Here is a 57671-nt window from a genome sequence, read left to right as displayed (position 1 = left end):
GTCTACCCATTATTATTCACAATCGTGAAGCGGATATAGATGTATTACAGATTTTGAAGGAAGAAAATGCTGACGAAGTGGGTGGTGTTTTACATTGCTTCGGTGGTGATGAGGCTATGATGGTGCAAGCGTTGGAGCTCAACTTCATGATTGGTTTAGGAGGTCCGGTTACGTTTAAGAACGGGCATTTGGCTAAACGGATTGCCAAAGAAGTACCACTGGATAAACTATTAATCGAAACGGACTGTCCCTACTTAGCTCCGCATCCTTATCGCGGTAAACGGAATGAGACGGGTTATGTCCGTTTGGTGGCGGAAACGATTGCTGAAATTCGTGATATCCGCTTAGAACAGTTGGCTGAAATAACGAGCCAAAATGCCTCTCGTTTATTTCGTATATAAATGAGTAGAATGAAATGTGGTGTTAAGGGTTGGACAAACCGAAGATTTATGAAGTTATTGTAGTAGAAGGTCATAATGATACGCAAGCAATCAAGCAAGCGGTCGAAGCGGATACCATAGAAACACGGGGCTCTGCATTAGATGAAAGTACAATGCGTGATATTGAAGTTGCGAGTAAAACAAGAGGAGTCATTATTTTCACAGATCCTGATCAAGCAGGTGACCGCATTCGTCGTTTGATATCGGAACAGATTCCAAATGTAAAACATGCATTTTTACCACAACGCCTTGCTCGAACGGATAAGAAAGTGGGGATTGAGCACGCTAATCGTATCGACATACAGCAAGCGCTAACAAAAGTTAAAACAGAGGTTACTTCTACTGATGTATCTCCTCCACTCACATGGGAGGAATACATTTCTTGTGGCTTTACTGGAGCAAATGATTCGAAAATATTCCGGGAGCGTGTAGCTGAAGTGCTTGGTATCGGCTATAACAATAGTAAAAACTTTTATCGTAAACTACATGTGCTCCAAATTTCACGTGCTGAAATGATGAAGGCAATTGAACAGGCACGAAAGGGGTTACATGATGACATCTAACAGGATCACAACGCAGACAAGAGGGATATTAGCTAGTCATAATATCCAATTAAAAAAAAGTTTAGGGCAAAATTTTCTCACAGATCAACATGTATTGAATAAAATAGTACAAGCCGCACAATTGACTGAAAAAGCAGGTGTACTAGAGGTTGGCCCAGGTATAGGTGCATTAACGGAATCTGTAGCAGATATAGCTGAAAAAGTAGTGGCGATTGAGATAGATGGGCGTCTCGTCCCTATTTTAAAAAAATTGTTTTCAACTCGTCCAAATGTGGAAATCATACAAGGAGATGCGCTCGAAGTTGACTTGAACCAGATCATTGAGACTCACTTTGGGGAAGTAGAGCAGATACATGTTACAGCTAACCTGCCCTATTATGTTACATCTCCTATCATTATTCGTTTACTAGAATCTCGTCTTCCCTTTAAAAATATTGTAATCATGATTCAAAAAGAAGTTGCGGAGCGTTTGGCGGCTCGTCCAAGTACAAAAGCTTATGGTTCTTTATCTGTGTTTGTACAATATTTTGCGGAAGTTGAGATGGTTGCAAAAGTACCTAGCCATGTGTTTGTGCCGAGACCACAAGTAGATTCGGCTGTGTGCCGGTTGTCACTTCGATCAGAGCCAGCTGTAAAGGTTGAAAACGAGTCCCTCTTTTTTGCCGTAATTAGAGCTGCTTTTGCACAAAGAAGAAAGACGCTTTTAAATACGTTACATGCTAATTTACTATCTGAGATGACCAAACAGCAAGTGGAGAATATCTTGATTCAGGCCGATATTCAACCGAAGCGGCGGGGAGAAACGCTAAACTTAGCAGAATTCGCAGCACTTACACAGGTCATACATACTACCGACCGCGCCTCAGTTTGAGTATCGTCCTAAATCCCGATGGAGGGAAGTATGATGGACTTTATTCATCCGCGTAGAGGAAGACGTACATTGCATGAAATGATTGCAGAAATTCAATCTTATGTACATGAAGAACCGACGGAATCTTATAAAGTAGTGATAGGGACAGACTCACAAACACGCGAACATTCGACCGTGTTTGTGAGTGCTGTCATTGTACAGCGCATTGGAAAGGGCGCTATTTTTTACTATCAGCGCAATCGTTATAAAGCGATTCGTGATTTGCGCTATCGCATCTATCAAGAGACTGAATATAGTTTAAAATGTGTAGACGCACTCAAAGAGAGCGGCTTCTTCAGTTTCTCTATTCAACTTCCAATGGAAATCCATCTCGACATCGGACAAAAAGGGGAGACACGCAAACTGATTCAAGAAGTAGTGGGTTGGGTAACTGCTGTAGGTTATACAGCTAAGATCAAGCCAGAATCTTATGCTGCTAGTGCCGTAGCGGATCGATTTACGAAATAAATAGGTCGAGAAACGCGTAAAATTAGATATTCATCCATTGACAAAATGTTTGTTTGACTGCTATAATACTTGATTTGACTTTATACCTTTCTTATAGTATAATCTTCTATAAGTGAGGTGGTCGTATAAAATGGGTAAGAATGCACTGTCTGAAATAAAGTTGGCTTTAGATGGTTATATTGGACAAAAGATTCGACTCAAGGCTAATAGTGGACGCCGTAAGACCATTGAACGTACGGGTATATTAGAAGAAACATACCCTTCCGTTTTTGTTGTAAAATTAGATGAAGATCAACACGCATTTAATCGTGTTTCATACAGTTATGCGGATGTGTTGACTGAGTCGGTTGAGCTGACTGTCTTTAATGGAGAGTCCTCAGTACCGGTTCGGTATGTACACAATCCGCAATAAATTTGGACACACTTGTTGTGTTCTTTTTTTCACCAAGATAGTAAGCGGTTTCATTACATAATCGTTACATCATGTGGTTATACTACACCTGTCCTGAAACCGCTTATACTTGAAGGGGGCTAATGTAAATGGCGCGTCGAGGTGTCATGTCTGAAGCCTTAAAAGTCGAACTGGCCAAAGAACTAGGGTTTTATGATGTAGTTCAACGAGAAGGTTGGGGTGGCATTAAAGCTCGAGATGCAGGTAACATGGTAAAAAGAGCCATCGAAATTGCTCAAAAGCAAATGTCAGGACTTTAATTCAAGTAAGTTGGTAGGATGAAGCCGAGGGTTTTCACACTCGGCTTTTTTGTATTTTGGCATATTTGATCTACTAAATTCCGTGGTACAATAGGGGGAAAATAGATACGATTGCAATAGTTGTAGGCTTAAGACAGGAGGTAATCCATTGTTATATTTATCAGAAAAGGCACCGGCCAAAATTAATTTAACATTAGATGCGAAATTTAAGCGTACGGATGGCTATCATGAATTAGAGATGGTGATGACTACGATTGATTTATATGATCGGATTGATTTAATGTTTCGCTCAGAAAATAAAGTATCCTTGATGAGTGATTCTGGGATATTACCACAGGCAGAGAAAAATCTCGCATATAAAGCAGCCATGTTATTAAAACAAAAAATGAATATCAAATACGGTGTTCATATTCAAATACAAAAAAATATACCAGTTGCAGCGGGTCTGGCTGGGGGGAGTAGTGATGCTGCAGCAACTTTACGCGGGTTGAATCGATTGTGGGATCTAAGGCTTACTGATCAAGCGTTAGCGGAAATTGGCGCAGAAATTGGATCGGATGTCCCTTTTTGTGTACATGCTGATACAGCTTTAGCAAAAGGGAGAGGTGAAAAATTAATTTCGCTACCAGCACCACCTCCGTGTTGGGTTGTACTCGCCAAACCGACGCATGGCGTGTCTACTGCCGAAATATTTGATCATTTAAAAGTAGAACAGATTGCATCTCATCCAGCTACTGATGAGATGATTTATGCATTGCAAAGTTACGATTACGATAAGATGTGCAAGTACCTTGGGAATGTGCTAGAACCTGTCACGATGGAGATTTACCCCGAAGTGAAACGCATCAAAGATAAAATGAAGCAGTTTGGCGCAGATAGTGTTCTGATGTCAGGAAGTGGTCCCACTGTTTTTGCTTTAGTTCAGTACGAGAATCAAGCCAAACGACTAGTAAATAGTTTACGTGGTTTTTGTAATCATGTGTACGCTGTGCGAATGCTAGGAAAAAGACGAGATCAAGTTCTTGATTAAATCCGTACAAAATGTTATATTTCGTTCAGTATATTCGGTTTTTCGGAGGTAAATAATGGATAAATGGAAACGGAGTGCGAGGCTTGTTGATATGACACAACTGCTTCTGTCCCAACCTTACAAATTAATTCCCCTAACCACTTTTGCTGAGCGGTATTTATCAGCTAAGTCTTCTATTAGTGAAGATTTAGCCATTATTCATGAAGTAATTCATAATGAAGGAAATGGTGAATTGGAAACACTTGCAGGAGCAGCAGGTGGGGTTCGCTACATTCCTAAAGTGAACAAAGCCTATGCTGATGATATTCTATCTGCATTGTGTAAGCGATTATCAGATCCAAAGCGTATCTTACCAGGAGGATTTCTCTACTTGTCTGATTTATTAGGAGACACGACCTTGATCCAAGATATTGGTCGAATTTTTGCGACATTATTTAGAGGACAAAAAATTGATGCCGTAATGACAGTAGAAACAAAAGGGATTCCTCTCGCACATGCGACGGCCTCTTTTTTACGTGTACCCGTAGTGATTGCTCGTTATGATTACCGTGTAACGGAAGGCTCTGTCGTGACGGTTAATACGGTTTCACTCACTTCTAAACGCATGCGACAACTTTCCTTGTCTAAAAGAAGTTTAGCAGAAGGATCACGCGTACTCATTATTGATGATTTTATGAAAGCTGGTGGTACTGTTCAAGGTATGATCCATTTGTTGAACGAATTTCAAGCAGAAGTAGTGGGGGTTGGGGTAATGATGGAAGCACCTGCAGTAGAACGCGTAGTTGATCAGTATGTATCTCTGACATCGGTTAAAACCATGGATATTAAGAATCAGCGTGTTGAGGTTGAATTTGGTAATTTTCAATTGTAAAGAGGAGATGAATGATGAAAAAAATAAAAACGAGCCTAGCCCCACAAGCGATTGGCCCTTATTCACAAGCGATTACTTATAATGGTTTGATCTATACCTCTGGCCAAATCCCACTTACCGCTGATGGACAAATGGTTGAAGAAGATATTGAGAAACAGACACACCAAGTCATTAAGAATGTCCAAGCGGTACTACAAGCAGCAGAAAGCGATTTAGATCAAGTGATAAAAGTGACTTTATATATTAAAGATATGGACCAATTTGAAAGGATCAATGCGGTCTATCTTCAATACTTCAATCAAGTGCAACCAGCACGTTCTTGTGTAGAAGTATCGCGCTTACCGAAGGATGTACGGATTGAAATGGAAGCCATCGCCATAAAAAAAGAAAAATAACTTACAAAAATCACCAAGCTAGAAGGAATTAGATCGTAAAACGCGAATACCTACTCGAAAGGCGGTGAAGTGAATTGGAAATTACCGATGTTCGTCTGCGTAAGGTAAATCGAGAGGGGAGGATGCGAGCGATTGCTTCCATCACGATTGATCACCAATTTGTCGTACATGATATTCGTGTGATTGACGGTGATCATGGGATGTTTGTCGCTATGCCAAGCAAACGCATGCCTGATGGTGCCTTTCGAGATATCGCACATCCTATTTCACCGACAAGTCGTGCTAAGATTGAGTTGGCTATACTTGAGAGATATAAACAGGTAGAACATCTGGATCAATTAGATGAAGTAAACATGGTTAAACTAGACGTTTGAGACAAGGGTGATGGTATGAAATATCCCTTGTTTTTTTGTGTGTAAAAGTGTCTGTTATCCTAGAATGATTGGTTGCATTCAATAATACTTTGGGATATATTCAGATAGGAAGTATGCTTTGAAACGGGGGAGCTTGTTAAAATGTCACAATTAAATGCGGTGATTCTTGCAGCGGGTAAAGGGACAAGGATGAAATCAAAAAAACATAAAGTATTACATCCAGTCTGCGGAAAGCCGATGATTGATCATATTATTTCTCGCTTAGAAGAATTAGAAGTGTCAAAGTCCATCTTGGTGGTTGGTCATTTAGCAAATGATTTACAAAGCTATTTACAAGAGCGCGTACAATATGTTTTTCAAAATGAGCAGTTAGGGACGGCACATGCTGTGAAGCAAGCGAAACCCTTACTAGCGGGTTCAGATGGGGTAACCTTAATTCTACACGGGGATCACCCGCTGTTTTCCAAAGAAACATTAGAAAAACTTGTAACACAACATAAAGAATCAGGTGCTGCAGCTACTGTTTTAACTGCTAAAGTAGAGAATCCATTTGGATATGGACGCGTAATTCGTGAAGCTGGCGGTCAAGTAAGTTATGTAGTGGAACAAAAGGATGCCAATGAAAAAGAGCGACAGGTAAATGAAATTAACTTGGGAACATACTGCTTCGATAATCACAAATTACTAGAAGCGATTGAGCAAGTGAAAAATGATAATGCCCAGGGTGAGTATTATTTGCCAGATGTGCTTAATATTTTAAAATCGGCAGAAGAGATTGTTGGTGCGCAGGTAATTGATGATGTGGACGAGGCGATGGGTGTGAATGACCGCGTGCAATTGGCTGAGGTATCTAGCTTAATGCAAAAGCGTATTTTACGTAAACATATGGAAAATGGTGTCACGATTATTGACCCTAGTTCCACTTATATCGAAGTAGATGTAGAAATAGGTGCTGACACCATTATTGAGCCGGGTACACATTTGCGTGGCCATACTTCTATTGGTGAAAATTGTCATATTGGGCCGCAAGCTGATTTAACAAATATGTCTATCCAGGCAGATACAAAAATTCGATATGCTGTAATGGAAGCGTCTGAAGTGGACGAAAATGTTACGGTCGGTCCATATGCCTATGTACGTCCCGATACGCATCTGGGAGCAAACAGTAAAATTGGTTGTTTTGTAGATTTGAAGAAGGTAGAAATGGGGAGCGGTTCAAAAGTATCTCACCTATCCTATGTAGGAGATGCTACTGTAGGAGAAGGTGTCAATATTGGCTGTGGTACAGTAACTGTAAATTATGATGGTGTAAAAAAACATCGCACGCAGATAGATGATCACGCTTTCATCGGTTGCAATGTGAATTTGATCGCACCTGTTCAAGTTGGCGAGGGAGCTTATGTTGCGGCGGGATCAACCATCAACAAGGATGTACCTGCTGAATCATTGGCCATTGCTAGAGAAAGACAAACGACCAAGATGGATTATGCAAAAAAATTAAAACCTAAGCACAAGAAATAGCTTAAAATGCTGAGTATCACAAAGGAACAAAACTGAACTGATAAGTTGGAGGCACAATTGCTATGTCAAATTCCCGTTTGCAAATTTTCAGCTGTAATTCTAATCCTGAACTCGCACACAGTATCTGTGAACATTTAGGTATTCCGTTAGGAGATGCGCAGGTTAGTAAATTTAGTGATGGAGAAATTCACGTTCAATTGAACGAGAGCGTTCGAGGGTCTGATGTATATGTGATTCAGTCCACATGTGACCCAGTAAACCAGCATCTAATGGAACTATTAGTGATGGTGGACGCTTTAAAGCGTGCTTCTGCTACGACAATCAATGTTGTGATTCCTTATTATGGATATGCAAGGCAAGATCGCAAGACACGGGCTCGTGATCCGATTACGGCTAAACTCGTGGCTAATTTGATTGAAACTGCTGGTGCAGACCGCGTCATTACAATGGATTTGCATGCTACCCAAATCCAGGGATTCTTTAATATTCCTGTAGATAATTTATTAGGCGTCCCGATACTAGCAGAGTACTTTCTAGATAGAAATTTAGAAGATATTGTTGTTGTTTCTCCGGATCACGGTGGAGTTATTCGTGCTAGACGCTTAGCAGAGCGATTGGAAGCCCCGATTGCTATCATTGACAAACGAAGACCTGAACCAAATGTGGCAGAAGTAATGAGTATTGTTGGTGATGTAAAGGATAAAACAGCCATCATAATTGATGATATCATTGACACAGGTGGTACGATTACGTTGGCCGCCAACGCTCTATTGGAACAGGGGGCCAAAGAAGTATATGCATGTTGTACACACCCTGTTTTTTCGGGTCCAGCCATTGAGCGAATCCACAATTCAACGATTGTCGAAATGGTCATCACAAATACCATTCCACTGACAGAAAACAAATTCTTTGAAAAAGCAAAAGTGTTATCGGTTGCACCCTTGATTGGAGAAGCAATTAATCGCGTTCATCACCAAGAATCTGTAAGTAAATTGTTTCAATAAGGTTTGAATCCCCTGAAAAAAGGTTATATTGCATTACAAAGGAAGGGGATTTGATACCATGTCCATAACAATTTCTGCTAATGAAAGAAAATCGCATACGAAAGGTGTACGCAACGCTTTACGAAGCCAAGGACGAATTCCTGCAGTCGTATATGGTAGTGGAGAGAATGCGGTATCCATTGATGTTGATTTTAAAGATTTTCGTAAAGCAGAGGGCCAAGGATTAATTAATCTTAGCTTAAATGGTGAAACGCATCAGGTTATGGTACGTGATACGCAAATAGATGCACTAAGTCGTGAAATTAAGCATATCGATTTTTATCGTGTAAAACGAAATCAAAAAGTAGAAACAGAGGTGCCACTTCTTTTAACTGGTGAAGCTGTCGGTGTAAAAGAAGGGGGTATCCTTCAGCAAACAATGCGTCAAATTTCCATTCAATGTTTACCTGATGCCATTCCAGACAAAGTTGAACTAGATGTCAGCTCATTATCAGTTGGAGATTCTCGCACGGTATCTGCCATCAGTTTCCCTAGTCAAGTTGAACCGGCAACCTCTCTAGAAACCGTTGTGGTGACTATTGTTGCACCTCAGCAAGAGAAGGAAGTAGCAACTGAAACAGAAGCAGATGAAGAAGATCAAACTGAAACAGGTACAGCGTAAATGATGTGTGGAGAGAGCGCAACCGATTTGTGTTGCGCTTTTTTTTGATGCATTTATGCCCACATATTCATGATTTTTCATTGTTTTAGCTAGAACTGAAGCGGTGTTTACTTGAGACAAGTATGGTGGTGAAGATGGTGAAACTAATTGTTGGCCTAGGAAATCCTGGATTTAAATACGCGAAAACGCGTCATAATTTAGGGTTTTGGGTGATTGATCAGCTGAGTGATATATGGGAGATACCGTTGCAAAAAGAGAGATGGAAAGCAGAAATTGGAGAAGGTTTTGTACAGGGTGAAAAAGTGATATTGATGAAACCGCAAACTTATATGAACTTATCCGGAGAAGCTGTATTACCTGCAGTGGAATGGTTAAAACTTAATATAGATGAAGTTTGTGTGGTGTGTGATGATGTTGATCTGCCGGTTGGACAAATTCGCTTACGAATGAAAGGAAGTTCAGGTGGAAATAATGGCTTAAAATCCATCATACATCATCTTGGCACAGATCAATTCAAGCGAATTAAATTAGGGATAGGTAGACCTACCGGAAGAATCTCCGTCCCCGATTATGTACTCGGCATGTTTCCTCCTGAAGAAATGGATGACGTGTACGATGCTGTGGATCGAAGTTGTGAAGCTTTAAAAGTGTGGTTAGGCTCTTCATTTAATATGGCAATGAATCAATATAATAAAAAGGGATAAGCTGCAGATTTAGTGAATGGAAAAAAGCTCTTCGGTGAATACTATGTAATAAAATGTAGTTTCACTGAGGGGGGCATTTATTTGATGCATTTGCAATACATTTGTCGTAGTTGTAACCAATACTTAGGAATGATTGATCCCAAAGAGGTAACAGATAGGCAACTTGGGTTTGATCGGTTGACCCCGGATGAACGGAAAGATATAATTACCAGTGATGCACATGGTAATACGTTCGTACGTGTAACATGTGAGGTATGTCAGGATGTATTGGAGAAGCAGTCCAACTCACATGTTGAAGGCAATTATATTCATTAACCATAAACTATTTTTCTGACTATATGGAAAACGGCCTTGGCTGTTTCAAGCTGAGGTTTATTTTATATTGGAACAATTGTGTTGATAAATGAAAATGAGAAAGTGTATTTTAGCGGAAACACCTCCCTAGACAACTTGTCTGACTGGAAGGGAGTAGGGTTTGACGAAAGTTCATATGGGAAAATCCTGAAAATCAACACGCTTGCTATTGGAAAATAAATGCTTTGAGAGGGGGAACAAACTGTTGGAACCGTTGATGCATGTTATGAAACAAGACGGTGATTTTCAATCAACGGTGGCTGGGGTTCAGCAGCAGATGAAAGAGCAAGTTGTATCTGGTCTAACAGGTACTGCTCGTATGCTGTTTACGGCCGCTCTTTATCAAGAAACGAAACGCCCAGTATTGTTAATCACGCATAATTTAAACCAAGCTCAAAAAGCTGCTGATGATTTACAAGAGTTTATACCGAAAGAGGATGTTTTACTATATCCAGCTAACGAACTGGTTACAACCGAAATCGCTATTGCTGGAAATGAGACCTTGGGAGAGCGCTTAAATGTATTATCGAAGCTGTCCCAAGGATTTTCTGGTGTGCTTATTTTACCCTATACCGGGCTTAGAAAATTATTTCTTCCTAAACAAACGTTTAAAGAGGCGCACATTGCCATCTCTGTGGGGCATGTTCTTCCACTTTCAAACTTAATTGAAAAATTGGTAAAAGTGGGTTATGAACGCGTGGATATGGTTGAAAAACCTGGGGAATTTAGTGTTCGTGGTGGAATTGTAGATATTTACATACCTAGTCTGGCGCAACCTGTACGTATTGAATGGTTTGATGATGAAGTAGACTCGATTCGGCCCTTTTCAGTATCTGATCAAAGATCACATAGTAAATGGCAGCATGTTACCATCACCCCGGGGAAAGAGTTGTTTGCAAGTACTGCTCGATTATATGATGCGGGGGAACGACTTGAAAAACGCTTACAAAGTCGACTTTCAGCTGTAAAAGATCCTGAATTAAAACAAAGATTAGTGGATTCTATGGGCTTTGACATCGAGCAATTGAAGCAAGGTGTATTATTTACAGGAATTTACAAGTATATCGAACAACTTTATCCAGACTATGACAGTATTCTTCAGTACATCCCCGAAAATGCGATCCTTGTACTGGATGAACCTAACCGAATTGCAGAAAGTGCGAAACAATTGGAAAGAGAAGAGGGGGAGTGGCAAGCAGCTTTACTTGAACAAGGTGAGTTTTTGCCAGAGCTTAAAATTGCAAATCAATTTGAAGAAATGATGATGCGTATTGCACATCAGCGTATCTACCTCTCACTTTTTATGAGACAAATTCCTGGCGCCACACCACAAAACATTACGCAGGTGAGCTGTCGAAGCATGCAACAGTTTCACGGGCAAATGCATGTATTAAAAGCAGAATGGGAACGTTGGGAGAAGGCCAACTTCAAAGTCCTCTTTATAGCAAGTAATGAGGAGCGAGCAAATCGGTTAGAACGTGTTTTAGAGGATTATGGAATGCGAATCCAAAAGCATTCTGGCGAACACCCCTTTACCAGTGGAAGACCGGTGATTAAAATTGGTGCGCTTCAGAGTGGATTTGAGATGACGAATTTAAGGTTAACCGTTGTTACGGAATCAGAAGTATTTACCCAAAAGCAACGACGTGTTAGAAGATCTAGTAAACTAGATCATGCCGAAAAAATTAAAGATTATCAAGAGCTTAAACCTGGGGATTATGTGGTTCATGTAAATCATGGAATTGGTCGTTACATCGGGATTGAGACTTTGAGTGTGGCAGGGCTACATAAAGATTATTTATTGGTACAATATGCAAAAAATGATAAGCTATATGTGCCAGTTGATCAGATTGACCAAGTACAAAAATATGTCGGAAGTGAAGAAAAAATTCCGAAAGTATACAGCTTAGGTGGCAGTGAATGGAGTAAGGTAAAAAATAAGGTCCGTTCTTCTGTACAAGATATCGCACAAGATCTAATTGAGTTGTATGCGAAACGTCAAGAAGCTAGGGGGCATGCATTTTCAAAAGATACACCCTATCAAAAGGAATTTGAAGGAATGTTTCCCTACGATGAAACACCTGACCAACTTCGGTCAATTGATGAGATTAAAAACGACATGGAACAAGTGCAACCGATGGATCGGTTGTTATGTGGTGATGTGGGCTACGGTAAAACGGAGGTTGCTGTACGGGCCGCTTTTAAGGCGACAATGGATGGTCATCAGGTGGCTGTATTGGTTCCCACCACGATTTTAGCACAACAACACTATGAAACGTTCCGTGAGCGGTTTGCAGACTATCCAATCCAGATACGTGTACTTAGTCGTTTCCGGACACGTAAGGAGCAAAAAGAAACGACAGACGGATTAAAGAATGGCACGGTGGATATTGTCATTGGGACGCATCGACTGCTGTCCAAAGATATTCACTATAAAAACTTAGGTCTTTTGATTGTCGATGAAGAACAACGATTTGGTGTGAAACATAAAGAACGATTAAAACAGCTGAAACATAACATTGATGTGCTCACACTATCAGCAACACCGATACCGCGCACATTGCATATGGCCATGATGGGTGTTCGGGATTTATCTGTTATTGAGACACCCCCTGAGAATCGTTTTCCTGTACAAACTTATGTTTTAGAATACTCAGCTGCTTTAGTACGTGAGGCGATTGAGCGTGAATTAGCTCGCGGAGGTCAAGTCTACTTTCTATATAATCAAGTGCAAAGTATTGATCAGATGGCTGAAAAGATTAGGATGTTGGTTCCAGAGGCTAAAGTGGCGGTTGCGCATGGTAAGATGAATGAAACAGAGCTAGAACGGATCATGTTAGATTTCTTAGATGGAGAGTCCGATGTTTTAGTGAGTACGACGATTATTGAAACCGGTGTAGACATTCCCAATGTAAATACGCTCATTATCTATGATGCGGATAAAATGGGATTGTCGCAGTTATATCAATTACGGGGACGTGTTGGGCGCTCAAATCGGATTGCATATGCCTACTTCACTTATCAGAAAGATAAAGTGTTATCGGAAACTGCGGAAAAGCGTTTGCAAGCGATAAAAGAGTTTACAGAGCTGGGCTCAGGATTTAAAATTGCAATGCGTGATTTATCCATTCGTGGTGCAGGAAATCTACTAGGGGCACAGCAACATGGTCATATTGCAACGGTCGGTTTTGAGTTATATAGTCAAATGTTAAAAGAAGCTGTACAGGAGCTACAAGGAAATAAGCAAGAGGAATTACCACAAGAACCGACGATTGAACTAAAGGTGGATGCTTATTTACCATCGGACTACATCCAGGATGAAAAACAAAAAATAGAACTGTATAAGAAGATTAGAGCGGTTACTTCACTTGAAGAGGTAACGGATTTAGAGGAAGAAATCGAAGATCGATTTGGTGATCTTCCCGATTGTGTGCAGTCTTTACTGCAAGTAGCTAAAATAAAAGTGTATTGTATGAAGTATGGTATTGATTCAGTTGAACAGGCAGACCCAAACATAACCCTAAAATTAGCGGAGGTACAAAATACTGCAATAGACGGGCAGCAATTGTTTAAGTTAGCCCAATCTTTCCCAGGGAAAGTCAGACTTTCTTCTGGACAAAGGGTCGGTATAACCTTTAATATTAAGGGATTAACAACAAAAGCGGTGCTAGAAATGCTGACACAGTTTTTAATACAATACGAAGTAGTTCCCAAATCGAAAGGAGCAGTTCAAAATGCAACAACGGAGTAAGAAATTCCTCACAGGTGTATTTTCAGCAGCAATGGCTGGTGTGCTATTGCTAACAGGCTGCACATCAGAAAAGCCTAAAGAAGAGGCAAAAGCGACTGACCAAACCATGCCAGAATTTAAACCGATGGATACAACCGGCAAGAAAATTGTAGCTGAATATAAAAATGGGAAAGTTACGGAAGGGGAACTAAACACTTACATTAACTTCTATAGTTTCATCGATCCTCAACTGGCAATGGCTTTCTCAAATCCAGAAATGAGTGAACAGCTCAATCAATTTAAGGAACAGATTGCACAAGACTATGCAGCTCAAAAATATATTAGTATTAAACAAAAAGTAGATGATTCCATTAAAAAAGAATCTGATAAAATGTATAATGAGCTTGAAAAACAAATTTTGACTGCTCCATCAGAAGAAGAAGAAGAGAAACCGAAAACATTGGAAGAAGCTATAAAAGGAAAAGGATTTACCAAAAATGATATGCAATCCTATATCCTACGCAATATACAAGTAAATCAATATTTAAACAGCCAAATAAAAGGTCAAACCTATGATTACATCAAAGCGCAGCATATCTTAGTTGGTATAGGTGATGGAGAGCAAGGCTCACCGAAACGAACGGACGCAGAAGCTAAAAAACGTGCCGATGAAGTGAAAAAGAAGCTAGATGAGGGTGGAGATTTCAAGGCATTAGCAAAAGAATACTCAGATGACCCAGGTTCTAAGGAGACCGGAGGATACATTGAAGGGGATGCTTCGATGTTTGTACCTGAATTCTCCAAAGCGGCACAAACACAGCCTCTCAATAAAGCGACTGCTCCAGTGAAAACCAATTATGGATACCATGTGATTAAACCTTTGGAGCGAAAGGAAGAGAGTTTGGATAAGGCAGACGAACAAGTGAAAGCTAAGCCGATCCAAGAAGCTTACAATGAGATCATAACCAAAGAACTGGCATTTAAATCACTACTACCAAAGTCAGAACCAGCAGATAAATAAGTAAATAAGCCATATTAATCAGGAACGTGCTGATTAATATGGCTTTTCTTTATATGTCATGGTCGCATAAATAAAGAATAAAAGAACAATACTATGGGCGTTAGAGCAAATACAAACAATACATAGGGTGTATAACCAAAATATATCCTGCAAGTGAGCTGATTGAGATGGAATTTGAACTAGAAAGTGAGGGAATGAAGTGATGAAAGCAACCGGCATCGTTCGTCGTATCGACGATCTGGGGCGTGTGGTAATACCAAAAGAAATACGCCGGACGCTTCGCATTCGTGAGGGTGATCCACTTGAAATCTTTGTCGATCGCGATGGAGAGGTGATTCTAAAAAAATATTCTCCGATTGGAGAATTAGGAGATTTTTCCCAAGAATATGCGGAGGCTTTATACGAGAACTTAAAGTCAATTACACTCATTTGTGATCGTGACGGTGTGGTAGCCGTAGCGGGCGTATCTAAAAAGGATTATTTAGAAAAACCAATTGGTGATGTTGTTGAGACATGTATTGATCAGCGTAAAACACTACTTGAATCCGCTTCTTCACAAGTTGAAATTGTGAAAGGGATGCCTGAAGAATACCAATCCCATTTGATTGTACCGATCTACGCGGGTGGAGATCCAATTGGAGCTATTATTTTACTTTCTAAAACGGAGACATTTATGTCAGGTGGCGTTGAAAGCAAAATAGCCAGTACGGCAGCTACCTTCCTCGGAAAACAAATGGAACAATAAAAAATGAAATGATTATTTGTCTTATTGTAAATTCTTATCGAGGATAATTAACCCGTTTCTCTATAAACAAATAAATGGAGAGCGGGTTTTTACATGTTTTCAGACGCCTACTTATAGAAGTGTGTAAAGATCAATCGTGTCGATTAAACCAAATACATATTTTATGATACCATAGAGTGAAAATGGTTTTTGACTTGCGGGAGAGTTTGAGAGGGATATTTATGCAACATGCACAGCAATCTTTTATTAAAGGTGTAGCAATACTCAGTTTAGCCGCTTTTTTAAGTAAATTATTAGGGGCGGTATATCGTGTACCGTATCAAAATATCACAGGAGATAGCGGAATGTTCGTTTATGGTACGATCTATCCGCTATATAGCGCTATTTTAATCATCGCAACTGCTGGTTTTCCAGTAGCGATTTCAAAATTAGTGTCAGAGCGATTGGCGCAAGGGAACAAGCAAGAAGCAGAACGTATTTTCGAGATTGCTTTACTTATGATGGGATTTATTGGGGGGACATTATTTTTTAGTACGTTCATTGGTGCGCCCACAATTGCTTCATGGATGGGAAGTAAGGCGTTATTGACGATTCCAATCCAAGCAGTTTCGTTTTCCTTCTTGGTCATTCCGATTATTTCCGCAGTACGTGGATATTTTCAAGGTTATCAAAATATGATACCAACTGCAGTATCTCAAGTCGTGGAGCAACTGGTTCGTGTGACGATTATCTTACTCGCTGCTTGGGTTTGTATGACACACGGCTTTGGCGTTGTTTACGCTGGAGCAGGAGCGATGATGGGGGCATTTGGTGGTGGCTTGGTTGCATTGCTGGTACTATATGCATACTGGAGCAGGGAAAAGATGATTTTAAAGCAGAGCGATTTGATGCCTATGCAGAAAGTGAAAAATCGTCGTATTTTATATGCCATCTTTAAAATCGCCTTACCGATTTCACTTGGTTCCTTAGTGATTCCTTTTTATGCACTGGTAGATTCTTTCACCATAATCAATACACTAACGCATACGGGCTGGATGATGGAAGAGGTAATCCAGATAAAAGGAATATATGACAGAGGACAACCACTACTTCAGTTTGCTTCTTTTTTTGCTACAGCAATTGCACTATCTATTGTACCTGCGATTGCTTCTACCTTGGCTCATAATCAGACATATCAATCACAAGCTAAAGGGATATTGGCGCTACGTTTAACTCTTCTATTTGGTTTTCCAGCGTCTATCGGTTTAGCTGTAGTAATGGAACCTATTAATATTATGTTATTTAAAGACAGTGCAGGCTCTTCAGCTCTTGCCATATTAGCACTTACAACGATTTTCTCCACTTTAGGCATTACATCTACTGCTATTTTGCAAGGATTAGGTTTTGTCACTAGACCGGTATGGAATTTGATGATAGGCGTTTTTTTCAAAGTGGGGTTAAACTTGCTATTGATTCCTGTGTGGGGAATTCATGGTGCTGCAGTAGCATCCATCTGTGGATATGCCATTGCGATTTGGTTAAATTTACGCATTTTGAGAAGAAACTTTGCTATTTCGTTACCCATTCAGATATGGTTAAAAAATAGCATCGCAGTTGCTGTGATGGCGATATCTGTTTATAGTGTGTCTTTACTCCTTCAAATGATAACGCGTAATATTGGATTTATCCGTTTAGAAATGACTATTGTGGTACTCGGTTGTGTTGTAATCGGAAGCTTCGTTTACTTGCTAGCAGTAGTAAGAATTGGATTGCTTACACGGATTGATTTTGAAAAAATACCAAAATTGAAAGAGAAAATATTACCATTTCTCGATAAATGGGGTATGATTTCCAAATAAGGGGCGTATATAGTGGCAAAAATTATAATTGTAGGCTTAGGATTTGGTGATGAAAATGCACTCACATTGGGGGTCTTGAAACAATTACAATCAGGTGGAGAGTTGTGGCTGCGTACGGTAAAGCATCCGGTAGTAGCTTGGTTGGATCAAGAAGGGATTCCCTTTCAAACCTTTGATTCCATCTATGAAGAAGCTACCGATTTTGAAACGGTGTATCAAGAAATTAGTTTACAATTAATTACACGGGCATCAAAAATAAATACGCCTATCCTTTATGCTGTTCCTGGACACCCGATGGTAGCAGAACAAAGTGTTCAGCTTTTGCTTCAATCAGGTGAAAAAAATGGGGTTTATGTTGATGTTCAAGGAGGAAATAGCTTCTTAGATCCAGCTTTTACACGTTTAGGAATTGATCCGATTGAAGGTTTTCAGCTACTCGATGGGAACGCTTTTTCTCCGGCTTATATCAATCCCGAAGGTCATGTGTTAATTGGACAAGTTTATAGTTCTTTTGTCGCTTCAGAGATCAAACTGAACCTGATGGAGATTTATCCTGAGGATTATGAAGTAAAAGTGGTAACCGCTCTGGGGATAGATGGATTGGAAAAAATGACAACGTTACCCTTGTATGAGCTTGATCGAGTAGGTCATTTTACAGATCTAACCTCTGTCTATATTCCACCTGTACAAGAGGCGGAAGACTTGTATCGGCACTTTAGTTACCTGGAGGAGTTAATTGCTTATTTGCGTAGTCCTGAAGGATGTCCATGGGATCAGAAGCAGACGCATGATTCTCTTAAGCCATACCTTATAGAGGAAGTATATGAGTTTTTAGAGGCTGTCCACCAAGAAGATGATGAAGCGATGTCAGATGAGTTAGGTGATGTCCTCTTGCAAGTGATGTTACACGCGCAAATTGCTAAAGAAGCAGGATATTTTGATGTACATGATGTCATCCAACGTCTCAATGAAAAAATGGTTCGTAGACACCCCCATGTATTTGCAAAACATACAGAAGAACCTTCAAGCTGGGACGAAATTAAAATACAGGAACGTGGTGGAGCAACACCTGATTCAATTTTAGATGGAATCCCTAAGGACTCCCCTATGTTATTACGGTCTTATGAACTATCTAAAAAAGCTGCCAAAGTAGGGTTTGATTGGCAATCTATTAATGGGGTATGGGCTAAAGTAGATGAGGAATTGAAGGAATTACAAGAGGCTGAATCACTTACGCATATAGAAGAGGAGTATGGAGACCTGTTGTTTGTCATGACAAGTCTTGCTCGCTTCTTGAAAATCAATCCAGAAATTGCACTCCTGCACGCGTGCAAGAAGTTTGAAGCACGCTTTGGCTATGTGGAAGATCAAGTTCGGGTGCGGGATCAGGATTGGGCTGATTTCACTCAAGATCAATTAGAACAGTGGTGGCTCGAAGCAAAAACGAAAGAGAAACGATGATCTTTATTCTAAAGCAGGAATTATGAGGATTCCCTGCGAACTACATCAGTAGTGTCGATCTACTCAATAAAAGAGAAAGCAGTGGTCTTATGCGCTTAGATAAATTTTTAAAGGTTTCAAGGTTGGTTAAACGAAGAACACTGGCCAAAGAAGTATGTGATAAAGGTCGTGTTACCATAAATGACAAAGAAGCAAAAGCGGGTACCAATGTAGCCGTCGGAGATGAACTTACCATTCGTTTTGGTAATAAGGCCGTAACCGTCCGAGTTGAGGGACTAAAAGAGACAGCTAAAAAAGACGAAGCTAGCGATTTGTATAAGCTCGTGAAAGAAGAGAAATTACAGTCTGAAGTTGAGCAAACGTTTTAGTTCCAGTGATCATGATATTCAAAATTTAGAAGTGTATTTTGAGCGGAAATGCCTGCCGACGGGTACTTAGCGAAGTCAAAACCTGGAGGAAGAAGTGGACAATCAGTTTGACCGATAGGGAGAGCTGCTTTGCAAGGCGAAAGTGCAGACCGTGAACTCACTTGTTCTAATTCTATACTTCTGGTCATAACTTGTACCATAGAGGAGGTACAGGCTATGATCGAAGAAGAAATGAAAACCACAACACACGAAATTGTGATGACCAATCGAAATGTAATGGAAGTAAGTGGTGTGATTAGCGTGGAAAGCTTTGATAGTGAAGAATTCTTGCTCCAAACCGACTACGGATATTTGGGCATTCGGGGGCAAGATTTGCATATACAAAATCTAGATTTGGAAGAAGGTCGTGTATCAATCGAGGGGCATATTCTAGATATCAGTTATCTCGACATTCAGACGCCGCGAGCGGAGAAGGCGAAAGGTTTATTGGGTAGGTTATTTAAATGACCTTATATACGCAGTTCATTACCATGGTATCAATGTTAGGCTCTGGTATGATACTCGGTCTCTTACTCGATATGTATCGCGTCGTCACTTTTCGCTTTAAAATTAGAGGTTGGGTGGTATCGCTCGTCGATCTTTTATACTGGATTCTTGCTAGCTTACTCGTATTTAGTGTTTTAATATGGAGCAATTGGGGAGAATTGCGTTTTTATATTTTTCTGGCGATATGTTTCGGTTTTTTTTCGTATCACAGATGGATGAGTGCTGAAGTGATTCGTATCTTGCGAAAAATACTAGTCGGATTAGAGCAGATCGTACGATTTTTGCTTCAAGTTATTTATGTCCTTATTATTGCACCTATTGTATGGATTTGGAACGCATGCGTAAAAATACTTCTTTTTTTACAAAAGGTATCGATCTGGATTTTAAAACAACTCCTCCGTCCTATAGATTGGCTATTTCGTCCGATCAGTAAACGGTTGAAACCAATGATAGTTCCATATACCAGTCGTTTGAAAGGTTGGTGGGAGAAGAAAAGAAAAGAAGGTGATTCTTGATGGCACTCGAACGGGGAAATGTATTTCAGATGCGTCATAATCATTCGAAAAAAAAGCCGACAGATGAAGAAAAAACAAAACAAGCCGTCCATCCAATTGTACGCAGACGTCGATTGCTGTGGTTGTCGATTATGCTCCTTTTTATTGGATGGACCTTAGTACAACTTCTGGTACAGAAAAATGAAATGTGGGATTTAGAAGATCATTTACAAGCAAAAGAAGCAGAGCTAAAAACGGTGCAGTCTAAAACTGATGTCTTAAAAAAAGAAATCAAGCAACTTCATAATGATGAGTACCTTCTTGAACAAGCACATAAAATGGGTTATAGAGAAGAGAATGAAGCATTGTACAAAGTAGAAGAAAACTAGAGATTGGCGGCTCGTCTATTTAGCCGCTCCGCTCTGCCCCTGCTGTTGATCGAATCAAAATTTTTATATTAAGTGTTGACATCGATCTGTATGGTTGGTATACTAGTTCTTGTTCGCAAGGGAAACGACATCTGAACAACTTATAACGCGGGGTGGAGCAGTTGGTAGCTCGTCGGGCTCATAACCCGAAGGTCACAGGTTCAAGTCCTGTCCCCGCAACCAATATTTTTTATATGGCGGTGTAGCTCAGCTGGCTAGAGCGTACGGTTCATACCCGTGAGGTCAGGGGTTCGAGCCCCTTCACCGCTACCAAAGTAGGATTAAGAAAGAAGGCGAGTAAAAACCCGCAACCAGGGTTGTAAATCGCCTTTTTTTTATGCAGGCACAGGGAGTGGTTGTGTGAATGTCGTCATCAAAAAAATTAAATTTACTACGATAAATAAAACCTACACAGAGCTTGTTAGAGACTGGCGTGGGCGGCATTGTTTTTCCACACAATATGCCAATCCGGATGGTAAGCGTATTTTTCTTACATACTATTTCGTGCGCAAAGGGTACACCATTTCCAAAGTCTTTAATCGTAATGGAGAGTTTTTATACTATTACTGCGATATCATGGAAATGCATCAGATTGGTAGATTGCGCTATATTATGGTTGATTTGTTGCTTGATCTGATCATTTATCCAGATGATCGGTATCACTTGATTGATATTGATGAGTTTGCAGATACAGTTGATAAAGGGCAGTTGAAGAAAAGACAGCAAGTACATGCACTGCGAACATTAGATCAAATGATTCGACTGCAATTGAACAAAAAGTTTATTCCTGCTTTTATTCAGGAAGCCAAGATGTTTCCGCTAAATGAATCACAGCGGGCACCTAAACGGAAAAGCTTGGATTAAATTCGACAAAGCGATGATAGCTCCACATAGGATCATAAGAAGGTTTGTCGTATTAAACTACAAAAGTGAATAACTCGACATAAATCTTCTTCAATTTGACAATCCCTCCAAAGATTTTGGAGGGATTTTTTAATGAAATTGTGAGATGGATGGTGTCTATCGTTTGATCTAGCAAAAATGAAAAATGTCGTAAAAATTATTTTGAAGATTCACATGTTTTGACAAACTTTTGCTTAACATCTCGCTATAATGGGTGGCAGATTATACAAAGAGGGTGTCTGTTATGAAAAAAGGAATCCATCTAAAAAAAATACTCGTTTTTCCACAGTGGAAACAAATAGGAGTAGGCTCAGGTCGACAGCAACGGCTTTTATATTTTTTCTCTAAGATGTGGAATCTACCGCTGATTCTGATGGGAGTATTGTTAGGTAGAGCGATGATTCTAGACCAAGTGGCGCCGTTTGCACTTGCTTATCTGGCGGTTGTATATCATATTTCACGTAAACAGTGGCCAGTGGTGATGGTTTCCCTTATTATTGGGGCTGTAACGATTCAACCTGATTTGACGGTAAAAATTATATGTAGTCTATTTTTATATGTGGTGATTCAAAAGATTGGAGAATGGATGGGTAAGGGACAGATGAATTATGCGCCTTTCATGGTCGCGCTCACTTCTTTACTCATTCATATACCCATTTTTTGGTTTAAAGCTTTTACTTCCTATCAGGTCTTAATAGCGGGAATTGACATACTGCTCTCATTTATTTTGACATTTATTTTTGTAAATGCATTACCGTTGTTTACGATGAAAAAGAAGCGTTTTCTGCTGCGACACGAAGAAATGGTCTGCTTGGTGATCTTAGTCGGATCGGTAATGACAGGGTTGATTGGTTTAACAATAGCGGATATTTCCTTGGTTCATCTTTTTTCACGCTACTTTATATTAGTGGTCGCACTTATTGGTGGTGGAATGCTCGGTTCTTCTATGGGAGTCGTGATGGGATTAGTGCTTAGTTTGTCCAATCCTGCGTCACTCTTACAATTAAGTCTGCTCGCATTTGCCGGTTTATTAGGTGGATTGTTTAAGGAAGGAGGTAAGATAGGTGTAGCGATTGGATTTATGATGGGATCTGCTATCTTAACATTGTATGATCAAGGCTCAACGATGATGTGGATGTCTTTACAGGAGTCCCTAATTGCTGTCGTTTTATTTTTGCTTACTCCACAAAAGATATATGCTTGGCTAGCCCGCTATATACCAGGTACATCTGAAAATCAGGATATGAATCAAGACTATGTAAAAAGATTGCGTGATGTTACGGCAACTAAAGTAGATCAGTTTAGAGAGTTATTTCATGAATTAGCAATCAGCTTTCGAGAGGATGAAGGTAAACAACGAAAAGAAGATGAAGATCATTTAAACCATTTTATTACAGAGGTAATGAATGAAGCATGTGTGGGTTGTAGGCGTGCAGAAACGTGTTGGAATCAGAATGTGATGACGACCTATCATGGCATGATGGATTTAATGGCTCGTTTAGAAAACGAACCGCCACATCAACGGTTACCAGTTCCACGTGCATGGAGTCAGATTTGTGTACGCGGGGAAAGTGTGATGGATGTAATTCGTGCGCAGTATGGCGAATATGAAAAAGATGATTTTTGGAAAAGTAAAATGCGGGAATCACAAAGACTCGTATCTGAGCAACTTGCGGGAATGTCTGAAATCATGTCTGAATTAGCTAGTGATATCAGGAGAGAAGTAGAAGTGCTCGGGGGACAAGAAGAACAAATACATGATGCTTTAGAGGAACTTGGCTTATCTATACAACGCGTCGATATTATTAACTTAGAAGAGGGTAAAGTAGAAGTAGAAGTGATGATTCCGCATCGCGACGGGTTAGATGAATGCAAAAAATTAGTAGCTCCATTGCTTACTGAAATTTTGGGTGAGCCGATTGCGGTTTATCGTAAGGTGATTAATGACCGTACAGAAGCGGCACTCATTACACTTGGATCTGCCCAGCGCTTTGAATTAAAAACAGGGGCAGCTACAGCCGCAAAAGGTGGTGCTTATGTTTCTGGTGATAGCTACTGTTACATGAATGTGGGGACGGGTAAATATGCAGTCGCTTTAAGTGATGGTATGGGAAACGGGCCACGTGCACAGCGCGAAAGTAGTAGCGCATTAAAATTGATGAAAAAACTATTGCAATCGGGCATGAGAGAAGAACGAGCAGTAGATACGATTAACTCCATCTTAAGTTTGCGCTCCAGTGATGAAGTGTTCGCAACGATAGATTTAGCTATGGTTGATTTAAATACAGCAGAAGGTCGTTTCATGAAGATCGGATCAACACCAGGCTTTATTAAGCGGGGTAAATCCGTTATTCCGTTGGCGGCATCTAATCCTCCTATTGGCATATTAAAGGATATTGACATCGACTCTGTGGAAATGAAATTAGAACCAGGTGATCTCATTATTATGATGACTGACGGCGTATACGATGCACCACGTCATATCTTAAATAAAGATGCTTTTATGGAAAAAATCATCAAGGAAATCGTTACTAAAGACCCACAAAGCTTTGCAGATTGCTTATTGGAACGTGTTATACGTCAACACCATGGTCAAATTAAAGACGATATGACCATCGTTGTATCTAAGGTAGAGCGTTATGTTCCTGAGTGGTCTACCATACGCTTGCCAGGCTTGCAACGTATTGATCGATCACCTGCTGTGGTCTAGTTGGTTTGCTTATTTGTATAAAATGACATAAGATACAGAGAGAAGTGATTGGTCATAAGCCTAGGGAGATACCCAGGCTTATATCTATTTTCAGTCGTGTTGATGAAACATCATACACGATGGCTAGAAAGAAAAATCATGCCAATCGACACACCCGATTTAATTTTGTAAGCTTTACTATGTTTGAGGGGATGAAGAAAGGTGCTTCATCGTAAACTAAAACAGATGATTATTAAAAACGAATGGTTTGGAGCAACTGATCACCTTCTAGTAGGGGTCTCAGGAGGTCCAGATTCAATGGCTTTACTTCATGCTTTGCTTCGTCTTCGTGCTGATTTTAAATGGAAATTAACCGTGGTTCATGTGAATCATCAGTTACGAGAATATGAGAGTGATGAAGACGCTACTTTTGTAAAGGAAATATGTAGAACCTGGGATGTGGATTGCCATGTAATTTACGTCAATGTGAAGCAGGAATTACAGGAGTTTGGTGGAAATAAACAACAAACAGCTCGAAATTTACGCTATGATGCATTTGCTCAAGTAGGTGAGCAGGTGGGTGCGCATAAAATGCTACTTGCACATCATGCTGATGATCAAGTTGAGACGATCATGATGCGCCTCTTGCGGGGGACGGGTATGCAAGGATTAGCGGGTATGAAACCACAAACCAGATGGAAAAAGCTTTCGCTTATTAGACCATTTCTGTTTGTATCAAGAGCAGAGATAGAGGAATATTGTAGGCATGAGCATATTTTGTTTCGAACGGATTCCAGCAATCAAACTCTTACATATACGCGTAACCGTCTCCGTTTGGAGTTGATACCTCAATTAGAAACGTATAACCCCCACTTTAAAAAAGCGCTTCAACATTTAAGTGAGGTGATTCATGAAGAGGAGCTTATATGGGATGAATTAACCCAAGAAGCGTTAACTAAAGTGATTCAATATAAGAGTGAACGTAAGTATTTGGTAAAAGTGTCAAGTTTTCTTCATCTCCCAATCGCTTTACAAAGAAGAGCAGTTAAATTAATATTAAAATATCTCGCACCTACAGGGGAGCAATTAGATTCCTTTGAACGGATTGAAGAAATTCGCAGGCTTGCTATGCATACAAGTCCATCAGTTTCTATTGATCTTCCTCATGGGCTTAAGATAAGTCGAGAATATCAACTTTTGTGCTTTAGTCATGGGAGTGAGGAACTGACAATTCCACAGCCGATCGAAATTCCTTTGGAAATTTCTCTTTTTGCATCAGAAATGGCTTCACTTCCTGGATTTATGGGTAAAATAGAAATAATGGAGTCTCACTACCCGATACATAATGTAAAACCTTGTCATGATTGGGTGGTATTTGACAAGAATGCTTTGTCTGAACCACTTATGGTCAGAAGTCGGATGGCTGGAGAAAAGATGGCCTGCTATGGTATGGATGGGAAGAAAAGTGTAAAATCTCTTTTTATGGAAGCGAAGATTCCTAAACATATGAGAGACACTTATCCCGTGATCTCATCTGGTAATCAGGCGGTATGGATTCCAGGAGTACGACGATCGTCAATCGCTTCTATCCATAGCGGAACACAGCACTACCTCTATCTTTTATGGTATAAAGATAGCTGATTTCATCATTATTTTAAGATTTGCAGGAGGTTACCTATGCACCAAGATATGAAAAAAACCCTAATTTCAGAGGCGCAGATTGCCGAAAAAGTAGCGGAGTTAGGAAAAGTGATTTCCGCTGACTACAAAGGACTTGATCCCCTTTGTATCGGAGTATTAAAAGGAGCCGTTCCTTTTATGGCTGACTTTATCCGTAAAATGGATGTTCCTTTAGAAATGGACTTCATGGCGGTTTCAAGTTATGGTGCCTCCACTAAGTCTTCTGGCGTCGTGCGGATATTAAAGGATCTTGATACATCAATTGAAGGGCGGCATGTCCTTATTGTGGAGGATATTATCGATACAGGGTTGACGCTCAGTTATTTAGTTGACTTATTAAAGGGGCGCAATGCCGCATCAGTTAAAATTGTCACATTACTGGATAAGCCAGCAGGTAGAACAGTTGAGCTTAAACCAGATTATTTTGGCTTTACGATTCCAGATGCATTTGTAGTGGGCTATGGTTTAGACTACGCTGAGAAATATCGTAACCTACCCTATATCGGTATACTGAAAGAAGAAATTTATCAAAAATCATAGAAGTTGCTATGATAAAATGCTAGGTATGAAATGAGAGGAGGCCAGGGATGAAAAACTTCTTCCTCAGGAATGGGATATTATATGTTATTCTCATCCTTGTCACAATTGGCGTTGTAAAAATGGTCGCCCAACAGGGCACGGATCCAGCTGAAATAAGTTATAACCAGTTCAAGCAGTCTTTGGCGCAACAGCAACTGACTGATCTTACCGTTCAATTTGATAATAATGTATATGTCATTGAAGGTAAATATAAAAATAATGCGGAAAAAACGTTTATTACCAAAGCACCCGCTTGGTATGGCACAACAGTCGTACAAGATATAGATAAGGCAAATGTGAAAGTTAATTATGAAAAGACAGAGGGTAATTCCATCTGGTTTACCTTTTTCACTTCTATTATTCCATTTGTACTTCTGATTTTGCTCTTTTTCTTCATTTTAAACCAATCTCAAGGCGGCGGTAGCCGTGTAATGAACTTCGGTAAGAGTAAAGCTAAGCTTTATAATGAGGAAAAGAAAAGAGTAACCTTCGGCGATGTAGCGGGAGCAGATGAAGAAAAGGCGGAGCTAGTTGAAATCGTCGATTTCTTAAAAGATAATCGCCGTTTTGCAGCTATAGGTGCGCGTATTCCAAAAGGGGTTTTACTTGTAGGTCCTCCGGGAACAGGTAAAACCTTACTAGCACGGGCTGTCGCTGGAGAAGCTAAAGTTCCTTTTTTCTCCATCAGTGGTTCCGACTTTGTAGAAATGTTTGTAGGGGTGGGTGCTTCTCGTGTACGTGATTTATTCGAACAAGCCAAGAAAAATGCCCCTTGTATCATCTTTATTGACGAAATTGATGCTGTAGGTCGTCAACGTGGAGCTGGTTTAGGTGGCGGTCATGATGAGCGTGAGCAGACTTTAAACCAGTTACTTGTTGAGATGGATGGTTTTGATGCGAATGCGGGTATCATTATGATCGCGGCTACTAACCGACCTGATATTCTAGATCCAGCGTTACTACGTCCAGGGCGTTTTGATCGCCAAATCTTGGTAAACCGTCCTGATGTGAAAGGACGAGAAGCGGTCTTAAAAGTGCATGCGCGTAACAAGCCATTAGCAGATGATGTAAAATTGTCCGTGATTGCGCAGCGTACAACAGGTTTCTCTGGAGCTGACTTAGAGAACTTGCTAAATGAGGCGGCACTCCTTACTGCTCGTAATAATAAGAAAAAAATTACGATGGAAGAGGTTGATGAGGCTGTTGACCGTGTGATTGCAGGACCACAAAAACGATCACGTGTCGTTAGTGAGAAAGAGCGCAAGATTGTGGCATATCACGAAGCGGGCCATGTATTATGTGGATTCTACGTTGAAAATGCGGACATCGTACATAAGGTTACGATTGTACCACGTGGGCAAGCTGGCGGTTATGCCATGATGCTACCAAAAGAAGATCGCTATCTAGCGACGCGTAATGAATTATTAGACCGTGTTACGGGTCTTCTAGGTGGTCGGGTAGCAGAAGAAATTATTTTTGGAGAAGTGAGTACTGGAGCAAGTAATGATTTTGAAAAAGCGACGGCTATCGTGCGCTCCATGATTACACAGTATGGCATGAGTGAAAAATTAGCTACGATGGTATTCGGCCGTTCAGAAGGACAAGGACAAGTCTTCCTCGGTCGTGATCTTGGACACGAACAAAACTACAGTGATAAAATCGCATATGACATTGATATCGAAATGCAAGAGCTGATCCGTCATTGTTATACTCGTGCGTCAGAGATTATTACCGAACACCGTGAAAAACTTGAGTTATTGGCACAAACACTACTTGTACGAGAAACACTTGACGAAGAACAAATTAAACAACTACTTACTGAAGGTAAAATCACAACTTCTGATGTCGTTGTTAACATCCAAGGAAATGATAAAAAAGAATCTGATGAAGACGAAAAGAAAACAGATGCTTCAACAGATGAAGAACAGTAAAAAGATCATAAAAAAGGACTTCCGTCGCGTATGGAAGTCCTTTTTAAACTGATTAAATCACACAAAATTCAGTTATTGATTCAGTTAAAAAAATGAACACCTTCAAACTGGCGTTACTTGTGCTTCAATAGATAAACATCTTTGGCGATGAGACCAGTAGCCACTTCATTATTCGTAAGACGCTCATTGGTTTGGCTTACATCATTTTTGATCTCTTGTAGATCTTCTTCGACCCGATCAAACCGTTTGTCTATTTGCTCAAACCGTTGGTCTACTTGCTCAAACCGTTTATCTATCTGTTCAAATCGCTTATCTATCTGTTCGAACCGCTTGTCCACTTGCTCAAATCGCTGATTCATATCATTTGCTAGTTCTTTTATGGCTTGTAAGATTTGGTTTGTTTCCTTGCTCAATCTCCTCTCCTCCTTTATTTTTATGTATGAGATCCTTTTTTGTAGAGTATAGCATACACGTGAACGCAATCACAAGTTTGTGTGGTGAGGGTGTGCTGCAATCAAAACTGGAATTGTTCTTTTCATGTGGTATTGGTAAGATGGTTGTGAAACAAATTATCAAAAGCAGGTGGCCAGATGTCCAACACGAAATATTTACTTGTTATAGATGTAGGAAATACCAATATTGTGATGGGGGTTTACGAAGATAAGCATCTCAGGCATAATTGGCGTTTACACTCTAACCGTAATGCAACGGAAGATGAATTTGCAATGACATTTAAACATATCCTTCAACATGTCGGAATTAACTTCAAACAAATCGAAGGAGTCATTATTTCCTCCGTGGTGCCTCCGCTTTCACTGGTATTAAAAAAACTAACTGAAAAATACCTAACGCAAACACCCTTGGTGCTTGGGGCGGGGATTAAAACAGGTTTGAATATAAAATACGAGAATCCACGTGATGTAGGTGCTGATCGTATCGCAAACGCTGTAGCAGGAATAGATAAATATGGTACGCCTCTAATTATAGTGGATTTTGGAACAGCAACCACATTTTGTTACATAGATGAAGCGGGTGATTATATTGGGGGCAATATCACACCGGGTGTCAGTATCTCAGCCGAAGCGCTTTATCAACGTGCAGCTAAACTGACACGAGTAGAAATCGTTAAGCCAGACCAAATTGTGGGTCGCAATACTGTGCAGGCCATGCAATCAGGTATTTATTATGGCTATGTTGGTTTAGTGGATGGAATGGTTTCTAAGATGATCGAAAAGATACCTGGTAAGAAGCCGACCGTGATCGCTACTGGAGGCCTAGCACAATTGATCTGTACCGAAACGAACACCATTGATGAAGTAGATCATCACCTCACTTTAGAGGGATTACGAATGATATACGAGCGTAATAAAAAGTAATTAGTAGTATGAGATATCCCAATTTAAAACAGAATAAACATAATTGTGAAGGAGGGCGTCGTTGTGTCAGATTATGCCATTCGAGCTATCTCAAAAGACAAACAAATCCGTGCTTTCGCAGCCACTACTAGGCATCTTGTACAGGAGCTACAAAGCCGTCATCAAACATTACCGGTTGCATCTGCTGCGTTAGGGCGTACTGCAACGATGGGTACCATGTTAGGTCTTACTTTAAAGGAGCAAAATCATAAGCTTACCATAACCGTCGATGGGGATGGTCCTTTGGGTAAAATCGTGGTGGATGCCAATGGACAAGGGGACGTACGAGGCTATGTAGATAACCCAGCTGTAATGGGGAATGCGCTCGAAAGTTACAAGTTAAATGTGGGCGAAGCAGTTGGAAAAGGCACGATATATGTTGTGAAAGATCTTGGCTTACGGGAACCTTATCGTGGAACATCTCCGATTGTTTCGGGAGAACTAGGAGATGATTTCACTTATTATCTCGTATCATCCGATCAAGTTCCTTCCTCGGTAGGACTAGGTGTAAATGTGAAAAAAGAAGAGATTTTATCTGCAGGTGGTTATATGGTGCAAGTGATGCCAGAGGCTGATGAAGACTCGGTTCAACAACTGGAAGAGCGGATTTCACAAATTGAGTCTATCTCAGAACTACTTAAAGCGGGTATTACACCGGAAGAATTGTTATACAAATTATTAGGAGAAGATGCTGAGATACTGGAAAAACATTATCTTCGTTTCGCTTGTAAGTGTTCGCGAGAACGTACACACCAAATGCTACGCTCGCTCGGGAAAGATGAAATTACTGGGATTTTAAAGGAGCTGGGTGAAGCGGAAGTGGTGTGTCATTTTTGCAACGAAAAATATCAGTTTGACGCACATGAATTGGAACAAATGCTTTTTGAAATCAAGCGAATGGAAGCCAATTGAGGAGAAGGTTACACCTTCTCCTTCGGGATAAATAGGAATGTTGACAATTGATTTTATTCGCTGGTAAAATGAAAGAAGTATAATCCCTACAATATTAATAGGATTAGGGGGTATTTAAGATGCGCGTAGCCAATCATATTCTTGAATTAATTGGACAAACACCGCTTGTAAAACTAAATCGGATTGTGGGAAAGTCGGACGCAGATATCTATCTTAAATTAGAGTTTTTTAACCCAGGGGGTAGTGTTAAGGATCGCATTGCGCTATCCATGATTGAAGAGGCAGAAAAAAGAGGCGATTTAAAAGCGGGAGATACGATCTTAGAGCCTACCAGTGGAAATACCGGTATCGGACTTGCGATGGTAGCAGCCGCTAAAGGGTATCGTACCCTTCTCGTCATGCCAGATACGATGAGTATGGAAAGACGCAACTTACTCCAAGCATACGGAGCTGAACTAGTACTTACACCAGGAGCTGAAGGAATGAAAGGTGCCATCGCCAAGGCCGAAGAAATTTCCAAGCAGCATCCAGATTATTTTGTGCCCCAACAATTTAATAATCAGGATAATGTAAAAATTCATCTCGAAACCACCGCTGTAGAGTTAGTAGAGCAACTTGGAGATAAGATGGATGCGTTTATAGCGGGTGTAGGTACCGGTGGAACCATAACAGGTGTTGGAACTGTGCTAAAAGAGAAGTATGGGGATGTACACATCGCTGCTGTAGAACCAGCTGATTCACCAGTACTATCTGGCGGGAAACCAGGGCCGCACAAGATTCAAGGAATTGGAGCAGGCTTTGTGCCGGGTATCCTCAATAAAGAAATTTACGATGAAGTGATCACTGTTGAAAACGAAGAAGCTTTTACATGGGCACGCCGTGCAGCGAAAGAAGAAGGGATTCTAGGCGGGATTTCTACGGGTGCAGCGATTGCAGCAGCGATCAAAGTGGCTCGTCGTCTAGGAGAAGGAAAAACAGTCGTAGCCGTTGTACCTAGTAATGGAGAACGTTATCTATCTACAGCTTTATATCAATTCGAAGAGTAAATCATGGCAATTTAAACCGCACTGATCTGATGAAGATAGGTGCGGTTTTTGTTTGTGGTGTGTTAAAATGATGAATAATATAGAAGAGCAATGGCGTTAGATTAGCTGAGTTGAGAGGAGAATAGCAGATGATTTTAATGATTGATAACTATGACTCATTTACGTATAACATTGTGCAATATTTAGGTGAGATGGGCCATACCATTCGAGTAGTACGGAATGATGAAATACAAGTAGAGGAAATCGAAAGGCTGAATCCGGAAGCAATCATGATTTCTCCGGGACCCTGTACACCAAATGAAGCGGGAATTAGTCTTGATACAGTAAAGGTATATGCAGGTAAGATTCCCATACTGGGTATATGTCTCGGACATCAAACGATCGCGCAAGCGTTTGGTGGTAAGGTGATACGAGCAGATCGGCTGATGCACGGGAAGACTTCTCCAATTTATCACGACCAAAAAACGATTTTCGCCGGAATCCCGTCACCTTATCGAGCAACGCGTTACCATTCACTTATAGTAGATCAAGCAAGCTTGCCCGCCGAATTTGAAATGACTGCGCATACGGATCAAGGGGAGCTGATGGCGATTCGACATAAACGCTTCCCCCTTGAAGGGGTACAATTCCATCCGGAATCCATTATTAGTGAACATGGGAAAACGTTATTTACAAACTTTTTAAAGGCGTATACCACACGCTCATCTCAGGTGTAGGGGGACAATATCTGTGTCTGTCATGTGGATGAATGGAGAGTTAATAGATGAACAGGCCGCTTCGATCTCTGTGCTTGATCACGGTGTGCTCTATGGAATCGGTGCGTTTGAAACCATACGTATCTATGAGGGGCATCCCTTTTTACTTGATGATCATCTGGATCGACTCCATTCGGGCTTAGAGCGGATGTGTATTCGTGCACCGTATACGCATGAACAATGGCGAGAGCAAATTCAAAAACTGATCGCGATCACAGCGCAAAAAGAAGGTACACTAAGATTAACGGTGACAGCTGGTAAGGAAGGGCTTGGTCTGGCGACTCGCGTTTATGAAAATCCACAAACCATGATCTTCATCAGGCCCTTACCTCATGGCCATCATACTTGGTTTACGCAAGGTAAGCAGCTACAGGTGTGTACGGTGCCGAGGCAAGCAGTTGGTGGAGCGGAGTCGTTTAAAACAGCCAACTACATGAATAGTGTGTTAGCGAGACAAGAGATTCATGATTTTCCCCGTACAGAAGGATTGATGCTCACGCCAGAAGGAAAGCTGGCCGAAGGAATCGTGAGTAACCTTTTTTTTGCGAAAGGAAATACCATCTTCACACCTGCGCGCTCGCTTGGCATATTAGATGGCATTACGAGGAGATTTTTGATACAGTTAGCAAAACAAGAAGAGTTGAAGCTAATAGAAGGTGCCTTTACAGAAATTGATCTGGATGAAGCGGATGAAATATGGGTAACCAATTCCGTACAAGAAATCGTACCGATTATCACATGGCGTGGTGTTACCAAAACAGAGCGTACGGTGATGAACCAACTGTATAAGCGCTATCAATTATACACACAACAACAACTTCTAACGATGGAGCAGCTCAGCTAGGAGGACTTAATCATGAAAAGTGGAGCAACTCGTACTTTGATCATGGGAATTTTGAATGCAACCCCCGACTCATTTTCAGATGGAGGTCAATTTAATCAAGTCGAGCAAGCTCTGGTACACGCCAAACAAATGATAGCAGATGGTGCAGATATGATTGATGTAGGTGGGGAATCTACTCGTCCTGGAGCTACACCCGTAGATGCCGATGAAGAAATACGACGTGTCATCCCGGTTATTGGCAAGCTGGCGCGTGAATTAAGTATTCCGATCTCCATTGATACGTATAAAGCAGAAGTGGCGAAACAGGCGATTGAAGCCGGGGCTACCATTATCAATGATGTCTGGGGAGCAAAAAGAGACCCTCATATGGCCAAACTGGCGGCAGAGACTGGCGTTCCTATTATTTTAATGCATAATCGAAATGAAACGCCCTATCGAAATCTCATGGAGGATATCATCGAAGATTTACGCGCCTCCATTCAAATTGTAGAAACAGCTGGGGTTAAAGCGGAAAACATCTGGCTTGATCCAGGGATCGGCTTCGCGAAGACTTACGAAGAAAATCTGGCGGTCATGCGTAATCTTCATCAAATTGTAGCCTTGGGTTATCCGGTCTTATTGGGCACGTCGCGCAAATCGATGATTGGTCAGGCCCTTGATCTCCCAGTGTCTGAACGACTAGAAGGAACAGCAGCTACAGTAGCATATGGCATTAGTCAAGGCTGTCAAATTGTGAGAATTCATGATGTGAAGGAAATGGCACGTGTCGCTAAGATGATGGATGCGATGTTACAGGGAACAAGCTTGTCAATCGATTGAAAAAACAGAGGAGTGGTTCCAATGGATAAAATCTTTTTTAATCAAATGCGATTCTACGCTTATCATGGTGTATACTCCGAAGAAAATCGCTTGGGACAACGTTTCATGGTCGATCTCGAACTTGGTTTAAACCTGCAACCTGCCGCACAAGCAGACGATTTGAAGAAAACAGTCAACTATGCAGATGTGTACAACAAAGTGAAACAAGAAGTAGAAGAAACACAAGTCAAGCTAGTGGAGACGTTAGCAGAACGTATCGCCACTTGCATTCTAGCCGAAGACCAGATTGAAGAAGTGCGGGTACGCGTTACCAAACCGGACCCTCCGATCGCAGGGCATTATGATGCCGTCGGTGTCGAAATCGTAAGGAGAAAATCATGAGCAGGAAAGTGACCGCTTACCTAGGCTTGGGAGCCAACCTAGGTGATCCGATCCAACAATTAAAGCAAGCCATCAAATGCTTACACCTCACCAACGGCATTTGTGTTTCACAAATCTCATCCGTCTATCAGACATCACCGGTAGGAGTTACAGATCAACCCGATTTTTACAATCTCGTCGTGGAAATACAAACCATCTTGACGCCACATACCTTACTCGATAAAGTGTTACAAGTAGAGAAAAGATTAAAACGTATACGTGATGTCAAATGGGGGCCGCGTACGATCGACATCGATATTTTACTGTATGAGAAACGCCAGATCACCCAGGATGATCTCAAAATTCCTCATCCTGAAATGAGTAAGCGCGCCTTTGTCCTTATTCCTTTACAGGAGATTGCGCCAGATGTCATGATTCCAGGATTGGATCAGTCTGTAAATCAATGTATGGCTACCCTTCCACCAGAACAAACCATTCAAAAATATGCAGAACAAATCGCGCTCACAGGTGTACGGACGCAAAACAGAAAGGAGGACTTTAGATGCTAAAAATTGGTGACATAACGATGAAAAACCAAGTTGTGCTAGCCCCGATGGCAGGGGTTTGTAACCCTGCTTTTCGCTTAATTGCCAAAGAATTTGGTGCTGGGTTAGTTTGTGCAGAAATGGTAAGTGATAAAGCCATCATTCATGGGAATAAGCGCACACGTGAAATGTTATTTGTGGATGAACGTGAAAAGCCGCTTAGCCTACAAATCTTTGGTGGGGATAAAGAAACGTTAGTGGCAGCAGCTAAAGTAGTAGATCAAGAAACAAATGCAGACATTATTGATATTAATATGGGGTGCCCCGTACCTAAAGTAACCCGATGCGATGCTGGAGCGAAGTGGTTACTTGATCCGGATAAAATTGAAGAGATGGTATCAGCTGTAGTCGCTGTTTCCAGTAAACCCGTTACCGTAAAGATGAGAATTGGCTGGGATGACGAACATATCTATGCAGTCAAAAACGCCAAAGCAGTGGAACGAGCAGGCGGAAAAGCGGTATCCGTACATGGCCGCACACGTGTACAGATGTATAAAGGAAAAGCGGACTGGGAGATCATCCGTCAAGTGAAAGAAGCAGTAGATATTCCGGTCATTGGAAATGGGGATGTCTTTACACCAGAAGATGCAAAGCGTATGCTTGATATCACAGGTTGTGATGGTGTGATGATTGGCCGTGCTGCCCTAGGCAATCCGTGGATGCTATATCGGACGATTCACTACCTTACACATGGCGAACTTGCGCCAGAGCCGAATGCACGTGAAAAAATGGAAATTGCGATTCTCCATATGGATCGATTAATTAGCCTTCGTGGCGAATACGTAGCGGTGCGTGAAATGCGTAAACATGCTGCTTGGTATCTAAAAGGCCTACGCGGGTCTTCCAAGATTAAAGATCTAGTTAATGAAGAAGAGACGCGTGATGGTATGGCTAATCTATTGCTTAACTTTGCACAAGAAGCCGAAGCTAAGCAAAAAGAAAGAGAAGCAGTTTAAAAGGAGATCGTGGAAGGAGTAGACAAGTTGACACAAGAAATTCAAGAAAATGACCTATTACAAATTCGTCGAGATAAGCTAGATACATTAAGGGATCGTGGAATTGATCCCTTTGGACAAAAATACGAACGGACGCATGCCGCAGTCGAGATTGAAAAACAATACGATGCGTTCTCCAAAGAAGAACTAGAAGAAAAAGCCGTAACGGTAAGGATTGCCGGACGATTGATGAATAAAAGAAAACAAGGGAAGGCTTCTTTTGCTCATTTACAAGACATGTCCGGTAAAATTCAAATCTATGTCCGATTAGATAAAGTGGGCGAGGAGCAATACGAAACATTCAGCTCAGCCGACATCGGTGATTTCTTAGGCATTGTAGGGATTGTTTTCAAGACCAATCGTGGGGAAATCAGTGTAAAAGCGAGTGAAGCCACCTTGCTTTCTAAGTCACTGCGTCCACTCCCAGAAAAATACCACGGTCTCAAAGATGTCGAGCAACGTTATCGTAAACGTTATCTCGACTTAATCATGAACCCAGATGTAAAAGATACCTTTATCATGCGCTCCAACATTATTAGTGCGATGCGTCGCTATTTGGATGGACAAAATTACCTAGAAGTAGAAACGCCAACGATGCACACCATTGCCGGCGGAGCGAGCGCGCGTCCTTTTGTGACACATCATAATGCTTTAGATATGACCCTTTATATGCGGATTGCCCTTGAATTGCATCTCAAACGGTTACTAGTCGGTGGTATCGAAAAAGTGTATGAAATTGGACGCGTCTATCGGAATGAAGGGATATCTACGCGCCATAATCCTGAATTTACCATGCTCGAACTATATGAAGCATACGGAGATTTCCACAGCATTATGGATTTAACTGAAAATCTCATTGCACATACAGCACAGGAAGTACTAGGAACCATGCAAATTGAATATCAGGGACAAGCGGTCGATTTATCTCCAGGCTGGGCTCGTAAATCGATGACTGAGCTGATCCACGAGCATGTAGGTGTTGACTTCACAAATCAAATGAGTGACGAAGAAGCATATGAACTTGCTAAAGCGCATGGTGTCCAAGTGCCAGAAAAGATGACTTTTGGTCATGTGGTAAATGAATTCTTCGAACAAAAAGTTGAAGAGAAACTGATTCAACCTACCTTTGTTTATGGTCAGCCCGTAGAAATTTCACCACTTGCTAAGAAAAATGCCGATGATCCCCGTTTTACAGATCGCTTTGAACTCTTTATCGTAGGGCGCGAGCACGCCAACGCCTTCACTGAGTTAAACGATCCAATCGATCAACGGGAACGCTTTGTAGCACAAGTGGAAGAAAAAGCAAAAGGAAACGATGAAGCTCATCCGATGGATGAAGATTATATCGAGGCACTTGAATACGGTATGCCACCTACAGGCGGATTAGGAATTGGTATCGATCGTGTTGTGATGCTATTAACCGATAGTCCTTCCATTCGTGATGTATTACTCTTCCCCCATATGCGTCATCAATAAAACGAAGGTTATCCACAAGTTATCCACAGATATCCACAGGTTGTGTATAACTAAAAGAGGTGATGGAAGCAAACATCACCTCTTTTGTTCATGTGAAAAGAGAATTTTATACGAAAGTAGAAATACAACTTGTCTTCATAACAGAAAGGGCATATAATGACCGTAAAAGGGCAACAAATATTCACTTTTGCATTTTATACGTATGCATGAGAAAATGAGATAGATGATGGATCAGCGACTGGGTAAAAGGAGTCGCTATAAGCGTAATTAATAAAATTAATAAAATTTACAGACGGTAATGATAGAATCAGGGAGGTTACGGTATGGGATCCCGAAATGAAAACAATCGATATGAGGCAAAGGATCAAAAGCCATTCTCTCCGCCCGATTCGCGCTTCGGATTTGGAAGAGACCGTGGATTAAGAAATGTATCACAGGATGCAAAACCAAAAGAATCTCGTACACAACAACAAATGATGTCGATGCTAAATAGCCTGCAACAAAATTTCTCATCATTGCTTAGTGTTGTAAATAATCGACTTAGCTATGATCAAACCAAAGAAGTAGCATTTGATCGCCTCTATAAAGAGATGGAAGAAATGAAGCAAGACCAAGAATTGTCACAGTTGCGTCCGTTATATATTGACTTAATTCTACTGATTGATCGCATGAACACGATCTATAATGACAAACTGGACTCCGGTGAACAAAATCCGGAATTGGTGAGTACATTGCAAACACTCAGCCATGAAGTGCTGGAGATTTTGTATCGTCGAGGTGTAGACCTCATTGTAGCGACATCGAATAAATTTAACCCAAGTATCCAACAGATTGTCGAAGTGGTTCCCACTAACAATCCAGCTGAAGATAATTTAGTTATTCATATGGTACGACACGGCTTTAAATATAACGATGTGGTTCTACGACCGGAAGAAGTTGTCGTCAAAAAATACCAGGCGTAATCTGTTCATCCAAGTGCCCAGGTATAATGGAGAATATCCATTAACGTGGGAGTTGTTTTGTTGACTCAATGATTAGAGATCATTCAGATGAAAGAATAAAGAGGGACTTTTTACCGCGATAAAGAAATAAGCGTAAGAGAGCCGCTAGAAAATCGGTTCTTCGGGATTTAAAGGAGTGAATGCCAAATGAGTAGAGTAGTAGGGATTGACCTTGGAACTACATACTCAGCCATCGCCATTGTAAACCGTTACGGAAAACCAGAAATACTTACCAACCGTGAGGGGGAGCGGATTACCCCTTCTGTGGTCTTATTTGATGGGGAGGATCCTGTGGTTGGAAGTATTGCGAAGAGGTCTGCGGTTGCGAACCCCTTTAATGTCATTCAATTTGTAAAAAGACAGATCGGCGACAAAGGTTGGAAGTTCCGCACGGAAAATGCAGAAGCCTACACACCAGAAGAGATTTCAGCTATGATCTTAAAACGTTTAAAAGAAGATGCTGAAACCTTATTAGGTGAAAAAGTAGAAGATGCTGTGATTACGGTTCCGGCATACTTTGATGATGCGCAACGTAAAGCGACACAAGATGCAGGGCGTATTGCAGGTCTTAATGTGCTCAGGATCATCAATGAACCGACTGCAGCAGCGCTTTCCTATGGTCTAGATAAAATGCATCTGGCACAAACCATTCTCGTATACGATCTCGGTGGTGGTACTTTTGATGTAACCATCATGAAGTTATCTGAGAAGGGTATACAAGTCTTATCTACAGGTGGGGCTAGGGACTTAGGTGGATTTGATTGGGATAATGCCATTATGGGTTATCTGAATGAGGAGTTTAAAAAACAGGGTGGTTTTGACTTACTTGATGACCCCATGTTAGAGCAAGATTTACGTGAAAAGGCAGAAATTGCTAAAAAAACACTTACCTCACGTGAACGTACCAATGTCTTCTTGTCGGCTCACGGCATGAATACGACGGTTACCCTAACACGAGAAAAATTTGAAGGGCTTACGGCATCCTTACTAGAGCAAACGAGAAAGATCATGCAGTTTGTACTAGAAGATGCAGAGCTACAATGGTCTGACTTAGATCGTGTTTTGCTAGTGGGTGGCTCTACACGCATGAAACAAGTATCCAACATGATTGAACAAGTGACCGGTCTAAAACCATCACTCGATATCAACCCTGACGAGGCGGTTGCCCACGGTGCAGCCATCCAGGGTGTTATCTTGCACATGCAAGATGGGAAAGCCGATGAAAGCTTAAAGCAAACTTTCCCGATGGTCGACGTGCAAGATGTAAACTCACATAGCATGGGTGTTGTGGCACTCGATGAGAATGGACAAGAGATCAATTCCATTGTACTGAAAAAAGATACACCGATTCCTTGCCGTGTGAGTGGTCATTATACCACCACGGTCGATCAACAACAACAACTTCACATTCAGGTGACTGAAGGAGAAGATACGGAAATTCAGTACGTTAAAATTGTGGGTGACGGCATTATTAACTTACCTGAATATCCAAAAGGCGCTCCACTCGAAGTGATTTTTGAATATGATAGTGATGGGATTATTCATGTATCCGTCATTGATTCATCAGCGGGTAATCTACTAGGTGAGCTTGACATTGAACGTGAATCAAATCTCACGGAAGAAGAAGTAGAACAAAAACGTTCGCGCGTAGGAAAACTCGCGATTACTTAAACGATTATCAGCCCTTATATTATTTATAATTGAAACGAAAAAGCGATCCCGATCAAGCAGGGATCGCTTTTTCGTTTCGTAAATGAAAAAATGATGTATAAATTGGTAAGAAAAAGATTGTGCAAACAGTGTAAAATCGGTATAATTTTACTGTTTAATGATTGATATAGAATTATTGTCGTATATATCCCTTTTATTTCATCGCAATAGAACATATGCATACAACTACATAAAATGACTTACAATTATTTAGATGGAATTTACAAAATCTGTTTACTTTTAATGAGATATATGATAATTAAAGAGAGAACAAAGTAGGATAGAACCGTAAAATCACTGCAAATAGGTTTAGCCCTTTATATTTTTATTTATTCAATATCTTTAGAAATTAAGCTTGTAGAATGCATTTGACTTTGATAGACTTCTATATGTAGAAGTCAACCTGAAAAAGACCTTATTCCTACTAATTGGGAAAGTATGCAAATTAGTGGAAATTGGAGCAGGAGGTTTTGAGTTTCCCATGATCTCAGACATCAAACTATTAATCGTATCCGAAGAACCTGCCATCGCTACAGACTTACAAGAACGCTTAAAGTCTTCCTTCGCACAGATTACAAGTATCTATGCATCCGAAGTAAGAAGAGAGATCTCCCGTATTCAACCGGATATCGTCCTCTTACACGAAGGAAAAGATGGACTAGGCATGCAACTCATTCCCTATATTCGTAAAGAAGTGGCCAAAGCCGAAATCATCTATCTAACCGAATTAAAAGACTCCATCCGAGTTCGCGATGCGAGCCGTGCCGGTGCCTTTGACGTATTATTCTTCCCTGATGAGATTAATGCTTTAAATGATGTGCTCCCACGTGCCATGAAATCGATTCAGACTAAAGAAGTTAAGAATAAAGAGGAGACAATCTTTAACTGGGGGCGTGGTCAAGTCATTGCTGTCTACAGCGGAAAAGGTGGTTCAGGTAAAAGTCTAGTAGCTTCGACCCTAGCGCAAACTTTACAACTTGAATCCAGCTCAAGTGTACTTCTAGTAGACCTCAATTTACAGTATGGAGGTGTAGAAACCTTTTTAAATATTGAAGGGAATCGCAATTTGTATCACTTGACACCAGTCCTACATGAGCTTAATGACAACCATATTCGTAGTGTCACAGTGGTTGAACCGAACTCATTGGTAGAGGTGCTAGCTAGCCCAGCTGATATTGAGATTGGAGAACAGGTTACAGAAGACCATGTAGAGCGCGTTTTGCGAGCAGCGAGGCTTTACTACGATTTTATTATTATTGATTTACCCACTGAAATGACAAATATCGTTTATACAGCACTAGAAGAAGCGGATAAGATCATGTACATCCTAACTCCAGACGCTGTAGCAATGCGTACCCTTAATCGGGTGTTAAGTCTATTCCAAACGGTTGGCGTAGATCCAACTGAGCGCCTTGAAATCATGTTGAATAAGGTAAACCGGGATTCAGAAATTAGAAGTAAAGAAGTGAAAGAACGATTCAACTTCCCCCTCATCGGAGAATTTCGTGAAGATAGTAAAAAGATTGAACAAATTATTAATCGAGGTAAAGCGATACGGACCAGTAAAAATGAACGTAATAACTCTTCTTTCGTCAAAGATATTCAGAAGCTGGCGCATATGATGCTGGGCAAAGACAAAAAAAATAAAAAGAGTAAGTCAGTGTCTTAAAGATAGATGTGGCACCATATTCTTTATCTCACGCTCATTGGCATACTACTAGCGGCTACGATAACAGATATAAAAGGACGAATTATCCTCAATCGTTTTTCCATAAGCGGAATGATAGTGGCTACTATCGTCCACTTGATCGATCCCGCTTTATCGTGGTGGAACTATATCCTGACGGGAAGTATCGTCTTTATCTTGTTATTCCTTGTTGCTGTTATCACAGGGGAACGTTCAATAGGGGGAGGAGATGTAAAATTATTTGGCATGCTTGGATTTGCAGTAGGATGGCCTGATTTTTTACTCTTATTTATCCTAAGCCACCTTCTGGGTGCAGCCTATATTCTGATCCGCAAGCTCATGCTGTGGAAGCAAATTAACCGTCATACCGAATTTGCCTTTGCTCCCTTTATCTTAGTAGCGACTGTTATCCTTTACCTATGGAAATGGCTTTAACTAAATAAACAAATAAGCAGGTGTTAGCATCTATGCAAGACGCAAAAAGAAGAGCGATGTTATTTCTCATATTAGCCCTTATTCTTTCTACTGTAGCAGCTTATCTATTTATGGAAAAAGTAAACTCAGCATCTACTGAATTGAGCGATACCATTACGCTCTACAAAGCGACGAAGAAGATTGATGCCAGACAACCATTAAAGCGTGAAGACTTTGAAGCGGTAGAAGTGCCTGTGAAATTCATAGAGGAAACCAACTTAATGGGGATTACAAGCTTGGATGCTATACAGCTAGAACAAAATAGTGAAGGAATCCCGCTGGAGGCATTAGTTTCTGTTACACCTTTAATCGAAGGCGACGTATTAACAAGCAACACTTTAAAGGTTAATAATATTGTCTCATCTGCCGACAAGCGTATGGTTGTACTGCCCCGCTCTAATCGAGTCGGGTTTGATGGATCTTTTGATTACAATGATCGCGTTGATATTGTTGTTACATCCAAAGAATCGAATACGAAAACGATGTTCCGTTCTATTCCTATCATTGGGATTTCCAAGTCAGAAGAAGGCGGCTTGAGTGGGCTCGGTCTAGAAATGACCTTATCCGATGCAGAAAAATTGATACAACACCAAAACTTTTCAGTCTCTATTCGTGTTCTTAAAGCACCTAACTCAGATAGTAAAAATAATAAGCAAACTGGAGCCGTTAATCAAAAAATAGATAAAAAGGATCTTCCTAAGCAAGAAGAAAAAGAAGACGAAGAAAAAGAAGTTACATCGTTAGATCCAAGCGAGACAGATGGTTCAGGTCACTAAGTGGTGAAGGAGTTAAAGTATGAGTTTCTTTTCACAAAATCAAAAACGAACGTTACCTAGAAGGACGACGTCAAAAGAGAAACAGCTAAATCAGATGGATGATACACGTGTGAACGAACTTGCGCAGCACTATAAGGCTCGCTTATTACGAGAAACGGACCTTGAAAAGCTGACCCAAATGCCATCGGCTGAGTTAAGACTTACACTTGATCGACTGGTGTCTCGATATTTAGGTGATGAGCAAGTGGTCATCACAGCACAAGAACGTGAACGAGTTATTTCCCGTATAATCAATGAATCCGTCGGTTTTGGGCCACTTGAAGCTTTGCTTGAAGATGACGACATTACAGAAATTATGGTAAATGGACCCCATGAAGTCTTTTACGAAAAAGCTGGGAAACTTCACAAAACGGATATTCAATTTCGTGATGAAGAAGCACTTCGACATGTCATAGATCGAATCGTAGCTCCGATTGGACGAAGAGTGGATGTAAGTTCACCAATGGTAGATGCTCGGTTACCTGATGGTAGCCGTGTGAATGCAGTGATCCCACCGATTAGCTTAAAAGGTTCACTGGTCTCTATTCGTAAATTTCGTAAAGATCCGATTGTATTAGATGATCTCATCGGGTATCAAAGTTTAACACCGGAAATGGGTCAATTTTTAACGAGTTTAGTGCAAGCCAAACTAAACCTCATTATCTCAGGGGGAACGGGAAGCGGTAAGACTACTCTACTCAATGCACTAGCATGCCATATTCCACGTTCTGAACGGATTGTCACCATTGAGGACATGGCAGAGCTTCGTATCCCACACGATCATGTAGCAGGGATGGAAGCGCGGCCTGCCAACGTAGAAGGTAAAGGAGAGGTCAGCATTCGGCAGTTGGTCCGAAACGCCTTACGGATGCGTCCTGATCGTATTATCGTCGGAGAGGTGCGGGGATCGGAAGCATTTGACATGCTCCAAGCGATGAATACAGGTCATGAAGGTTCACTTACCACAGTTCATGCCAACTCACCTAAAGATGCGATGAGTCGTCTCGAAGGTATGGTCATGATGTCGGGTCTTGATTTACCATCAGATATTATTCGTCAGTATATTGTAGGAGCCGTCGACTATATTATCCAGATCAGTCGTCTGCCTGATGGCCAACGAAAGATGATCGCCATTTCAGAAATGGAGCAAAAAGCAGACGGATCAGTAAAGATGAATGATATCTTCAGCTTCGTGCAAACGGATGTATCGTCAGATGGAGAGGTTCAAGGTACTTTCACTGCTACTGGTTACGTACCCAAGGTAATTGATCGTCTACAAGCTTACGGGGTCGGTGTGAACCCTTCTATTTTTAAGCCACAGGCAGGAGTGAAGCTTTATGAATGATGCACCATTCATTGCTTTGTTAGGTGGAATGGCAGTCTTTTGTATAATCGGTGCGCTCTACTTCGGTTTGCAGATGCGTTCAGCTAAAAAAGAAACAAATATTGTATTAGAGAAGTATATCGGTATTCAGAGTGAAGTGGGCTGGTCAGATCGGTTAGCAGACCGCTTAGATCAAATGGCTTGGGCGAAGCGATTGGAACCACAATTGCAACGAGGGAGCATCCGGTTACGTCCGTCAGAGTATGGAGCGTTACTATTAGTAGCCGGAGCGATTATTATTTTCCTTTTCTATCAAATTATAGAGATGCCATTTTTAATCAGCTTTTTGATCGGTACTTCACTCACGCCATTTCTATCAAAGATGTTTATTAACTCGCGTAAGTTTCTATACATTCAAAAAATCGAATCGCAGCTATCTGAAGTTTGTCGCCTACTAGGTAGTGCAGCACGTGCTGGTATGTCCATTCCGCAAGGCTTGGAATTAGTCGTCCAAGAAACAACGGGACCTGTGAATCAAGAGTTAGGTATTGTCGTGCGTGAGTTGCAGTTAGGTAGAAGTATAGAAGTTTCACTGCACGAATTACTCAAACGTGTTCCTAGTAGGGATTTACAAGTGTTTGTAAATGCCTTAATCATTCAAAGAAGAGCAGGTGGTGATCTAGCGAAAGTGCTAAGTGAGATGGGGAGTACAATGGAAGAGCGAAAGATCATCCACAAAACCATAGATGCAACCGTTGCACAAGCACGCTATTCGGCATATATGTTACCTCTCGTATCGCTTTTGATCGTTGTTATGATGAGCCAAATGATTGATAATTTTTATGATTTCTTTACCAATATTCTTGGTATCATCGTGCTTATAATCTTTGTAGGCCTGCAAGTAATCGGGTTCTTGCTAATTAAAAAGATCGCCGATATTAAGGTATAGGGACTGAATGATATGTTTTTATTCTATTTATTAGTTATTGCCATATGGGGCTGTCTGTTGTTTGCTGCTATCTCTTATTATGCTTATACGGCTGCAAATGAAGAAGTGAAAACCAATCTGAATGAGTTTATTCCACCGTGGAAGGTCATGAAGCAAAAAGCAAAGAAAACAGCAATTCTACAAAAATGGATGGATCAATTAGCACCTACTGGTCGTAAAATTCAAGTGCTAAGTGATTCCGAGGAATTTGAGATTGTGCTGACCAAAGCGGGTTATCCATATAATCTGAATGTAAATCGTATGCATGGAGCTAAGTTACTAGGAGCGATAGCAGGTGCCATTTATGGGTTTTTCTATTACGCGATTGGACTTCCTTTAGATATTGTATTCTTTATCTTCTCGCCCATGATCGGATATGTGAGCCCCATCTATTTCGTTCGTTTCCTTGCCAAGCGGAGGCAGGAACAAATTCGACTCGATATGCCAGATTTCCTCGATATGATGAGTATAACGCTTCAAGCTGGTATGTCGATGGATGACGCACTTGCTTACTATGTTGAATCTTCAAATGGGCCTCTCAGTGAAGAATTTGGGCGACTCAATCAAGAAATCAAATTTGGTGTACAACGTGAAACGGCTTATCGCTCACTCATGAAACGAACGGATTCACTTGAATTAGAAGCATTACTACAATCTCTCATTCAAGCGCATAACCTCGGAACCCCCGTTGCCGAAACCTTCGCCCAGCAGGCCGACGAAATGCGCAAAATGCGAATCGAAAAAGCAAAAGAACAAGCAGGGAAAGCAGCACCTAAAATATCTCTGGTAAGTGGTCTCATCATCGCACCTTCCATCATGTTATTAATTTTAAGTTCTATCATTTATGGCTACTTCATCGCCCAAGATATATTTGGTGGATTTTAAATTTCATGAAGGAGGTGAGAAAAAAGAATCGAATTGATGAAGAAAAGGGAACTAACACATAATTATTATGTTTTATTAAATAAGGAGGATTATGATGAATAAAAAAACATTATTTAAGATGCGTTTGCATAATGTTAAAGAATTTCTACCTACTTTCAAAAGTAAGAAAGGCTCCCCTACTCTAGAGTATGTATTAATTATTGCAGCTGGAGCAGCAATGGCAGGGTTATTATTGGCTGTGTTTAAGGATAATGGTACAGATATACAGGAAAAATTTAAAACTAAAATTATGGATACTATTACTGGAGCAACTGATTCGAGTGAACCTAAACAAAAAGATTAATAAAAATACAAATGATATGATATGTTAATTTTATTTGACCTGATCTGTTTACTATGATCAGGTCAAATAAAATTAAATAGAAAGGCGGGGGAATAAGATGGATATTAAGCGTTTTTATCCGATTGGACTATCTCTATTCTTAATTATAACAGCTTGTAGTCAAACTACATCAGTACTACCTAAGCAATCGATATCAAAAGAAAAGGATGAAAAGAGTCAAGAAAAGCCAGCTACAGATGTTGAAGGGATTTTCCAAGAGGGTCCAGGGGATTTTGCTGGAACAGCGTATGATGAAAAAAAGCTTAAAGCTGAATTAAATAACTTTCCCAAACACTTGAATAATGAAGAAGTGTATGAGAGGTTAATCCCCTTATTAGCTGAAGATTATCAATCGTTGGTAAAGAAAATCGAGGAATTTGATACGTCTCTTACACTAAAAAAAGCACCTACAGATGGAAATATAGATGAACCACAAATGAAAGAGGAGACAACACGGGTCTCTATTCTGCTGGATGCGAGTGGCAGTATGGCAGGCAAAGTAGGTAGTCAAACTAAAATGACGGTAGCAAAAAATGCAATAAGTCGCTTTGCTTCTACGCTTCCCGAAGAAGCTCAAGTCTCTGTCCGTACTTATGGTCAAGGTGGTAGCAATCAGGAAAAAGATAAACAAAAATCGTGCGAAAGCACGGAGCAAATTTATCCTTTTGCTAACTACGATCAAGCTAAATTAGAGCAATCACTTGAAAACGTAAAACCGACAGGTTGGACTCCGATAGCATCGGCCATTGAAGCAGTACAGTCTGATTTTGATGCGAGTGGGGATAGCAACGAAAATATCGTCTATATTGTTAGCGATGGAATTGAAACTTGTGGTGGTGACCCAGTTGCTGTAGCCAAGCAATTACACGAATCCAATATTAAAGCTATGGTTAATATTATTGGCTTTGATGTAGACGAAAATGGTGACAATGCCCTTAAAAAAGTAGCAGCAGCAGGTGGTGGGGAATTTGTAACAGCTGATTCTGCAGAAGATTTACGTAAGTATTTTGATAAGAAAAACCAAGAACTATGGTGGAATTGGGATCGATGGGGAACACAAGCATGGTTAGAATTAGATAAACAATATATGACAAAGGTATCCAAAGTAGAGGATATTGCTGGTTATGGGTCAGGTGATTTATACAAACTAGCAGAATTAGAAAATAAACGATTTAATTTCGCGATTAAATACCTAGAGAAAAAAGAAATGATTACATTCGAAGTTAGACGAGAATTACAAAACAAACTTAATTGGCGTCAATCAGAAGTAAGAAGTTATGTTGATGAGAAACGAGATGAATTAAGAAATGCATTGGATCAAAATAAAGAACAACTCGAAGAGGTAGCTAAGGAACGTGAAAATGAAATGAAAGATAAGTACAACAAAGATTAAAGTGAAATAGAAGATGTCATATAATCAAACCTTTAGGTGGCGGTAATGGTACATAAATACTAATGAGTTATAACTCTAGTGTGAACCTCCATAATACGAACAAGGTACTGTTACCTACTTCGCTTGTCTAACCAATTTACACGTAAGTTTTAGTAATTTATGCATTGGTTATTAATAAGCAATCGTATCGATTAACCATATGTAAGATCGCTAATATGGGAGAATAAAAAAATCTATGTACTTAATTAAATATCTTGTAAAGGAGTGATCTTCCGAAATGAAAAAATTGATGGTTATGAGGCGTTCTATTGCAATCTTCTTACTTTTAATTATAACAAGTATGACCCTCTCGCCCTTTGTTCAAGTAGCACATGCAGGCTTTTATGAAGAATATCTTAAAGGTTGGTTCGTTGTACCAGAAGTAGAAGAAAGTAACATTGAAATTAAAACGCCAAAAGTGGATACACCGAAAATTCCTGATCCAGGTCAGCCTCCTAGTGCTCCAGGTGCCAAGAATCCTGAAAATGACGGTGGACCAGATTGGTGGTCATACACAAAATTTTATACTAAAGATATTTTTTCTGATTTTATGAAAGAACTACCTCGACTCCCTGATAATCTAGATAATTTAGACAATAGCCACTTAGGAGTCGGGGGGAATATGTTAAAGTCACTTGTCAGAGGCGGAATAAACGTTTACGCTGAGGACGGGTCTGCTATTAAAATAGCTGTCGATACATGGGATGGTTATGATAAAGGTAACGAAATCTGGGCTGGATACACCAGCTATAAACAAGTACAGGGCTACAGAAATTTAGCAGATAATGCAAAATCACTTAAAGCATTTTATACTTTTGAAGAAGCAGCTTCAAAAGTAGCTCCTGTCACGAAGTTTGCAAAAGGAATTGCGGGCTTGAATATTGCGGTTTCTGCAGTTGATGGTTTTTTTAATGTGAAGGATGGATGGGAAGCAGGTCAAAAAGCGGATGCGGCTACTACGGATGCAGAACGTTCCAAGTATGAGGAGAAAGCTACAGATAGTTATGTGAAAGCAGCAGGTAGCGTAGGAGAAGGATTAATGGCAGCGAGCGCCTTTGCTGGTGGACCCACTACACCGGTAGGATTAGGGATGCTTGCAGTAGGTGGCGTATTATGGGCGGGAAGTGCCATATATACGAATCGGAAAGGGATAAAAAAGGGGTTAGACAAGGTTGGTTCTACTATTAGTGGATGGTTTGATTAAGAGAGGAGTAAGGAAAGTGAGAAAAAAATTAAAAATCGAATTGGTTAATCCATATCCAGAGGAATCGGAATTTATTAGGTCTATTGTTAGTAAATTTGTAAGAGATAATGAATCATTTTATGCTGATCCTGTTAGGGGCTATATAGATGGAGAGTACTATTTTTTAGCTTCATTTTTTGTAGGAAACATGGACGAACGAAATAACAATAGAGGCTTTTTAGCCGTTCGTGAAGATGGGTATATTCCTAATAAAAAGAAGGCAGAAGAAGTGCTTAAATTACTAGGTTTTCAAGACTCTTGCTTAAAAGGTCTTTGTCTGACAATAGGAAAAGATCGATATGAAAGTTCGATGGACATGTGGCATGATATTGAATCTATTCTTAAAAATATGAAATTGAATGTAGATCATACATTGGCAGAGGATTATCAAATGTATTTAAGCCTACCACGTGTCATGTTTGAGACACAAAATGAAATTTATAAGCTTGTTGAACGAGGTACTGAGATCCTCAAGGAACAGTCGACTCATTTTACGATCACCCCTGAAATGGGTAATGAATTAGAGTATCTATTTAATACTATGATGAGTCAGATTGGTAAACAGTTCGAGATATGGCATGATACGCAAGAAAGTCGAAAACGCTTTATCAAGCAGATGCGAAAAAGAATATCTATTTTTAATGTCCCTAAAAGATATGAATTACGTAAACTAGCCAAGTACAATAAAGCGATATTAGTAGAAGGTGAAACGAAGAAAATGCATGATGAAGTGATGGCGGATATAACACGTCAGAAAGCAAGTGCTGAGGGACAGAAAAAACAACTCGAAAGTTTACGTAATCCAGAGTAAAGAGCGCAAGGGAGATATATCATGAATGTACTCAAGCAATCACTTGCATTTTATCGCGAGCATTTTTTCAAGATACTATTAATTGGTTCCGTGTTTGTATTACCGGTTTTATTTCTAGGTTTTCTAGTAATTGGTGTCATTTATAAATACTACAATCTCTATAATCTAACTCTTCTAGCGGATGCTTTTTACAGCTTTGCCATTTTACTTACGATCATGTTTGTACAAATCCCCTTTGTGCAGATGGTGAAAGATGAAGTATTGGAGGATGGTTTATCGCTTCGATCCGCTTTTGTGAGCATTTTAAAGTATGGATTTATAATATATGTGATGGGAATCTTTTATGCAATCGCAGTTATAATAGGGAGTATACTTTTTATCATTCCAGGATTTATCATTATGGTACTTCTCTTCTCCTTTCCACAGGCAATCATATTGGAAGAGGAGAAGTGGAAAGAGGCTTTAAAAAGTGCCTTTCAATTTGGGAAACAAAATCTTTTCAAGTTACTCATCTTTATCTTGTTATTTACAATTGGAGAATGGGTAGTTGAATTTGTTGTGCAATTTGTCACCATTAATTTTATTACGCTACGTTACCTTTACATCATTTTGATCCTATTATTTACGAATATGTTATTCATTCCCCTATTCTCCTTTATCACCTCTTTTAAATTTTTAGACTGGTCAGGAGAAATTGATTTAGAAGAATATTAAGCTCGCACAAGTTATCAAGGAAACGGGAGGATATGCTGTGTGTGGAAGCGTTTGAAGAGCAAGAAAGGCAATGTGACCACGCTGTGGCTTGCTGGATTACCCATGTTTGCACTATTGATGCTAGCTCTGATATCAATGCTTACGGCGTGGCTTTCGCATTCATCCATGCAGGTAGCAGCGGATGCTGCCAGTCTTGCGGCTACGAAGAAGATGGACAAGTTGGTACAAGATGAAATTAATGATCGAATAGCACGGGTCATAGAATCGAATCAATATCGACCAGTTGATGAGCAAATTATAGACCCCTACTATTATGTAGTGGGAACGAAGCGGAAAAAGGAACGATTAATTCGCTATGTCATTAATCACCACCAATCAGAATTGATTGCAGAAGTGAAAAAGTATGTGAAAAAAAATGGTGCTAGTTCGGAAGGTGTCATCACTTTCTTTGTGAATGGCAGGATAGAGGTGGAAGCGCGAACACCTTATTCCCCTGCTCTCTTTGAAGAAGAGTTAAGTGAGCAGTTTAAGGATGCATATGTAAAAGGAAGAGGAACAGGTCCTACTCGTGACTATATGAAATGGATAACCAGTAAAAATAAAATAAAGGTGAGCTATGATTAGATTGGATGATGGAGATGAAGCCAGTCTTTAGATTATTAAAAAATGATAAAGGATCAGCAACGGTTGAATTTTTAACGGTTATGCCTCTCGTTGTTTTTATGTGTCTGTTTGTATGGCAATTTTATGTAGCGGGAATTGCCATTATGGAAACCAATAATTTGGTTCGAGAAGGAGTCCGCATTGCTGCTGAGAGCAAAAATGAAAAAAAAGAAGAAAAGCGGGGAATGAAAGTTTTCCCTGTAAGGGATAACTTCAAACTTGAAACTTATGATGTCGTATACAAAAAAGATAAGGTGAGAATTAAAGCAGAGACGAGTATTGAGTATGTGTTCTTACCTTTTCCCCCTTTCACATATAAGACATCTGCTCAAGCGCCTATTATTGAATAGCAACTTTTACAAGGAGGTTAGAATGAAATCATTGACGAGTACGACGCTGATAAAGGTTGGTCAATCGCGTAAGGGGGCTTCAACGGTTGAATTTTTAATCATTCTCCCCTTGTTTATCTTACTTGCCCTTGTATTATGGCAACTGGTACTAGCGGGGCTAGCGGTGATGAATACACAAGCGGCTCTCCGCGACGCAGCTCGTGTCGCTGCGACAACAGGTGATGAGAAAAAAGCGGAAGAGGTAGGGCGAGAGTCGTTTGGAAAATCTAGTCAGTTTAAATTAAAAGGGCTAAAGGTTGAGATTGAGAATGAAGAAGTGACCGTTTCTGCCAAAACAGAAATCAATATGATATTTATGAAAAATATGAAGCCGATGTCCTATTCGGATCGAGCGGAAGCGCCTGTCCTAAAGGCATACAGTGGAGCGTATGGCATGATAGGCGAAGCTGGTGGCCCCTTACTTACAGAAGGCGGTATATTGGGTCCTCCGATTGGAGTGTGGAAAAAGACTTCAGGGTTTGGGTATAGGGTGCACCCAGTCACAGGTCGATTAAAAAAACATACAGGTCTTGATTTAGGAGCACCACATCTAACACCGATCTATGCAGCAGAAGCAGGTGTGGTTACCCGAGCTGGTGCTTCAAATGGGTATGGGAATCTCATTGTAATTGATCACGGTAACGGCTTAGTAACCCGTTATGCCCATATGAAAAGATCGTCCATATACGTACGTGTAGGGGATCGCGTGTCACGAGGACAACATATTGCGGGTGTTGGGAGTGAAGGTGTTGGCACAGGAGCTCACTTACATTTTGAGGTCATGTATAATGGAGTTTTTGTAAATCCAGAAAAATATGTGAACAGATCCATGGTAGCTAGAAATTAGATATTCTAAATGGAGTGTGGAATGAAGTGGTGATGCGTAGTAAGGGGATTAAAGTGATTGCAGTCCTATTTATCATATACGGAATGGTACTTACTTTTTATCACATAACAATGAGTAGCCCAATTAGTGAAAATGAAATGATTTGTTCGGCAATTATGGGCTGTAACTTACAAGAGTGGAGTTTTGCCAAGCAATTGATCTATCTCTTTTTTGATGGTCTTTTCCCCCTTTTTGCAGGTATCGGTCTATTCTTACAAGAGCGCTGGGGTTGGTGGATAGGGACCACCTTTCTTTGTTATGGCATCATAGATAAGCTTATGGTGATCAGTATGCTATTTCAACTAGGCGGATCGATCTGGGAATCTTATAATATACTGCCACTGGTGTATCTCGGAGCTTTCTTAGCATCTTTTATCTTTCTAATAAACGGAAATGTACAAGCTGTATTTGCGATAAAAAAGCAAAGTTTGAGTATACATTTAGCGATATTGATTGGGATATCAACTATGGGATTCATAACGAAAGAAATCCTTTTGCATACGCTATAAAACGCAGAATTGGAGAAACGAACATGAAAAAATTAAGCATTTCGATCATTCTATTTCTCGCTTTAGTCGGTTGTCGCTTTTTCGAAGAAGAGAGCGTGTCACCTGCTAGCCTAGCGGAAGCGAAAGCTGGATTGATAACGATTCTGCCTAAGGATATCGAATTCATTTCTTTGGAAGAAACACAGTTGATTGCAGAGAGGGATATGGCCCCTTCCCTGCCAACGAAGGATTTAAAAGTAGCTTTAATCGATTTTGATCAAGATGGTGTAAAAGAAGCGGCCTCTTTTTATCGGGATAAGAAAAGAAATGAAGTTGGTTTTATCGTCGCTACGAAGAAATCTTCAGGGTGGAAAGAAGTGGCGCAAGGTAAAGTGAAAGGGGAAAATCTAACCTATGGCGCATATGAAGACCTAACCGGTGATCAAGTGCCAGAGGTTATTTTAGGTGTTCGTGAACAGGAGACGTCGAAGACGATTGTATTTCCAGTCTCGGAAGCGGGTAAACCACTCTTAGAAGAGAAGGGGAGTCAGCCTTTCGTAACAGATTTAGATGGAGACAAGCAGAATGAGATTCTTATTCTAAACGAAAATAAACGTTCGGCCTCGCTTCTGAAGTATCAACAAGAAAAATTGGTAAGTGAGGATGAACTCTCATTAGATACAGAATTGGATCAGATTACGCTGTTTGTAGGTGGTAAATTAGGCGCGAATCATCATGGTGTGATCGTTCGGGGTGTGGATGGAAATGAGCAAGAGAAAATCGTGGCAATTATAAAAAGAAACAACCAATTGACTACCCTTAGCCCAGAAGGGTTTGGAGAATCCCAATTACCACTACCTAAAAATATCGTGATCTCAGATATGAATAAGGACGGAATTATAGAAATACCGATGCTTATTAAAGAAAAAAATGCCTATTTAGAACCGTTATTAACATGGTATCAGCTCGAACAAGATGGAAAATTGAAAATGATCGCGCAACAAGCCTATCAAGAGGATCTACATTTCAAGTTAAACTTTCCTCAAAAATGGCTAGGAAAAGTAGGGTACAAGCACTCAGAAGGAGAGTTTTATTTTTTCCCCAAAGAACAGCTAGCAGGCTATGAACCTACTACAGTGCTCTATATCGCGCGGTATCAAAATGAAGCGGAGTGGAAACAACTACAAGCCCTAAATGAGACAAATGGCCTATCTAGTGAAGATGTCGTGTTAGGAAAAGAAAAAGACGGTGTGATTTGGATTACTTCAACACTGAGTGATGAATTTAGTGATAATTCTCACCCTCTGGTATTAAATGCTGAAGAAGTGAAAAAGTTAGTAGAAATAAAAAATGTAGAGTAGTTAAGCAGTGTCGATTAAACAAAATAAACATGGAATAAACTGACGGATGATCCGCTCGGGACAATACTTGGGATGGGGTAAAAGAGGCATGGGATAATCCAGGTGATACAGTTGTAAACTTTATCTATGACCATGACCAATTTATGGAAGGTTGGAATGGTGTAGATGCGGATGGAAAGCCCGTACCTGCCTTAAATCGTGTCTGGAATATGGTAGAAGCGGCGCCTACACCTGGTAAAGCGATCAAAGTGGTATCGATATTAAAAGGTATTTTCATTCACAAAGGATGCGGTTGTCCAGACGGAAAAGATAAGGTTTCCGACAAGGATAAAGAAAATGGCGGATCTAGTCCCCAAGTTAGTGACCAAACTAAAAAGCATATTCATGAAGGTGAAAGAGTGGACGACCCCGATCTTCCTACCCATGGTAAATGGAATGGTTCTGGCCTTCACAACTGGAATCGCATGAAGGAGTTGGCACAGGAGCAGAACATGACTTTTAACTCCATTAGACTAGATCAAGATACGGGAGTGCGTAGAGTGGAAGTTGAGTATGATCACGTAGATAAAACACAAGATCAATCATGTGGACGAAGAGAGCGGTATGAGTCAGAGTGTCCCAAATCCTATTCCATTGAATATGTGCCATACCTGCTTCATTTGATCTCCGATGCTAGAGAACGTTACCAACATCTAAGTAAGTATGGTGATGACTACCTCTACGTTTCCTGGATGAAAGTGCCCGAGTGGATAGGCAAACGTTTTTTAGCACTAGGTGGAGGAAATATAAATGTGCCTTGCTTTATGAAAGCGAATTTCGACGACGAGGCGTATCATTTACAGGGGGAGAAATGGATTCAGTTTAATACGTTTATTGACAGTGGTGTGATGAAAGAGGTTGAGGATGGATATCGTTAGCAGAGCTAGAATCTGAAGGTGCTTTGTCCATATATATCTGGATCGAAATGCATATTTATATGAAACATACACCTTATTATTACCGCCTACAATCACTTCGCGGAGGAATAATAAGGTGTATTGTCATGTCATACATCTAAGCGATTGGATCAATCATATACTTGAACTTTTGCATATGTAGACGTATTATGATCTTTTTTTAGATAAAATTCCGCAGTATTATTGGTACCGTCCACAAATTTATTGATATCTTTAACGTTGTAAGTGACACCGTGTTCTAAATAGATTTTGGCAACGAAATCATCTGGATTATCTGGATCGTATTCCCACACTGTATAATATCCTTCTGGTCCACTGATTAACTCGAATCCAACATCTCCACCTGTTGACTTACGAACTGGACTTTGGAATTTAAACTCTACAGGATCGCCTACTTCATCCCATTGTCCATTACCACCAGGAACATCTGAGCCACTCCCCAAATAACTCAAAGGATTCAAACGATAAGACTTACTATTGTTCCATGATGGTGAGTGCAATTCAAAGTGAAGGTGCTGTCCAGAGGAGTCGCCTGTATTCCCCATATAGCCAATGCGTTGTCCTTGAAATACGCTATCACCTGGGGATACGGTTCTAGAACCGCTTCTCATATGTGCATAAACCGTTTCATAGTTTTTACCATTAATGGTGTGTTTGATAAACACAACCTCTCCGTAGCTACTACTAAAGTAAGATCGCGATACTGTACCTTTGGCTGCTGCTTTAATGGCTACGGTACCTCCTTGTGCGATATCAATGCCGTAATGACTACCACCAAACCCTTGTGTCACATTACTACTACTACAGCAGGGCCAAGCGAAATTCGTCGAAGCCTCTGCTGTAGTATTTGTCCCAACGAACATTGCTCCGAAAAATAACGTACACACCAACGATACGCGTAACATAATTTTAATCGATTGTACCAATTAAGCCACTCCTCATTTGTTGTATGATTTTTTCTTAATTCCAATCATAGCAACTGGAGGGAGCTTATTATTGTTAACTACTGTTAACTCTACTTTACTATCTTATTTGCATCTATCTGAAAAAAGCAATAATGCATGACTCTCCTCCGTCTAAATAATGGATGTAATTTGCAGGGAGGATGGTATTTATGCAATGGCGTCAACTCATTTGGGGCTTTGTGGTTACTACGTTGATCATATGTCTAAGTTATCTAAGTTTTAATGAGCTAGGAAATCAGTGGGAACTCGCACAATCTAAGGTTGATAGGGCGAGCTTAGCTTTTACGCAAAAAATGGAATCTTGGATTGAGGAGGAGACTCAGTTGCGGATAAAAGGGTTTGAGGCAAATAATCGGGGGAGAGTGGAGTATGGTGGCTGGTCAGTTCCTTTCTTATCCCGAATATGAAGTGATAGGAACAGCGGAAAAACGAGAGAAACTGATCGAATATATGATAAAGAAGAAAGAAAATGACGTGACCTACTGGACTGTCAACATAAAACTAGACAATTTTTTTAAGGTGTTTGGATTTGTACTCAACAGGAGTTAAATAGTCTAGAGTACTGTGAATACGGATGTTGTTAAACCAATGAACATAATCAAATAATTCTCGAGATAGATGCTGTAGACATTTAAAGCTTGTACCGTTGATAAATTCCGTTTTGATGAGCTTGAACGTTGCTTCAGCAACCGCATTATCATGTGGTGATCCTTTCAGGCTCAAGGACCGTTGGATTTGGAAAGTTGTCAAAGCTTCATCGATCAATCGATTATTGAATTCACTCCCACGGTCAGTATGGAAAAGCTGAATTTTCCTTAAATCGTGCTTAATCGTGGAAAGTGCATGGTATA

At 40.4% G+C, this 57671-nt stretch carries 62 protein-coding genes and 2 tRNA genes (1 of these 64 running past the window's edge); 61 read left to right on the top strand and 3 right to left on the bottom strand.

Annotated features, from left to right (window positions below):
- The 31 genes from IC619_RS15095 to ftsH form a co-directional block, all read left to right on the top strand.
- Positions 1–401 carry the 3' portion of a TatD family hydrolase gene (locus IC619_RS15095; RefSeq protein ID WP_191140920.1) on the top strand. The gene continues 367 nt to the left of window position 1, outside the view, so only the last 401 of its 768 coding nucleotides appear in the window; its start codon lies off the left edge, out of view; the stop codon is at positions 399–401.
- 29 nt (positions 402–430) lie between these two features.
- On the top strand, positions 431–1003 hold the full coding sequence (rnmV, locus tag IC619_RS15090) for a ribonuclease M5 (RefSeq protein WP_191140921.1): 573 nt from the start codon (positions 431–433) through the stop codon (positions 1001–1003).
- Positions 993–1874, top strand: coding sequence for a 16S rRNA (adenine(1518)-N(6)/adenine(1519)-N(6))-dimethyltransferase RsmA (gene rsmA / locus IC619_RS15085; protein ID WP_191140922.1), 882 nt, complete (start codon positions 993–995; stop codon positions 1872–1874). Before rnmV ends, rsmA begins: the two co-directional genes overlap by 11 nt.
- Positions 1875–1907: 33 nt before the next feature.
- Positions 1908–2381, top strand: a complete 474-nt coding sequence (locus IC619_RS15080; RefSeq protein WP_191140923.1) for a ribonuclease H-like YkuK family protein — start codon at positions 1908–1910, stop codon at positions 2379–2381.
- 130 nt (positions 2382–2511) lie between these two features.
- Positions 2512–2793: a biofilm formation stimulator Veg gene (gene veg, locus IC619_RS15075; RefSeq protein ID WP_191140924.1), complete on the top strand. Its 282-nt coding sequence runs from the start codon at positions 2512–2514 to the stop codon at positions 2791–2793.
- A 128-nt stretch (positions 2794–2921) separates the two neighbouring features.
- Entirely contained in the window at positions 2922–3092 is a 171-nt protein-coding gene (locus tag IC619_RS15070) for a small, acid-soluble spore protein, alpha/beta type (RefSeq protein ID WP_191140925.1), read from the top strand.
- A gap of 148 nt (positions 3093–3240) precedes the next feature.
- The gene (gene ispE / locus IC619_RS15065; protein ID WP_191140926.1) at positions 3241–4122 is read left to right on the top strand and encodes a 4-(cytidine 5'-diphospho)-2-C-methyl-D-erythritol kinase; all 882 of its coding nucleotides are present in this window, start codon (positions 3241–3243) and stop codon (positions 4120–4122) included.
- Between the two features lie 55 nt (positions 4123–4177).
- A complete protein-coding gene (gene purR, locus IC619_RS15060; protein ID WP_191140927.1) occupies positions 4178–4993 on the top strand; it encodes a pur operon repressor in 816 nt (271 codons plus the stop codon).
- A 14-nt stretch (positions 4994–5007) separates the two neighbouring features.
- A complete protein-coding gene (locus tag IC619_RS15055) occupies positions 5008–5388 on the top strand; it encodes a RidA family protein (protein ID WP_191140928.1) in 381 nt (126 codons plus the stop codon).
- 74 nt (positions 5389–5462) lie between these two features.
- On the top strand, positions 5463–5762 hold the full coding sequence (gene spoVG / locus IC619_RS15050; RefSeq protein WP_191140929.1) for a septation regulator SpoVG: 300 nt from the start codon (positions 5463–5465) through the stop codon (positions 5760–5762).
- Positions 5763–5903: 141 nt separating this feature from the next.
- A complete protein-coding gene (gene glmU, locus IC619_RS15045) occupies positions 5904–7283 on the top strand; it encodes a bifunctional UDP-N-acetylglucosamine diphosphorylase/glucosamine-1-phosphate N-acetyltransferase GlmU (protein ID WP_191140930.1) in 1380 nt (459 codons plus the stop codon).
- A gap of 62 nt (positions 7284–7345) precedes the next feature.
- A complete protein-coding gene (locus IC619_RS15040; RefSeq protein ID WP_191140931.1) occupies positions 7346–8287 on the top strand; it encodes a ribose-phosphate diphosphokinase in 942 nt (313 codons plus the stop codon).
- Positions 8288–8345: 58 nt separating this feature from the next.
- On the top strand, positions 8346–8948 hold the full coding sequence (locus IC619_RS15035) for a 50S ribosomal protein L25 (RefSeq protein WP_191140932.1): 603 nt from the start codon (positions 8346–8348) through the stop codon (positions 8946–8948).
- A 137-nt stretch (positions 8949–9085) separates the two neighbouring features.
- Positions 9086–9652 carry an aminoacyl-tRNA hydrolase gene (gene pth, locus IC619_RS15030; RefSeq protein ID WP_191140933.1) on the top strand — a complete coding sequence of 189 codons (567 nt, stop codon included), beginning with the start codon at positions 9086–9088 and terminating at the stop codon, positions 9650–9652.
- A gap of 84 nt (positions 9653–9736) precedes the next feature.
- Positions 9737–9967 (top strand): anti-sigma-F factor Fin, encoded by a 231-nt coding sequence (locus IC619_RS15025; RefSeq protein WP_191140977.1) that lies wholly within the window; start codon positions 9737–9739, stop codon positions 9965–9967.
- A gap of 244 nt (positions 9968–10211) precedes the next feature.
- Positions 10212–13757: a transcription-repair coupling factor gene (gene mfd / locus IC619_RS15020; RefSeq protein ID WP_191140934.1), complete on the top strand. Its 3546-nt coding sequence runs from the start codon at positions 10212–10214 to the stop codon at positions 13755–13757.
- A complete protein-coding gene (locus IC619_RS15015) occupies positions 13741–14757 on the top strand; it encodes a peptidylprolyl isomerase (RefSeq protein ID WP_191140935.1) in 1017 nt (338 codons plus the stop codon). The genes mfd and IC619_RS15015 overlap by 17 nt, the downstream gene beginning before the upstream one ends.
- 202 nt (positions 14758–14959) lie before the next feature.
- The gene (gene spoVT, locus IC619_RS15010) at positions 14960–15502 is read left to right on the top strand and encodes a stage V sporulation protein T (RefSeq protein WP_191140978.1); all 543 of its coding nucleotides are present in this window, start codon (positions 14960–14962) and stop codon (positions 15500–15502) included.
- A gap of 221 nt (positions 15503–15723) precedes the next feature.
- Positions 15724–17340 (top strand): putative polysaccharide biosynthesis protein, encoded by a 1617-nt coding sequence (locus IC619_RS15005; RefSeq protein WP_191140936.1) that lies wholly within the window; start codon positions 15724–15726, stop codon positions 17338–17340.
- Between the two features lie 12 nt (positions 17341–17352).
- A complete protein-coding gene (gene yabN, locus IC619_RS15000) occupies positions 17353–18801 on the top strand; it encodes a bifunctional methyltransferase/pyrophosphohydrolase YabN (RefSeq protein WP_347239812.1) in 1449 nt (482 codons plus the stop codon).
- An 89-nt stretch (positions 18802–18890) separates the two neighbouring features.
- Positions 18891–19169, top strand: a complete 279-nt coding sequence (locus tag IC619_RS14995; RefSeq protein ID WP_191140937.1) for an RNA-binding S4 domain-containing protein — start codon at positions 18891–18893, stop codon at positions 19167–19169.
- Between the two features lie 216 nt (positions 19170–19385).
- Positions 19386–19676: a sporulation protein YabP gene (yabP, locus tag IC619_RS14990; RefSeq protein WP_191140938.1), complete on the top strand. Its 291-nt coding sequence runs from the start codon at positions 19386–19388 to the stop codon at positions 19674–19676.
- Positions 19673–20230, top strand: coding sequence for a spore cortex biosynthesis protein YabQ (yabQ, locus tag IC619_RS14985; protein ID WP_191140939.1), 558 nt, complete (start codon positions 19673–19675; stop codon positions 20228–20230). The genes yabP and yabQ overlap by 4 nt, the downstream gene beginning before the upstream one ends.
- Entirely contained in the window at positions 20230–20598 is a 369-nt protein-coding gene (locus IC619_RS14980) for an FtsB family cell division protein (protein WP_191140940.1), read from the top strand. The genes yabQ and IC619_RS14980 overlap by 1 nt, the downstream gene beginning before the upstream one ends.
- Before the next feature lie 146 nt (positions 20599–20744).
- A tRNA-Met gene (locus IC619_RS14975) sits at positions 20745–20820 on the top strand.
- A 13-nt stretch (positions 20821–20833) separates the two neighbouring features.
- A tRNA-Met gene (locus IC619_RS14970) sits at positions 20834–20910 on the top strand.
- Between the two features lie 87 nt (positions 20911–20997).
- Positions 20998–21501, top strand: a complete 504-nt coding sequence (locus tag IC619_RS16900; protein ID WP_191140941.1) for a DUF402 domain-containing protein — start codon at positions 20998–21000, stop codon at positions 21499–21501.
- 283 nt (positions 21502–21784) lie between these two features.
- A complete protein-coding gene (gene spoIIE, locus IC619_RS14960; RefSeq protein ID WP_191140942.1) occupies positions 21785–24250 on the top strand; it encodes a stage II sporulation protein E in 2466 nt (821 codons plus the stop codon).
- Between the two features lie 201 nt (positions 24251–24451).
- On the top strand, positions 24452–25870 hold the full coding sequence (gene tilS / locus IC619_RS14955; RefSeq protein ID WP_191140943.1) for a tRNA lysidine(34) synthetase TilS: 1419 nt from the start codon (positions 24452–24454) through the stop codon (positions 25868–25870).
- Positions 25871–25906: 36 nt separating this feature from the next.
- The gene (gene hpt, locus IC619_RS14950; protein WP_191140944.1) at positions 25907–26449 is read left to right on the top strand and encodes a hypoxanthine phosphoribosyltransferase; all 543 of its coding nucleotides are present in this window, start codon (positions 25907–25909) and stop codon (positions 26447–26449) included.
- A 47-nt stretch (positions 26450–26496) separates the two neighbouring features.
- Positions 26497–28419, top strand: coding sequence for an ATP-dependent zinc metalloprotease FtsH (gene ftsH, locus IC619_RS14945; protein ID WP_191140945.1), 1923 nt, complete (start codon positions 26497–26499; stop codon positions 28417–28419).
- Positions 28420–28532: 113 nt separating this feature from the next.
- Here ftsH and IC619_RS14940 read toward each other — a convergent pair whose 3' ends face one another.
- Positions 28533–28832 (bottom strand): hypothetical protein, encoded by a 300-nt coding sequence (locus tag IC619_RS14940; protein ID WP_191140981.1) that lies wholly within the window; start codon positions 28830–28832, stop codon positions 28533–28535.
- A gap of 177 nt (positions 28833–29009) precedes the next feature.
- On the opposite strand from IC619_RS14940, the gene IC619_RS14935 reads away from it, so the two are divergent.
- The 29 genes from IC619_RS14935 (at position 29010) to IC619_RS14795 (ending at position 55816) form a co-directional block, all read left to right on the top strand.
- On the top strand, positions 29010–29795 hold the full coding sequence (locus tag IC619_RS14935; protein WP_191140946.1) for a type III pantothenate kinase: 786 nt from the start codon (positions 29010–29012) through the stop codon (positions 29793–29795).
- Between the two features lie 63 nt (positions 29796–29858).
- Positions 29859–30746 carry an Hsp33 family molecular chaperone HslO gene (gene hslO, locus IC619_RS14930; RefSeq protein WP_191140947.1) on the top strand — a complete coding sequence of 296 codons (888 nt, stop codon included), beginning with the start codon at positions 29859–29861 and terminating at the stop codon, positions 30744–30746.
- Between the two features lie 119 nt (positions 30747–30865).
- Entirely contained in the window at positions 30866–31792 is a 927-nt protein-coding gene (gene cysK, locus IC619_RS14925; RefSeq protein ID WP_191140948.1) for a cysteine synthase A, read from the top strand.
- A 128-nt stretch (positions 31793–31920) separates the two neighbouring features.
- A complete protein-coding gene (locus IC619_RS14920; RefSeq protein WP_191140949.1) occupies positions 31921–32508 on the top strand; it encodes an anthranilate synthase component II in 588 nt (195 codons plus the stop codon).
- A gap of 22 nt (positions 32509–32530) precedes the next feature.
- Positions 32531–33391, top strand: coding sequence for an aminotransferase class IV (locus IC619_RS14915; RefSeq protein ID WP_224749660.1), 861 nt, complete (start codon positions 32531–32533; stop codon positions 33389–33391).
- 12 nt (positions 33392–33403) lie between these two features.
- Positions 33404–34210 (top strand): dihydropteroate synthase, encoded by an 807-nt coding sequence (gene folP / locus IC619_RS14910; protein WP_191140951.1) that lies wholly within the window; start codon positions 33404–33406, stop codon positions 34208–34210.
- Between the two features lie 21 nt (positions 34211–34231).
- Positions 34232–34591 carry a dihydroneopterin aldolase gene (gene folB, locus IC619_RS14905; protein ID WP_191140952.1) on the top strand — a complete coding sequence of 120 codons (360 nt, stop codon included), beginning with the start codon at positions 34232–34234 and terminating at the stop codon, positions 34589–34591.
- On the top strand, positions 34588–35139 hold the full coding sequence (folK, locus tag IC619_RS14900) for a 2-amino-4-hydroxy-6-hydroxymethyldihydropteridine diphosphokinase (protein ID WP_191140953.1): 552 nt from the start codon (positions 34588–34590) through the stop codon (positions 35137–35139). Before folB ends, folK begins: the two co-directional genes overlap by 4 nt.
- Positions 35133–36131: a tRNA dihydrouridine synthase DusB gene (gene dusB, locus IC619_RS14895; RefSeq protein ID WP_191140954.1), complete on the top strand. Its 999-nt coding sequence runs from the start codon at positions 35133–35135 to the stop codon at positions 36129–36131. Before folK ends, dusB begins: the two co-directional genes overlap by 7 nt.
- 27 nt (positions 36132–36158) lie before the next feature.
- Positions 36159–37646, top strand: coding sequence for a lysine--tRNA ligase (gene lysS / locus IC619_RS14890; RefSeq protein ID WP_191140955.1), 1488 nt, complete (start codon positions 36159–36161; stop codon positions 37644–37646).
- Positions 37647–37969: 323 nt separating this feature from the next.
- A complete protein-coding gene (locus IC619_RS14885; RefSeq protein ID WP_191140956.1) occupies positions 37970–38608 on the top strand; it encodes a nucleotide exchange factor GrpE in 639 nt (212 codons plus the stop codon).
- A gap of 186 nt (positions 38609–38794) precedes the next feature.
- The gene (locus IC619_RS14880) at positions 38795–40318 is read left to right on the top strand and encodes an Hsp70 family protein (protein WP_191140957.1); all 1524 of its coding nucleotides are present in this window, start codon (positions 38795–38797) and stop codon (positions 40316–40318) included.
- A gap of 520 nt (positions 40319–40838) precedes the next feature.
- Positions 40839–42026 carry a CpaE/TadZ family protein gene (locus IC619_RS14875; RefSeq protein WP_191140958.1) on the top strand — a complete coding sequence of 396 codons (1188 nt, stop codon included), beginning with the start codon at positions 40839–40841 and terminating at the stop codon, positions 42024–42026.
- 6 nt (positions 42027–42032) lie between these two features.
- Positions 42033–42479: a prepilin peptidase gene (locus IC619_RS14870; protein WP_191140959.1), complete on the top strand. Its 447-nt coding sequence runs from the start codon at positions 42033–42035 to the stop codon at positions 42477–42479.
- Between the two features lie 32 nt (positions 42480–42511).
- Positions 42512–43294: a CpaB family protein gene (locus IC619_RS14865; protein WP_191140960.1), complete on the top strand. Its 783-nt coding sequence runs from the start codon at positions 42512–42514 to the stop codon at positions 43292–43294.
- A 19-nt stretch (positions 43295–43313) separates the two neighbouring features.
- Positions 43314–44678, top strand: coding sequence for a TadA family conjugal transfer-associated ATPase (locus IC619_RS14860; protein WP_191140961.1), 1365 nt, complete (start codon positions 43314–43316; stop codon positions 44676–44678).
- Positions 44671–45606 carry a type II secretion system F family protein gene (locus IC619_RS14855; RefSeq protein ID WP_191140962.1) on the top strand — a complete coding sequence of 312 codons (936 nt, stop codon included), beginning with the start codon at positions 44671–44673 and terminating at the stop codon, positions 45604–45606. The genes IC619_RS14860 and IC619_RS14855 overlap by 8 nt, the downstream gene beginning before the upstream one ends.
- A gap of 12 nt (positions 45607–45618) precedes the next feature.
- Positions 45619–46530 carry a type II secretion system F family protein gene (locus IC619_RS14850; RefSeq protein WP_191140963.1) on the top strand — a complete coding sequence of 304 codons (912 nt, stop codon included), beginning with the start codon at positions 45619–45621 and terminating at the stop codon, positions 46528–46530.
- Positions 46531–46624: 94 nt separating this feature from the next.
- On the top strand, positions 46625–46873 hold the full coding sequence (locus IC619_RS14845; protein WP_191140964.1) for a hypothetical protein: 249 nt from the start codon (positions 46625–46627) through the stop codon (positions 46871–46873).
- Between the two features lie 97 nt (positions 46874–46970).
- The gene (locus IC619_RS14840; RefSeq protein ID WP_191140965.1) at positions 46971–48305 is read left to right on the top strand and encodes a vWA domain-containing protein; all 1335 of its coding nucleotides are present in this window, start codon (positions 46971–46973) and stop codon (positions 48303–48305) included.
- Between the two features lie 277 nt (positions 48306–48582).
- Positions 48583–49548, top strand: a complete 966-nt coding sequence (locus IC619_RS14835; RefSeq protein ID WP_191140966.1) for a hypothetical protein — start codon at positions 48583–48585, stop codon at positions 49546–49548.
- Between the two features lie 16 nt (positions 49549–49564).
- Positions 49565–50398, top strand: coding sequence for a hypothetical protein (locus IC619_RS14830; protein ID WP_191140967.1), 834 nt, complete (start codon positions 49565–49567; stop codon positions 50396–50398).
- 21 nt (positions 50399–50419) lie between these two features.
- Positions 50420–51112: a hypothetical protein gene (locus IC619_RS14825; protein WP_191140968.1), complete on the top strand. Its 693-nt coding sequence runs from the start codon at positions 50420–50422 to the stop codon at positions 51110–51112.
- A 39-nt stretch (positions 51113–51151) separates the two neighbouring features.
- Positions 51152–51736 carry a pilus assembly protein TadG-related protein gene (locus IC619_RS14820; RefSeq protein ID WP_191140969.1) on the top strand — a complete coding sequence of 195 codons (585 nt, stop codon included), beginning with the start codon at positions 51152–51154 and terminating at the stop codon, positions 51734–51736.
- 14 nt (positions 51737–51750) lie between these two features.
- Entirely contained in the window at positions 51751–52125 is a 375-nt protein-coding gene (locus IC619_RS14815) for a TadE/TadG family type IV pilus assembly protein (protein ID WP_191140970.1), read from the top strand.
- Positions 52126–52147: 22 nt separating this feature from the next.
- Positions 52148–53011 carry a M23 family metallopeptidase gene (locus tag IC619_RS14810; RefSeq protein ID WP_191140971.1) on the top strand — a complete coding sequence of 288 codons (864 nt, stop codon included), beginning with the start codon at positions 52148–52150 and terminating at the stop codon, positions 53009–53011.
- Between the two features lie 29 nt (positions 53012–53040).
- The gene (locus IC619_RS14805) at positions 53041–53559 is read left to right on the top strand and encodes a hypothetical protein (protein WP_191140972.1); all 519 of its coding nucleotides are present in this window, start codon (positions 53041–53043) and stop codon (positions 53557–53559) included.
- Positions 53560–53582: 23 nt separating this feature from the next.
- The gene (locus IC619_RS14800; RefSeq protein WP_191140973.1) at positions 53583–54899 is read left to right on the top strand and encodes a hypothetical protein; all 1317 of its coding nucleotides are present in this window, start codon (positions 53583–53585) and stop codon (positions 54897–54899) included.
- Between the two features lie 143 nt (positions 54900–55042).
- Positions 55043–55816 (top strand): hypothetical protein, encoded by a 774-nt coding sequence (locus IC619_RS14795; protein ID WP_191140974.1) that lies wholly within the window; start codon positions 55043–55045, stop codon positions 55814–55816.
- 149 nt (positions 55817–55965) lie between these two features.
- Here IC619_RS14795 and IC619_RS14790 read toward each other — a convergent pair whose 3' ends face one another.
- Entirely contained in the window at positions 55966–56781 is an 816-nt protein-coding gene (locus IC619_RS14790) for a M23 family metallopeptidase (RefSeq protein WP_249669890.1), read from the bottom strand.
- Positions 56782–56969: 188 nt separating this feature from the next.
- Here IC619_RS14790 and IC619_RS14785 point away from each other — a divergent pair, with 188 nt between their 5' ends.
- Entirely contained in the window at positions 56970–57227 is a 258-nt protein-coding gene (locus IC619_RS14785) for a hypothetical protein (protein ID WP_191140975.1), read from the top strand.
- 94 nt (positions 57228–57321) lie between these two features.
- On the opposite strand, the gene IC619_RS14780 is transcribed toward IC619_RS14785, so the two are convergent.
- On the bottom strand, positions 57322–57671 hold a 350-nt coding region (locus IC619_RS14780; protein ID WP_213260945.1), incomplete at its 5' end, for an IS3 family transposase.

The organism is Polycladospora coralii (assembly GCF_014773435.2).
GTDB lineage: Bacteria > Bacillota > Bacilli > Thermoactinomycetales > Thermoactinomycetaceae > Polycladospora > Polycladospora coralii.
The sequence above is the reverse complement of the archived record's forward strand: the minus strand, read 5'-3'. Positions and strand labels throughout refer to the sequence as shown.

What these genes read in the sequence shown, in the direction of transcription:
- purR (WP_191140927.1), top strand. Translation starts at nt 4,178, where the DNA reads ATGGATAAATGGAAACGGAGTGCGAGGCTTGTTGATATGACACAACTG.
- IC619_RS14920 (WP_191140949.1), top strand. Translation starts at nt 31,921, where the DNA reads ATGATTTTAATGATTGATAACTATGACTCATTTACGTATAACATTGTG.
- spoIIE (WP_191140942.1), top strand. Translation starts at nt 21,785, where the DNA reads ATGAAAAAAGGAATCCATCTAAAAAAAATACTCGTTTTTCCACAGTGG.
- IC619_RS15055 (WP_191140928.1), top strand. Translation starts at nt 5,008, where the DNA reads ATGAAAAAAATAAAAACGAGCCTAGCCCCACAAGCGATTGGCCCTTAT.
- IC619_RS15070 (WP_191140925.1), top strand. Translation starts at nt 2,922, where the DNA reads ATGGCGCGTCGAGGTGTCATGTCTGAAGCCTTAAAAGTCGAACTGGCC.
- IC619_RS14915 (WP_224749660.1), top strand. Translation starts at nt 32,531, where the DNA reads ATGTGGATGAATGGAGAGTTAATAGATGAACAGGCCGCTTCGATCTCT.
- IC619_RS14885 (WP_191140956.1), top strand. Translation starts at nt 37,970, where the DNA reads ATGGGATCCCGAAATGAAAACAATCGATATGAGGCAAAGGATCAAAAG.
- IC619_RS14865 (WP_191140960.1), top strand. Translation starts at nt 42,512, where the DNA reads ATGCAAGACGCAAAAAGAAGAGCGATGTTATTTCTCATATTAGCCCTT.
- IC619_RS14825 (WP_191140968.1), top strand. Translation starts at nt 50,420, where the DNA reads ATGAATGTACTCAAGCAATCACTTGCATTTTATCGCGAGCATTTTTTC.
- IC619_RS14880 (WP_191140957.1), top strand. Translation starts at nt 38,795, where the DNA reads ATGAGTAGAGTAGTAGGGATTGACCTTGGAACTACATACTCAGCCATC.
- folB (WP_191140952.1), top strand. Translation starts at nt 34,232, where the DNA reads ATGGATAAAATCTTTTTTAATCAAATGCGATTCTACGCTTATCATGGT.
- IC619_RS15015 (WP_191140935.1), top strand. Translation starts at nt 13,741, where the DNA reads ATGCAACAACGGAGTAAGAAATTCCTCACAGGTGTATTTTCAGCAGCA.
- IC619_RS14840 (WP_191140965.1), top strand. Translation starts at nt 46,971, where the DNA reads ATGGATATTAAGCGTTTTTATCCGATTGGACTATCTCTATTCTTAATT.
- IC619_RS14995 (WP_191140937.1), top strand. Translation starts at nt 18,891, where the DNA reads ATGCGCTTAGATAAATTTTTAAAGGTTTCAAGGTTGGTTAAACGAAGA.
- IC619_RS14850 (WP_191140963.1), top strand. Translation starts at nt 45,619, where the DNA reads ATGTTTTTATTCTATTTATTAGTTATTGCCATATGGGGCTGTCTGTTG.
- IC619_RS14870 (WP_191140959.1), top strand. Translation starts at nt 42,033, where the DNA reads ATGTGGCACCATATTCTTTATCTCACGCTCATTGGCATACTACTAGCG.
- cysK (WP_191140948.1), top strand. Translation starts at nt 30,866, where the DNA reads ATGCGCGTAGCCAATCATATTCTTGAATTAATTGGACAAACACCGCTT.
- IC619_RS15025 (WP_191140977.1), top strand. Translation starts at nt 9,737, where the DNA reads ATGCATTTGCAATACATTTGTCGTAGTTGTAACCAATACTTAGGAATG.
- IC619_RS14980 (WP_191140940.1), top strand. Translation starts at nt 20,230, where the DNA reads ATGGCACTCGAACGGGGAAATGTATTTCAGATGCGTCATAATCATTCG.
- IC619_RS14855 (WP_191140962.1), top strand. Translation starts at nt 44,671, where the DNA reads ATGAATGATGCACCATTCATTGCTTTGTTAGGTGGAATGGCAGTCTTT.
- IC619_RS14845 (WP_191140964.1), top strand. Translation starts at nt 46,625, where the DNA reads ATGAATAAAAAAACATTATTTAAGATGCGTTTGCATAATGTTAAAGAA.
- IC619_RS15080 (WP_191140923.1), top strand. Translation starts at nt 1,908, where the DNA reads ATGGACTTTATTCATCCGCGTAGAGGAAGACGTACATTGCATGAAATG.
- IC619_RS15005 (WP_191140936.1), top strand. Translation starts at nt 15,724, where the DNA reads ATGCAACATGCACAGCAATCTTTTATTAAAGGTGTAGCAATACTCAGT.
- IC619_RS14835 (WP_191140966.1), top strand. Translation starts at nt 48,583, where the DNA reads ATGAAAAAATTGATGGTTATGAGGCGTTCTATTGCAATCTTCTTACTT.
- IC619_RS14785 (WP_191140975.1), top strand. Translation starts at nt 56,970, where the DNA reads ATGCAATGGCGTCAACTCATTTGGGGCTTTGTGGTTACTACGTTGATC.
- IC619_RS15035 (WP_191140932.1), top strand. Translation starts at nt 8,346, where the DNA reads ATGTCCATAACAATTTCTGCTAATGAAAGAAAATCGCATACGAAAGGT.
- IC619_RS14875 (WP_191140958.1), top strand. Translation starts at nt 40,839, where the DNA reads ATGATCTCAGACATCAAACTATTAATCGTATCCGAAGAACCTGCCATC.
- yabQ (WP_191140939.1), top strand. Translation starts at nt 19,673, where the DNA reads ATGACCTTATATACGCAGTTCATTACCATGGTATCAATGTTAGGCTCT.
- IC619_RS14795 (WP_191140974.1), top strand. Translation starts at nt 55,043, where the DNA reads ATGGAAGGTTGGAATGGTGTAGATGCGGATGGAAAGCCCGTACCTGCC.
- IC619_RS14810 (WP_191140971.1), top strand. Translation starts at nt 52,148, where the DNA reads ATGAAATCATTGACGAGTACGACGCTGATAAAGGTTGGTCAATCGCGT.
- IC619_RS14935 (WP_191140946.1), top strand. Translation starts at nt 29,010, where the DNA reads ATGTCCAACACGAAATATTTACTTGTTATAGATGTAGGAAATACCAAT.
- IC619_RS14800 (WP_191140973.1), top strand. Translation starts at nt 53,583, where the DNA reads ATGAAAAAATTAAGCATTTCGATCATTCTATTTCTCGCTTTAGTCGGT.
- dusB (WP_191140954.1), top strand. Translation starts at nt 35,133, where the DNA reads ATGCTAAAAATTGGTGACATAACGATGAAAAACCAAGTTGTGCTAGCC.
- IC619_RS14815 (WP_191140970.1), top strand. Translation starts at nt 51,751, where the DNA reads ATGAAGCCAGTCTTTAGATTATTAAAAAATGATAAAGGATCAGCAACG.
- hpt (WP_191140944.1), top strand. Translation starts at nt 25,907, where the DNA reads ATGCACCAAGATATGAAAAAAACCCTAATTTCAGAGGCGCAGATTGCC.
- folP (WP_191140951.1), top strand. Translation starts at nt 33,404, where the DNA reads ATGAAAAGTGGAGCAACTCGTACTTTGATCATGGGAATTTTGAATGCA.
- IC619_RS14860 (WP_191140961.1), top strand. Translation starts at nt 43,314, where the DNA reads ATGAGTTTCTTTTCACAAAATCAAAAACGAACGTTACCTAGAAGGACG.
- rsmA (WP_191140922.1), top strand. Translation starts at nt 993, where the DNA reads ATGACATCTAACAGGATCACAACGCAGACAAGAGGGATATTAGCTAGT.
- IC619_RS15040 (WP_191140931.1), top strand. Translation starts at nt 7,346, where the DNA reads ATGTCAAATTCCCGTTTGCAAATTTTCAGCTGTAATTCTAATCCTGAA.
- folK (WP_191140953.1), top strand. Translation starts at nt 34,588, where the DNA reads ATGAGCAGGAAAGTGACCGCTTACCTAGGCTTGGGAGCCAACCTAGGT.
- yabP (WP_191140938.1), top strand. Translation starts at nt 19,386, where the DNA reads ATGATCGAAGAAGAAATGAAAACCACAACACACGAAATTGTGATGACC.
- spoVT (WP_191140978.1), top strand. Translation starts at nt 14,960, where the DNA reads ATGAAAGCAACCGGCATCGTTCGTCGTATCGACGATCTGGGGCGTGTG.
- ftsH (WP_191140945.1), top strand. Translation starts at nt 26,497, where the DNA reads ATGAAAAACTTCTTCCTCAGGAATGGGATATTATATGTTATTCTCATC.
- veg (WP_191140924.1), top strand. Translation starts at nt 2,512, where the DNA reads ATGGGTAAGAATGCACTGTCTGAAATAAAGTTGGCTTTAGATGGTTAT.
- glmU (WP_191140930.1), top strand. Translation starts at nt 5,904, where the DNA reads ATGTCACAATTAAATGCGGTGATTCTTGCAGCGGGTAAAGGGACAAGG.